The sequence below is a fragment of the Microcoleus sp. Pol12A5 genome, from assembly GCF_036701435.1.
Lineage (GTDB): Bacteria > Cyanobacteriota > Cyanobacteriia > Cyanobacteriales > Microcoleaceae > Microcoleus.
On record NZ_JAUBQU010000053.1, the window covers coordinates 1 to 42,253 of the forward strand.

The following is a 42,253-nucleotide window of genomic DNA, read 5'->3' on the forward strand; positions in this document are numbered from 1 at the left end:
AAAAGTTGCAGAGCGACTCCCAAAAACAAATCAGAATATTTAATCAATGGAGCTCGACAAAGGTTATAAATAAAAGCTATAAGGTATATCTACCTTTGGGTAGTTTTATAAATTTCCCAATAGCTGTATTTTTCGCTGTTTAATTAGCTTCATGCCCCAACTTGTCTTGATTCACCCGCAAATCCCCCCAAATACTGGCAATATCGCCCGCACTTGCGCTGCCACAGGCACGGAACTGCATTTAGTCGGCCCGCTGGGGTTTGAAATTAGCGATCGCTACCTGAAACGGGCCGGCTTAGATTACTGGCCCTACGTCAACCTCCACTGCCACGAAGACTTAGCGGCTTTTCTGGCCTATCGGCAGCAGCGCGGGGGACGATCGATCGGATTCAGCACTGGCGGGCGATGCAATTACGCGCAATTCCAATTTCAGCCCAGCGACTGGCTGATGTTTGGCTCGGAAACTGTAGGCATTCCCCAATTCGTGTTGGATGCCTGCGACGCCACAGTTTTTATTCCTATGAGCCAGCCTGGAGTCAGGAGTTTGAACCTCTCGGTCAGCGCCGCTGTGGGTTTATTTGAGGCTAAACGACAGTTGGGCGAACTGGGATAAATCATTATCAACACATAAACATATAGATATTTAATAGCTGCTGCAGGCTGCCAAATCTGGTTTTAAATATAAGAAATTTGTATCTAAGGGGTGAAAATCTAGATAGCAGACATTAATATATTTTATTCATTCAAAAACAGATTGTTATCAGCAACACCAAATTACTCCCAAGATGATTCAGCAACAAAAACCGAGAATTTTAGCGATTTAGGGCGTGAGCGAGTACCAGCTTGGGTCTGAACACTATATCTAGTAAATATACGGTTGTAGGTTGTCCGGAAATTAGCCTAAAGTCTGATAATAGGTGAGAGTTCAGAGCCTTACCGGAACGAAGATTTTATGTATTCGTTCCAGCTATTGCGGTGTAAGGCTTGTGGGGTTAATTGCAGCAGGTTTGACCGAGAATTTTAAAATTTCTGACGGTTTGAGCTTGTCTAAATTAAAAAAGCAAGGTAATCTGGCCTAAGCATGATAGCTGTCAACAATCAGAATATTTTTGGTTGTTGATTTAAACTCAGCGTCATGCGATCCCCTTGAGTGTTTCCAAGGACAGTTAGCGCTTCTCAGTAGGAGGTCGTTTTTTTGAAACGAACATATCCCCAAATTAAGCCTGTTCAGGCTAGTGAAATCGACAGAGACGGTTCTGCGGAACCATCCAAACAGACAACGCTCAGCACAGGCAGAGTTCGCTCTCTCGCCACGATCGGGCTGGCAATATCGGTAGGTGCTTCTGGCATTCTGCTACCGAGAAATGGAGACAGCGCTCGCGCGTCTGAACTCGCACCGACATCAGAATCCACCGCTGAAGTACAGCCAGTCTCGGCCAACGGGCCCGCTACCTCCGCACAAGTTGACGGTTCCAGGGCCGAACAGCCCGGATCACCTTCTGACCGGGTGGCGGTTAAGGTGCAGCAGGGGCAAAGCCTTTGGGAGCTTTCTCGGGATTATGAAGTTGAACCGTCGGCACTAGCAACTGCCAACGACATCAAACCCGATACCATACTCCAAGTTGGCCAACAGCTCAGAATTCCGACTGCGACGGAAGCCACACCACAACAGAACGCAGGCTATAGCACATCGGCTGGGCTAGAGCACGCAGCGACGGTCAATCCAGAACAAGAGTTAAATCTGACTGGCTCCGAGCCATTGGATAGTGCAGCCATGACAGCGCTGCCATCAACCGCAGCGACCCCGCTGGTCACGGCGGTACCGGAACAAAGTTCGATCGACATCCCGAATGCAGACGGGGCGATCGACAGTTTGAAAAAACAGGAAAACCGCACCACAGAATCGGGTCGAACCCTGTTAGGGTCTGAGGCGGGAGCAAATTTATCTACACCTGAGGCATTTTTACCCGAGTCAGCACCGACGCAGACCTTTCCCGGATATGCAACTGGGACAACTATTCCTGACCTCGATGCCACACCTGTAATTCCCAATTCCGGGGGAGGTCAAGCAGCATCACCCGATCGAGCATTCGAGTCAATTGAACCGTCTTTGGCAACACCCAGTGTGCCCTCGGCTGTGCTAGTCCCCCCTGCGGGAAGTACCGCCGCGCCGGCTGAAGTCCTATACAGCGTGCGTCCGGGAGATACGGTAGATGCGATCGCCAAAGGTCACGGCGTATCGCCCAAAGATCTGATCTCCGTCAACAAGCTGGGCAACCCCAACTTGCTGAATGTCAATCAACGGCTCAAAATTCCCCAAGTTGGGTTTAAAAATCCAGGGGTGGAGGCTGCAGCATCTTATTCTGCCTCCAACTCTACATCTGTCTGGGCGGCGAGTTCGGTTCCCGCATCTTTGAACCCCAGCTCGTCTACCTCGGAAATAGCCGGTGCTGGCGTTGCAGCACCCGCACCCACAGTGCCTGTTGTCTCTCCCCTGGAGAACCTGGAAGGTCTGAACAATATTTCAGCGCCCATGGTTCCCCAAATTAACAGCATTCCGCTGACTCAAGTTTCCCAAACCATTAGCGATCCACGGAAGCTGGATCTCCAAGGCGAACCAACATTTACAGGTGCAGTTGACACCAGTGCCCTGCCTGGACCAGCCCGTGAAAATGCTACCGCTATCGCTACGGGAGCATACCCGCAGCCGATCGGCTTCGTGGCAAATACTAGCGCCCAGGCTTCAAATGCCGATCCAACTAGCGCTTTACCAGACTCGAATTCGGAGGCTCTCCCCACCGCAGACGCTCTCAACCCTTATTCCGAACGCTTGAGGGCAGAAGTGGTCAGGCTGCGAGAAGAATATCGTGCCTCGCGCAATTCGATCGGCTCCAATGCGGTGTCCCTAGCTCCAACTGACGGGCCATCGGTCAACCCGTCTGAGGATATGCCAAGTGTCAATCCATATCTCTACACCCCCGACTATACTGAGGCGGTGCAGAATGAAATCAGCAGACCGCCATCGAGAGCCTGGTCTGAGCATGTTCAGAAGCAGCAGCAAGAGCGTTTAGACCCCTCTCGCGCCGCGGAACTGCAACCGATAAACCTGACGCCGACCTCTGCTGGGCAGCGGCCTGTGGTAGCAACTGCTCCTTTGGGAGCCGACGGTTACGATCCCCTAAGCAACCCGTCTTTGGGACGGATGGTTTCTCCAGAACTGCCTCCGCTTTCGAGCCCTGATACTTATCTGCCTAACGGCAAACAACAGTCGGCTAACGGGTTTATTTGGCCGTCGAAGGGTGTTCTTACTTCTGGCTACGGCTGGCGGTGGGGACGGATGCACAAAGGAATTGATATTGCAGGGCCGATCGGCACGCCAATTGTGGCAGCATCAGACGGGGTGGTTACCTATGCTCAGTGGAACGACGGCGGCTACGGGTATCTGGTGGAAATTACCCATCCTGACGGCACTGAGACTGTCTATGCGCACAACAGCCGGATTTTGGTGCAAAAGGGTCAGAAAGTTGCTCAAGGAGAACAGATTTCCGAAATGGGCAGCACGGGCTTCAGTACCGGGCCTCACTTGCACTTTGAAATTCATCCCGCCGGACAGGGTGCTATCAACCCAATGGCTTTTCTGCCAGACGATGCGTCCAGCGCTTCTCGGTAACGACTGGTCGGAAGTTATGGGTTTTGAATGATTATCAAAACTCATAACTTTTACTGGAAGTTATGAGAAATAATGTTGTGTGAAAAGAAGACATAGCTAGCCCTACCGTGCTACGATAGTAAATCGTGAAGTAAATTTGGCTCAGTGGCGCAGTGGTTAGCGCAGGGGACTCATAAGCCCAAGGTCGCAGGTTCAAATCCCGCCTGAGCCATTATTAAATCAAAAAAAATACGCTCTCAAAATTGAGAGCGTATTTTTTTTGATTTATCCAGAAGATACTTGTAGTCGTTATGAGTATGATATATTTGTAACAGTTCGTAAAAAAGGAAACAAAATCTATGACCAGTGAATGCCTCCGGGTTGGTCAAGCTGCACCCGATTTCGCAGCAACAGCCGTAGTGGATCAGGAATTCAAGACTGTTAAACTGTCAGACTATAAAGGCAAAAAGTATGTAGTCCTGTTCTTCTACCCCTTGGACTTCACCTTTGTGTGCCCGACTGAGATTACAGCATTTAGCGATCGCTTCGAGGACTTCAAGAAAATCGATACCGAAATCCTCGGCGTATCCGTTGACAGCGAATTCTCTCACCTCGCTTGGATACAAACAGACCGCAAATCAGGCGGTGTCGGCGACCTCAACTATCCCTTAGTTGCTGACCTCAAAAAAACAATTAGTTCAGACTACAACGTCCTCGACCCTGAAGCAGGCGTTGCCCTCAGAGGTCTGTTCATCATCGACAAAGAAGGCATCATCCAACACTCTACTATTAACAATCTTGCCTTTGGCCGCAACGTGGATGAAACTCTCCGTACTCTGCAAGCTATCCAACACGTCCAGTCTCACCCCGATGAAGTTTGTCCCGCCGGGTGGCAGCCCGGTGACAAGACTATGACTCCCGATCCGGTCAAGTCTAAGGTATTCTTTGCTGCAGTTTAAGCACATTATAGGTGTAGGGACACGGCACGGTCGTGTCCCTACCCGCAGGGAAATTCATTTAACTGGATTTTTAATTAGCAATTAGCAATTACCAAATTAGGAAATATGCTGACTTCTACTAATTTTAGCGGCTTGTTAAATCAGCGATTTTTCCAAAATTTATTGCCTGTTCCGGCGACTAATGTTCTGAACCTGGGGCAGATGACGCCAGATTTTGAATTGCCGGATATTAATAATGGAAAATTGGTACGGCTGTCGAATTATCGCGGCGATAAGCCGGTAATTTTGGCTTTTACGCGGATTTTTACTGAAAAGCAATATTGCCCTTTCTGTTTTCCTCACATTAAAGCTTTGAATGAAAACTGGGAAAAATTTGCCGATCGCAATATAGAATTATTGATGGTGGCCAGTACCGACGATCGCCAAAGCCAAATTGTGGTTAGAGATTTAGGCTTGAAAATGCCTCTGCTTTCTGATCCAGGCTGTAAAGTGTTTCGGGCTTATCAAGTCGGTCAGGCTTTAGGTGCTCCTTTGCCTGCTCAGTTTGTTTTGGATGCAGATGGAAAACTCCTCTTCAAACATTTGTTTTCTTTCATAGACCACAATGCTAGTGTGGACACTTTATTGAAATATGTCGATCGGTAAGGACACCGCTACTGTGTCCTAATTAAGAGTTTTTCACCGCTGATGTACGCTGGTTTAGGCCCATCAGCGGGATTTTTTCATAGGTTGACACTGGCTGCAAGCGACCTTTAGTTATAAATACTTATTGTGCCAATTTCGATGGCGGAATGTTGCCATGTTCGCTCGACATTAATCTAGGCTATAGCTTGAAGGTACTTAGTACAAGTTTAAGCCAATGTCGTCTCCCAAAGATCGAACGAGCAAAATTGAATTGAGCGTCTTAGCGTCGCATCCTGAGTTGTTGACAGGTTTAGAAGCGTGGCTGCGTCTAGGTTTGCTTTCGCCCGCTGAGGTTGAGGAATGGTGCCGCCAGTATTTAGTCTGCCCACTCACAGAGCCCGCTGTAGACCTTTCTGAAATTGAGGAGTCGCGAGATCCTTTTGCCGAGCCAAAAATACCTGCCTTATCAATGCAAAAAGCAGTACCTAGCAGCAGAGAAAGCATTGCTAGGCCCACAGAAACTACTCAAACCCCTAATTTTATCGCTCAAATTTTGCACTCGCTAATGGCAGAAATTAGCGTGGTGTGGCTGTTGTTTTTAGGAGTGTTCATGGTAGTTGTCTCCTCTGGAGTCTTAGCTGCCAGTCAGTGGGAAAGATTTCCGGCCGCCGGACAATATGGAGTTTTATTAGCTTATACTTTAACCTTTTGGGCGATTAGCAGTTGGGCCAACAGACAGGTTAATTTGCACTTGACTGCTCAAACTTTGCAAGAAGTGACACTGTTGCTAGTGCCGATCAATTTTTGGGCAATGGATACTTTTGGATTGTGGGGGTATCCTTGGGATTGGGTGGTAGCAATCGCAGCGGCACTTATTTTGACTTGGATAACTGCCCGGATTATCAAAGATCAATATCAAAGCTGTTCTGGAAAAAACATCACTCGTTCGATCGCCCTAAATCACTTGGGATTGAGTTATTTGCACTGGGGGTGGGCATTTGTCGGCTTTTCCCTTACTGCGGTTTATGTGGGTACAGTGGGAACTGCTGCTATTACAGTTTATCAAGTTCAGCAACAACGATTGCAATCTATCCAACGTGGGGTAACTACTGAAACATTCCCCGCTGCTTTCAGTTTGAGCAGAGATTTTCTGACTTACAAAAAAGCGGCTTTAATAGCTTATTCGTTAGGAATTTTACTGGGTCGAGCGATATTTGTCAAAGATGTAAATATCGCTGAAATGGGTTTAGCTTTGGCGATTTGTGGCGTGCTTTTAGCATGGCTGGATTGGCAGCACCCCCTCGCATCTGAAACTATTGAAAATAATATATCCGACCAGCCAAATCCCAGCAACTTTTTTAACTGGCAATTAGCGGGAATGGGTTTGTTGGGTTTGGGGTACCTGGTTTGTTTTCGCGACATTCCGCTACAGGCGATCGCAGTTAGCGGATTGGCTGTTTGGTTTTTTTATAACCGTTTAGTGAGATTTTGGCAAGAGTTTGATTTGCTAATGCTGGAGGCGGTGGGGCTTCAGAGTATTTGGCTGTTTTGGCGAGTGCTTCCTTTAGGGATTAGAACACAAGTTGTGGCATTTTTAGCTCAGCTTACAAACTCTCAGGAAACTCCTTGGGCTTTTTGGGGTGTTCTGCTTTTGCCTTATTTAATTTTAATGGTAAGTGCAGCGCAGTGGCTCTACCGCAAACGAAGGTTTCAACTTGCCAGTTTTGGCGAAAACCTTGCTCTCGGTTTGGGGAGTGGTTTAACTATTATTAGTTTTGTCAATCCGTTTTGGCGATCGCTCAATTTATTCGTCTCTACTTTAATTCTAGGTTGGATTACTTGGAAATACGTAATTCCAGATAATTCTCGGCGAGTTTCGAGGTCGGCTTCTGCGGCTGAACAACCGGGAAATCCGGCAATTTTAATTACCATAACTCACATTATTGGTTTATGCGCGATAGCTTCTGCAATTGACTTATTTTTGCCCAACCAGCCACCCAATATTTGGTCGGCAATATTATTGATTTTTATGGCTGCTGAGTGGGTATTTTTTGTCTGGATGAAAGCGGCGACTTTCCGAGAAAATTCTGGCTTTTTCCGCTGGCATCCTGCTTGGTCCCAAAGTTCCTGGTATTTGGGCTTAGTATTAGCAGGATTCAGCTTTATCTTGTTGCAAAATTATGTGATTGCGGGTACTGCCACTCATCGCCCTCAGTGGAGTTTGCTCTGGCTGGCAACTCCTTTGGCATTGACTGGTGTTGCTAAATATACTGAGAGTCCTCACAAAAAAGTTGCCAGTACATTTAGTACAATCGCCCTAATATTTGCACAATTTATAATTTTTATTTTTCCGGGGTTTCGGTTAATTGGTTTGGGCTTGGCAGCCGGATTAATGTTGGTTAATACTTACTATTTAGTCGAATTGCCAGCGGCTGTAATTGAAGTGGGATTTGGCTTGAGTTTCGTAGCTGCAGCGATCGATCAATTAGGTTTTGTGTCTGGTTGGCTTTGGGGAATTGCCGGGGCGATCGCTCTTTTGTGTCTGTGGTTGCTTCGCAGCATAATAGTTCGTTTTTCCAACCGTTTGCCTGAGCCTTCTCAATTAGGTGAAATTTACGAGCGAGCTTTAGATGGATGGGCAATCTTACTGGCAAGCTTGCTGTTAACAACTATTACTTTTTATTCCTATGAACTCTACGCAGGCAGTAGCTTAAGTTTCCAGCCCTCTACTGAAGTTTTGGCTGCTATTTTGGTGATAATGGCTGCGATTATTTTCCGAAATTTACGCCAACTTTCCCCTCTGGCAATTTATGCCTTGGCTTGGAGTTTGGAGTTGTTGACAGCAGTGGGTTTGAGTTTTGTCGATCGCACTACGATTAATTTGGCAGTTGCTAATATCGCTCTCGGATTGTTTACTCAATTATTGGGTGATGTATGGCGGCGCCGCCACCCCGATCCAACAATTTTACCTGGCATTCATTTTATACCTTTGGTTTACGGGGTATTGGGTTTAACTTTCCGATCGCACACTTTGACGAATTGGACTGGTTTAACTGTGTTGGGGGCGTCTTTAATTGCGATCGGAATTGGTAGGCGGGAGCCAGAATTCAAACCTTTGGTTTATTTGGGATTAATTGGCTTCTCCGTTGCGGCTTACGAATCGCTACTATATCAACTTTTTCAAACACCGGGAGGAGCTTTTGGCGATGGCTTAATTGTCCTGGCAACTCTCGGCACAACTTTAACATATATCTATCGCATTTTATCTCCTTGGCTCAGCAATTATTTACATTTAACTAATGCAGAGTTAAAAATATTTGCTCACCTGCATTGGGTTTTGAGCAGTTTGCTGCTGATTTGGGCTTCTGCCGATGATATTAAGTCCGGCTTAAGTTTAGGATTAGTCACTGGTGCTTTATTAGTTCAATATGCTTTCTTGCAAGGGCGAAATAATCTCGATCGCCAATGGGCAGAAATTTGGATTTACTTGGGCTGGCTCGAAGCCTTTGGCATCCGGCTTTACTGGATCAATACACCTTTAGTTAAGTATATTTCCGGGCCGTTGGGGCCTTGGAAAGTTGCCCTCGCTTCTCTATTAGCTTATTTCATTTACATTTTGCCTTGGGACAACTGGGGTTGGTCAAAAAAACCTTGGCAGGTAATTGCTTCGCTGATTCCAATAGTTACTATTTTGGAAAGTCCGGCTAAGTTTTATCCGATTAGCTTGCTGATAGCTGCCGCGTTCTATGTTTTCCTGGCTTGGGAAAGGCAGGAAGTCCGTTTTACCTATGTGAGTGTGGCGATAATTGACTGGATATTGCTGCGATGGTTTGGGGAAATAGGATTGACTAAGCCAGAGTTTTATGTTACTCCTTTAGGACTTTCTTTACTTTACATTACTCAGTTCGATCGCACTCTGAAATTATCCGTACAAAAACCGCTGCGCCACACTCTGCGAATTCTCGCAACTGCGCTGATTTGCGGGATGCCTCTTTTGACTCAGCAAAACCACGGTTTAGTTGCGGGGGCTTTTAGTTTGGCGGCTATTGCAGCGGGTTTGGCGCTGCGAGTTCGGGCGTTTTTGTTTGTGGGAACGGGAATTTTTTTAATCAATGTTTTCTATCAGTTGGTGGTTCTGATATTCGATTATCCGCTGATTAAATGGGCGATTGGTTTGGCTTTTGGGATTGTGTTTATCTGGATTGCTGCTACTTTTGAAACGCGGCGCGATCGCATTTCTGCTTTCGTGCACCATTGGGTTGTGCAATTACAATCCTGGGATTAGATTCAGCGATTGTAAGGCGGGCAATGCCTGCCCTAGTGAAGCACTACTGTTCGATGTAGTATAATCACATTATTAGACCTGTGAACGCAGACAAAAACTCTTATATTCCCGGCATAACCAATGATCACAACTCAGTTAATCAAGCGGTTATTTACAGTAAAAGAATATCATCAGATGATTGAAGCTGGCATCTTGACCAAAGATGATAAAGTTGAATTAATTCGAGGAAAAATTGTTCAAATGGCCGCCGTCGGTAGAAGGCATACATCTCATGTCAAGCGTCTGACAGAGTTATTCTATATCCGCTTATTATCGAGAGTAACCATTGGAGTTCAAGATCCGGTAGAATTGGACGATCACTCGGAACCTGAACCGGATATTTCTTTACTGCGGCGGCGCGATGATTTTTACGAATCGGGACATCCTCAGTCTGAGGATATTTTACTAATTGTGGAAGTAGCGGATGCAACCGCTGAAACTGACAGAAATATCAAAATTCCTCTTTATGCCGAAGACAATATTGTAGAAGTTTGGCTGGTAGATATTAACGAGCAATGTGTAGTAGTTTATCGCGAACCTTCTCCATCGGGATACCAAAATATTCAAAGATTCCAGCGAGGTCAGACTTTATCTATTCTAGCTTTTCCAGATGTAGAAATTGCTGTAGATAATGTGTTGGGATAAAAGAGGCAGAACTCATACCATTTTAGCTTTTAGATATTAGATTTGAGAATTGGGAATGACTTATTATATAAGGATTTGGATATTGCCTAAAGTTGATTTTCTTAAACTGGTTTCATTTAATTAAAAACCCGGTTTCTCCGAGAAACTGGGTTTTTAATCAACAGTATTTATCCGTTGGTAGAGTGCATTAATGGCTTAATGCGAATTCTGGCAATTTCGGCTCAGATGGACCATCAGGCACTACCTTAACCTGACCGTTTTCATCCACATCTACGATCGCCTTTTGGCCGTCTTTCAGCTTCCCAGACAGCATTTCCTCAGCCAGTACATCTTCCAACAACCGCATGATTGCGCGGCGCAAAGGTCGAGCACCGTAGCTGGGATTGTAGCCTTCTGTAACTAACAAGTCCTTGAACCGGTCTGTCACCGACAAAGTAATACCCTGTTCGGTTAAGCGGCTGAAGACTTGCTGCAACATAATGTCCGCAATCTGCTTCACTTCTTCCCTGTTCAACTGGCGGAAGACGATAATCTCATCCAAGCGGTTGATAAATTCGGGACGGAAAAACTGTTTCAGTTCTTCGTTTACCAAGCTGCGAACGCGGTTGTACTGCCCGTCTGCGGCACTTTCAGCAAACTCGAAACCGAGACCGCCGCCGCCTTTTTCAATCACTCGCGAACCAATGTTTGAGGTCATGATCAGCAGTGTATTCTTAAAGTCTACTGTCCGACCTTTAGCATCCGTCAAGCGGCCGTCTTCCAAGATTTGCAGCATCATGTTGAAGACATCCGGGTGAGCTTTTTCGATTTCGTCGAACAAGATGACTGTGTAAGGACGGCGCCGGACTGCTTCTGTTAGTTGGCCGCCTTCGTCGTAGCCGACGTAACCCGGAGGCGAACCGATGAGTTTGGAAACCGTGTGGCGTTCCATGAATTCGGACATATCTAACCGAATCATGGCTTCTTCGGAACCGAAGAAATAAGTTGCCAAGGCTTTTGTAAGTTCCGTTTTGCCGACGCCTGTGGGGCCGGAAAAGATGAAACTGGCGATCGGGCGATTCGGATTTTTCAAGCCTACCCGCGCGCGGCGGATGGCCCGAGAAACTGCGGTGACAGCTTCTTCTTGACCGATCAAGCGCTGGTGCAGCGTGTCTTCCATGTGCAGCAGCAATTCCGATTCGGATTCTGTCAGCTTGCTGACTGGTACTCCCGTCCAATTAGCCACGATGTGGGCGATGTCTTCTTCGGTGACGATGGGAGAAGTTTTGAGTTGGCTTTTGTTGATCGTCGCTTCGGCGATTTCGGCTTCAATTTCTAATTCGCGATCGCGCAATTTTCCAGCTTTGTCGAAGTCTTGCTCGCGCACTGCTGCATCTTTTTCTTTTGTTACTGCAGGCAGTTGTTTTTTGAGTTCTTTAACTTCGGGCGGGGTTTGCGAATTCATCACGCGGACGCGGGAACCTGCTTCGTCAATTAAGTCGATCGCCTTGTCTGGCAAAAACCGATCGTTAATGTATCTGTCTGAGAGTGTAGCCGCTGCTTCTAAAGCTGCGTCGGAAATTGTCAGTCTGTGATGCTGTTCATAAGCCGATCGCAACCCGTACAATATTTCTATTGTTTCAGCCACGCTCGGTTCACCGACTTTGATCGGTTGGAAGCGGCGTTCTAAGGCAGCGTCGCGCTCGATGTGCTTGCGGTATTCGTCTAAGGTAGTTGCGCCGACACACTGCAATTCGCCTCTAGCAAGGGCGGGTTTGAGCATATTGGAGGCGTCCATGCTGCCTTGAATTGCGCCTGCACCTACTAAGGTGTGAATTTCATCGATTACCAGAATGATGTTGCCCGCAGCACGAATTTCGGCCATGATTTTCGTCAGCCGTTCTTCAAATTCGCCTCGGAACTTTGTACCAGCAATCAGCGAACCCATATCGAGGCTGATTACTTGTTTGTCTTCTAAAATTTCCGGGACGTTTCTATTAACAATCCGCTGGGCTAAGCCTTCGGCGAGGGCTGTTTTGCCGACTCCCGGTTCGCCTACTAACACTGGATTGTTCTTCGTGCGGCGGCCGAGCACTTGGATCACGCGCTCGATTTCATTTTCGCGGCCCACAACGGGATCGAGTTTGCCTGCTGCGGCTAACTTGGTCAGGTTTGTGCCGAATTCTTCTAAAGTCGGGATTTTGCGATCGCCGCTATCTCCCTTACCTCCGGGTACCGCCGCGACTTCTCCCACGGCACGAATTACCTGGGTGCGGACTCTCTGGCGATCGATCCCCAAGTTTTGCAGCACCTTCGCCGCCACCCCTTCATCGTCCTGAATCAGCCCTAGCAGGATGTGCTCGGTGCCGATGTAATTGTGGCCTAACTGCCGCGCTTCGTTCAGCGCCGTCTCAAAAATGCGTTTGACGCGGGGCGTAAAAGGAATTTCCGGCGGGAGGAACCCGGAACCTCTACCGATGATATTTTCGATTTCATTGCGCGCCTCTTTCAAGTTGAGGCCCATATCCAGTAATACTTTTGCAGCGATGCCAGTGCCTTCGCCGACGAGTCCCAGAAGAATTTGCTCGGTGCCTACAAAATTGTGGCCGAGGCGCCGCGCTTCCTCTTGGGCTAGCATGATTGCTTTAATGGCTTGTTCTGTAAAGCGTTCAAACATATTTTTTCTATCCTACTGTCTTGGCGAGGGCTGTATCGCTGCTGGTGAGGAGCGATTTGGAACACTACACAAATTATAGATGTAAATTTTTGTGTATTTCCTTCTTTAACAATGTATCTTGCTAAAGGGGTAGGGACAGTGGGGAGAGCCGAATAGTAGGGGTGTGGTTGCCGTCCGCCACCAACGACTATTAATTGAGAATAATAGTAGCAAAATGGCTTGATTCCATGAATACTATCATTTTATCTCTAAATAGATTCTTGTCCGAGTAAATAAAGCTTGATTTTTGTTGGCCTAAGTACATGGTTGAATTAAGCATATAACAGTTGCCATGTCAAGACTTTTGACTGTTGAGGGTGGTCGTGCCGTCAGCCAACAGCCAACAGTCAACAGCGAATAGCGACTAGAATCAGATATATTTTCAACTCTGAGCAGAACTCGATGCAATTTCTCTCGCAATACCAAATCCACTCTACTCTCCACGAAGGTATCGAAACAATTATTTATCGAGGAAAAATCCCCACCCAGCAGGAGACAACTGTACTCAAAATCCTGAAAGCTGAATATCCCACCCTCGATGCAATTACCCGGATCAAGCACGAGTATCGCATTCGCCAACATTTAGACCATCCGGGCCTAGTTAAAGTAATTAGCCTAGAAACCTTTGACAACCGTCTCGGCTTGCTTTTAGAAGACTTTAATGGCGAATCTCTCGATCGCCTGATGTCCCGACAAAAGCTCGAAGTCATCACCTGTTTGAGGTTTGGTATTCAACTCATAAAAACCTTAGAATATCTGCACCTTCAAAAAATTATTCATAAAGACATTAAGCCTAGCAATATCATCATCAACAGCCAAACAGGAATTATTAAACTGACCGATTTCGGGATTGCTTCGCGATTGTCTAAAGAAAACCCCCAAATTAATAATACTAACTCGCTAGTCGGTACTTTTGCTTATATGTCTCCCGAACAAACCGGGAGAATGAACCGCACCCTCGACTACCGCACAGACTTTTATTCTCTCGGAATCACTTTATATGAAATGCTGACAGGTCAGTTGCCATTTATGAGCAACGACCCGTTAGAGATAGTTTACAGTCACATAGCTTCTCAAGCAATTTTACCGCATCAAATTAATTCAGACATTCCACCACCCCTTTCACAAATTTTGATGAAATTGATGGCAAAAAATGCCGAAAGTAGATATCAAACAGCAGGCGGATTGTTAGCCGATTTAGAAATTTGTTTACATCAGTTAGAAACTACAGGCAAGATAGTCGATTTTACGCCGGGAAACTTAGATATATTGAGTCAGTTGTTGATTCCTCAAAAATTGTACGGACGGGAAACACAAGTCAGCGAACTATTGGCAGCATTTGAACGTGTAGCTAATCCTTGTGAGGAAATTTCTTCCCCTTCCCAAATTGAACTGATCCTAGTTTCTGGTTATTCAGGTATAGGCAAATCGGCCGTAGTCAGCGAAATTCAAAAACCCATCACCAGACAGCGGGGCTATTTTATTTCAGGTAAATTTGACCAATTCAAGCGGAATATACCTTACGCATCTTTAATTCAAGCTTTTCAATCTTTGATCCAGCAGTTACTTGCGGAAAATAACGAAAAATTACAAGATTGGCAACATCAACTTTTAGCCGCACTAGGCGATGCCGGACAAGTAATTATTGACGTGATTCCCGAACTAGAATTGGTAATTGGCAAACAGCCTGCCGTTGCGGAACTTGCCCCCACAGAAGCACAAAACCGCTTTAACAGGCTATTCAAAGAATTTATCCACGTATTCGCGCAAAAAGAGCATCCATTAGTCATATTTATCGATGACTTGCAGTGGTCAGATTCAGCGACCTTGAAATTAATGGAATTGCTAGCGACTGACCCCGATAGCAAATATTTACTATTAATTGGAGCCTATCGAGACCATGAAGTTAGCTCTACACATCCTTTAATGCAAACAGTAGAGTGCCTTCAAGCCACGGGGAGTATTCTCAACAATTTAGTGCTGGAACCTCTTTCTTTAGCCCAGGTGACTGAGTTAATTTCTGAGACATTGAATGACTCAGAAAGAATTCAACCTTTAGCGGAGTTAATTTGGAATAAGACTGGTGGGAATCCTTTTTTCTTGACGCAATTGCTCAACACTCTTTATCAAGAAAAACTTTTGAGATTTGATTTTACCCGGCTGCTGTCTCCCGGAAGAAGAGGGGAGTGGCAGTGGAACATTGAGGAGATTCACGCTATTGGCATCACAGATAAGAGTGTAGTTGAACTGGTAGCCAGTCGGATTCAACAATTGCCAGAGACTACACAACAAGTTTTGAAATTAGCCGCTTGTGTTGGGGACAAATTCACTTTAGATGTTCTCTCTACTGTCAACGCAAAATCTCCGTCAGTCACTGCGACTGAACTCTGGGATGCTTTGCAAGCGGGGTTAATACTTCCATTGAATGAGAGTTACCTCATTCCTTTATTTTTAGATGGAGAAGCAGGAGCTAATTTAACTTTCGATTCTTCGCGAATCAGCTATAATTTCTTGCACGATCGCGTCCAGCAAGCTGCATATTCGCTGATTCCTGAGGATGAAAAGAAAGCTACTCATCTTAGCATAGGTAAATTGCTACTTGAAAATACGCCATCTGATAAAGTAGAAGAGAAAATTTTTGATATTATCAACCAGTTGAATGTAGGAATGGATTGTCTGAGCCTGCAATCAGAAAAAGATGAATTAGCCGGATTAAATTTAATTGCTGGACATAAGGCAAAAGCAGCTAATGCTTACGAACCCGCTGTTAAGTATTTGAATGCGGGAATGTCGTTATTAGCACCTGATAGCTGGGAGCGCAACTATAGCATGACGCTGCGCTTGTATGTAGAGACGCTGGAAGCGGAATATTTAAACACCAACTTTGAGCAAGCAGAAGTTTTGGCAGAAGTGGTTTTGCGATCGGCGAAACACCAGCTTGACATAGTGAAAGTGTATCAGCTAAAAATCCTATTTTATCAGGCTCAAAGCCAGATGCTAAAAGCTGTTGAAACAGGTCTAGAAGTGCTGGAAATGCTGGGAGTAAACCTATTAGATAACAAAACCATTGCCGTGCCAAAATTGCCGCGAATTGAGGAATTAGAAAACCTGCCAGTTATGACAGATCCTTATCAACTGGCAGCTATGGAAATCCTGACAGCCCTCTATCCTCCTGCTTATATTGCCAAACCAGAAATTGTGTCCTCCCTCGTCTTGACTATGGTCAATCTTTGTATCGATCGCGGTCATTCAGCATTAGCTACTTTTCCCTATACTCTTTATGGAATGATTCTGTGCGGCACCGAAGGCGACATCGAAGCTGGCTACTACGCTGGACTAATTGCTTTAAAGCTGCTAGAACAATTTAATGCTAGCCAACAGAAAGCTAAGGTTTATGTAATGTTTAATGGTCATATAAGAATCTGGAAAGAGTCTACTAAAAATACACTTGCTTCCTTTCTCGAAGGAAGGAATTTTGGTTTGGAAAGTGGTGACTTAGAATGGGCAATTTATAATTCTAAGCACTATATTACCAATTTGTTTTGGGTGGGAGAACCCCTAGAATATGTCAAAGAGAAACAAAGCATTTATATGGAATTTTTGGTAAAAAATAAACACGAATTTGCCATAGGTTATGCTAAAATTTGGCAAATAATTGCTTCAAGCTTAATAAGCGAAACAGCAGAGCAAGTACGATTAGTTAGCGCCAGGTTGGATGAACCTGCTGTGATATCGCGTTGGCAGAAAGAAAATAATCGAATGTCGCTGTTTGCAGCTTATGTTGCTAAATTGATGCTGCTTTATTTATTGAAAGATTATGCTGCGGCTGTTGCCCGCGGTAAATTAGCGGCAGAATATGCAGATGGGGCGATCGGCTTAATCACTGTTGGGGTACACAATTTCTACTATTCGCTCGCTCTCCTCGCTCACTATCCTGACAGTGAAAATCAAGAAGCATACCTAGCTATTGTTAACTCTAATCAACAAATTATGAAAAAGTGGGCTTACCATGCACCCATGAATTATCAGCACAAGTACGAGTTAGTTGAAGCTGAGAAAGCTCGACTTTTCAGCGATAAACTTGCAGCCATGGATTATTATGACTTAGCTATTAAAGGAGCGGCGGCTAACGGTTACATCCAAGAAGAAGCATTAGCTTATGAGTTAGCTGGAGAGTTTTATCAATCTTTGGATAAAGACATAATTGCTCGATCTTATTTGACAAAAGCTTATTATGCCTACATCCGCTGGGGAGCTATAGCAAAAGTTAAATACTTAGAATCCCGTTATCCTTATTTAGTCGATCGCAATCAGGGAGCAATATCTAAAAATGTTGATCTTATGACTGCTACCACTACTGTTGACAATAGCTTGATGCTGGATTTACCAACTGTTGTCAAAGCATCTCAAGCTGTTTCGAGCGAAATTATCCTCAGCCGTTTGCTAGAGAAACTTGTACAGCTTGTAAAGGAAAATGCAGGCGCTCAAAAAGTATTATTTCTTGCCAAAACAGGTAATCAATTATTCATAGAAGCTGGACTTACAGGTCAGTTTAATGATGTAACCCTGTTACAATCTCTCCCGATTGCCGAATCCGAGATGCTCCCAATTTCATTGATTAACTATGTAGAAAGAACCCAAAAATACTTAGTTTTAGATGATGCTACCCGATCCGAGCAATTCCAATTTGACCCTTATATTGCCGCCACTCAACCCCTATCTATCCTGGTATTGCCAATTATCCATCAAGGCAACCTTACGGGAATTTTTTATTTAGAAAATAATTTAACAAAAGGTGCTTTTACTAGCGACAGGGTAGAAATTTTGGGAATCCTGTGTGCACAAGCAGCTATTTCTCTAGAAAATGCTCGTTTTTATACTATTCTGGAAACGCGAGTAGCCCAAAGAACTGAGAATTTGCATACTGCACTGGAAGAACTTCGCCACACTCAAGTGCAGCTAATTCAAAGTGAAAAAATGTCCAGTTTAGGTCAAGTGGTCGGTGGAATTGCTCACGAAATTAATAACCCGATTAACTTTATTTATGGAAATTTATATTACACCAATGAATACGCTGAAAACTTACTAAATCTCCTACGTTTATACCAAAATAATTACCCAAATCCCGTACCAGAAATAGTAAATGAAATACAGCAAATAGATTTAGATTTTTTAATGAATGATTTCACTAAAATGATAGATTCAATGAGGGTGGGTGCTGCGAGGGTTCGCGATATTGTGCTGTCGCTGCGAAACTTTTCTCGGTTAGATGAATCTGATAGAAAATGGGTTAATCTTCACGAAGGTATCGACAGCACGTTGATGATTTTGGATCACAAATTAATTGATATTCAAGTGATAAAAGAGTACGGCAATTTGCCTTTAGTGAACTGCTATCCGGGAGAAGTTAATCAGGTATTTATGAATGTCCTGACCAATGCGATTGATGCTTTTTGTCACGAAAGAGGGAGTGAAGTTGACTGGAAACAGACTCCGACAATTCAGATTTGCACTGAAGTCGCGGAAGGCAATCAAGTAGCGATTCGCATTGCTGATAATGGTGTGGGGATGAATTCGGAGGTGCTCGGTAAAATATTCGATCCGTTTTTTACTACTAAACCGATAGGTAAGGGGACTGGTTTGGGATTGTCTATCAGTTATCAAATCGTGGTAGAACAGCATGGAGGAAAGTTAATTTGCAAGTCGGAACATGGAGAGGGCAGCGAGTTTACAATACTGCTGCCGTATTGATGAATTAAAGCCATCGTGAAAGCAACTGTTTAATTACTTCCACAAAGCCGATCGCAATTTGGATCAACGGCCAACCCACAAAACAAATTAACACCGCCCAGCGAGTTTGAATATCCAAACCTTGGCGAACCGCCACAATTACAGCTAGCAAACTCCAGACAGCTAATATCCGCTCTATTCCTTCTCCCAGCAAGGGAATTAAGGTTAAAAAATTCAGCACTTGGGGCGCGTAAGCAAAGCCGATCGGAACCAACAACTCCCTATAAGCTACGTGACCCGGTTTCAGCCACTCCCCGATTTTAAAGATAGTAAAAGTCCAAAAATAATAACCCCCCGCAACTGCCAAACCATCTATCCAAAGTGTTAAAAATAACACTGATAGCTCAGTTCGGTTGATTAACAAGATGACGGCACTGCCCAGCACGCGGGACAGCGCTGCTAAAATTACAATTGTTAAAGCTATGCGCTTAGTTCTGCCAGTGTAGGGAGTTTTTTCGTAAAAATTGCCGTTCAAAGAAAGTGCGTTCCAAAGCGTTGCGCCCAAACCTGCAATTGAATCTTCTCCCTTCACGTTGAACTCCTGCTCCTCAAGATAGTTGACAACTTTTACAAAATAAGCTCTAATACAGCAGAATCACCGAACTATTTCTAGGTAATTAAGTAATTAATTGGCATTCTACCAGATTTTATTAAATGCTAAGATTGATTTTACGGATACTTGCATGGTTGCGCGGGGGAAGTTTAAATTTGTTGCTCATCGCAGGTGTAATCCTGATAATTTGGGGCATTCTTTCCCCGGTGGGGACTGTTATATGGTGGCTGAATCAAAGTGCAGAAACTTTGGGGATCAAGAAAAATCCGCCGGAGATATTGCCCTCAAACAAGGGCAATCTAGAAGCGCGCAAGTCTTCGCAGCTCAATTGTTATATCATCTTTTTACCGGGAGTTGGCGATTTTTCGGGGGACGAATTAACCCCTGGTGAAGAGTTTTTTCTCAAGGGTTTAGTTAAAAGTCACCCGCAGTGCGTAGCAGTGGGCGATGTTTTTCCTTATTCAGCTTCTAACAAAAGTTTAGGAGGAGAGCGCTGGCTAGCTCCTTTTTGGCGGTTTGCAGAACAGGCACAAAAAGGGCCAATTGCGGGGGATATATTCATCAAAATTCGCAATCTTTGGAGGTTTGCAATTTCTCTAGATTATCGCTACGGCTTTGCATACAATCAGGGAATTGCTAATGCAATTATCGATCGCATGAATGCTCAATCTCCCATTTCAGTTAATCGTCAAAAACCTTTGAAAGTTATTTTAATTGGCACTAGCGGCGGCGCACAAGTTGCTTTGGGTGCTACTCGCTATCTTAAAGAATGGCTGAAGGCAGAAATTACAGTTGTTTCGGTTGGGGGCGTGTTTTCGGGAGAAAATGGTTTTGCAGAAGCCGATCGCATTTTTCACTTTCGCGGCACTCGCGATTCAATTGAGGATATTGGCGGCATAGTTTTTCCGAGTCGCTGGTACTGGTACGCGACTTCTCCTTTCAATCAAGCTCGTTTGCAAGGCCGCTATGCAGAAGCTTTGAGTGGCCCTCACAAGCACGACGGGGATGAGGGATATTTTGGGGAAAATCTGGCGGCGGACGGTAAAAAGTATGTAGATATAACGCTGGACAAGATTAATCAATTGCCTGTTTGGTCTAAGGGCGCGTCCGATTGATGAGTTCTTGCATATTTGATCCCTGTACAATTATAATTAAGTTATGACGAAAAATTTGAGTTTTAATTTATTCATAAATAGAGGAGTGCCGTTCATCATTAAAAACTAATTTTATTATAGTCAATAAGAAAAAAAATCTGGGAAGTTGCTCAGAGGAACGCCAGGAATATACAATTTAAATACACAACTGCTTAGTCATTAGTCATTAGTTATTAATGGTGTCATTGTTGGTGGAGCGTCGCTTGAAGCTTGGCATTGTTGCCTTCCAATCTCTACCGCAATTCCCGATCCCCGATGCCCAATTCCCAATTCCCAATTCCCAATTCCCCATTCCCCATTATCAATGTCTCGACCAACATTATATATTGCCATCACCAATCACGGATTCGGCCACGCTGTCCGAGTTGCGTCCGTAGCTGCAAAAATTCAAGAATTAAATCCAGATATCTTACTAATTATCACAACAACAGCACCTCGCTGGCTGCTAGAATGTTATATTGGTGGCGACTTTATTCACCGTCCCCGCGCTTTTGATGTGGGTGTCGTGCAAGCTGACAGTTTGAATATGGATAAAGACGCAACGCTGGAAAAATTACGGGAAATTCGGAAAAAGCAAAATTCCCTAATTGCAAGCGAAGTTAATTTTATCAATCAAAATCGGGTGGGTTTGGTGCTGGCAGACATTCCTCCTTTGGCAACGCGAATGGCGGCCTCGGCTGGGGTTCCTTGCTGGATGATGAGCAATTTTGGGTGGGATTTTATCTATCGCGATTGGGGCGGGGAATTTGTAGAAATGGCAGATTGGATTGGTGAATGTTTCGGAATGTGCGATCGGCTTTTTCGTCTTCCTTTGCACGAACCGATGGCAGCTTTCCCCAATATTCAAGATGTGGGCTTGACTGGCGGCAATCCTCGCTACAGTAACGAAAAAATTCGGGAAGTATTTGGCATCGAAACACCGCTGGAAAAAACTGTATTGTTGACTTTCGGCGGACTGGGTTTAGAAGAAATTCCTTATCAAAATTTACAGCAATTTAGCGAGTGGCAATTTATTACGTTTGATGCGGGAGCTCCCGATTTGCCGAATTTGATTTATGTCAAAAATCAGGAGCTTGCACAATTTTTCCCGATTTTACCGCGTCCGGTTGATATTATGCCTGTTTGCGGGCGCTTAGTTTCTAAACCGGGATACAGCACTTTTGCGGAAGCTTTGCGCTTGGAAATACCTGTTGTTTCTATAATGAGAGAAGGTTTTGCAGAAGCTGCGGTGTTGCTGGAAGGGATTCAAAATTATGCGGAACATCAAATTTTGACGGCGACGGAGTTTTTTGAGGGGGATTGGGAGTTTTTGCGACAACCGCTGCATCCGCCCTGTTTGTCGGATAAATTGGATAAAAATGGTACGGAGGCGATCGCCCAAGCTGTTGTAGACTATTTTTCATAAGTGCGATTAGAAATCGATCTTACACAAACAAAGTCTACCTCCGCCGACAGAAGACTTTTACATCAGTCTCATCCAAAATCTAAAAGCTAAAATCGAATGAATCACTATCAACAGATACTCAAGATTCAAACTACAGGGAAATCTCTGTGCAAAATCACTCCTAAGATAGAAGATGTGGTGGCGAATTCAGGTATTAAAACGGGACTTTGTAGTTTATTTTTGCGCCATACTTCTGCTAGTTTGGTGATTCAAGAAAATGCTGACCCGGATGTACTTAAGGATTTGGCTAACTTTTTGGCTAAACTGGTACCGGAGGGCGATCGCTACATTCACGATGCGGAAGGCCCAGACGATATGCCGGCACACATTCGCACTGCGCTGACTCACACTTCCGAACAAATCCCGATCGATCGCGGCAGGTTGCTGTTAGGAACTTGGCAGGGAATTTACCTGTGGGAACACCGCCAGCGGGGCCACATTCGCGAGTTAGTTGTTCACGTCAGCGGCACTTGATCGGAATTTGTACCTCGCTGATTTTAGTTGCTTCCGGCGTCATCGGGGAATTATAAAAAAAGCGGCGCGGCGGCCCGACTATTTCGTATTCAGGATGTTCTTGAAGCCAATCTTTGAGTTTCTGGAGGTTATTTTCGTAGCTTTCCCAAGTGTAGGCCCCGCGCACGCCGATGCTGACAACTGTCATCGGAGAAGTATCTGTGACTTCTACAGCGGAGTTAACGCTGCTGGGGGCGATATTTGGTTCGGGATAGAGGAACGAAACTTCTGCTTGGGGAACTGCATCGATTTGCCCGGAATTTTCCGTGTAGCGCGCTTCTACTGGCGTTGTCATCGCAATTTGGTTGTTGCTGATGTGTTGAAATAAGGGATTGAAGGCGATGCCAGTTGCTTGTCGCAAATCGCCCGCATGGGTGTAGGTGACAGCGCGGTAGTGAGGATATTGCTTAACTTCTATGACCCCAATCTGTGCGGGTTCAGGGAATCCAGTAGGTAATACCATTTGAGATTTAAAAGTTGAGATTTTACATTGAAGAATGGGGAAGACTGACTCCGCAAGGGTTTGGAACTTGCTTGCAGTTGCATGGTTTTTGGCAACTGGTATAAATAGGCTGAGATTGTTTGCAGACAATCGTTCAGGTGGCACAATTAGTTTAGCAGTTATTTAAGGCGCTGCTAACTATCGATCGCCTAGAATTAATTGAGAGATTATTAATTAACCTCGTAATAATACGGACGGCACTGACTAAACAGAGAAACATTAATCTAGTTGTGCTTGAAAAATTAGTGTTTTCAGGCGTTTGCTATTTGTATCGGAAAATATTCGGCTGTTGGGCCGATCGAGCTGTACGTTCTCAGTTATTGCCACGCTTATCGCGTTCAGTAACGCCTATCAATTATGTCGCTTTCAGGGAATGACGTATGAAAAAGATTCTAGTGATTGAGGACGAGCAAGTAATTCGGGAGAATATTCTCAAACTCCTCAAAGCTGAAGGTTTCGACGTGACGGGTGCAGAAAATGGAGCAAAAGGTTTATATGCGGCGGTATCAAATCTTCCCGATGTGATTATTTGCGACGTGATGATGCCAGAACTTGACGGCTATGGGGTGCTGGTGGCCTTGCGATCGAATCCTGTTACTGCTACAGTACCTTTTGTTTTTCTGACCGGTAAAGCCGATCGCTCTGAAATGCGTCAAGGTATGGAATTGGGAGCAGATGATTACCTGACTAAACCTTTTAGTAAAGCGGAACTTGTGGGCGCGATATCGAGTCGCTTGAAAAAACAAGAAGCTGTCGCCGAACAGTACAATATTTTGCGAGGGCAAGGCAGCGAATTTATCGAAAATACTGCCGACAAATTAGAACACATAAAAACCAGTTTGTGCAACGCACTGGAACGAGAAGAATTCCAAGTTTACTATCAGCCGCAAGTCAATGTCCAGACAGGTAAGATTATGAGCGCAGAAGCTTTAGTGCGCTGGGTACATCCAGAAAAAGGGCTGATTTCGCCCGCAGAATTTATTCCCCATGCCGAAGAAACTGGCTTCATTGTACAGTTAGGCGAGTGGGTGTTGCAGACAGCTTGCAGGCAAATGCAAGTTTGGCAAAATGCGGGTTTTCCGCTCCGAATAGCGGTAAATCTGTCGCCGCGCCAATTTCACCAACCGGATCTCAGCAGCAGAGTTGCCCAAATTTTAGCAGAAACTGGTTTGGAAGCGAGCAGTTTGGAATTAGAGCTGACAGAAAGTTTGATGGTAGAAGATGCCGAAAGCGCGATCGCAACTTTGCAACATTTGAAAAATTTGGGAGTTTGTATATCTCTTGACGATTTCGGAACTGGGTATTCTTCTTTAAGCTATCTGACGCAATACCCTTTCGATACTTTAAAAATAGACCGCTGTTTTATCAGCAATATCACTGATGGTTGCACCAATGCAGCGATTGTGAAAGCTATTATTGAAATGGCGCACAGTCTATGTCTTGAGGTAATTGCTGAAGGAGTTGAAACAGAAGCAGAAAAAGATTTTTTATGGCGCCATAAGTGCGATATAATGCAAGGATATTTGTTCAGTCCTCCTTTGGCAGCAGCGGATTTTGAACAGTTGTTGGTGGCAGGAAAATAAAATATCTATTAAGTCAAGGTGGATCCTATAATTAAGTGCGATTGTCGGGGTGGGATATGATAGAAGAATCCAGAAGTAACGTTGACTCACTCAAATCAAGCAATAAAAAAAATAAGGAATTTTACCTAGCTGTTCAACTAGCTCTACTGATAGTTTTCCTAGCTATTTTGTCCAAATTTTTTGTCATTGTCAACGCTGGAGAACGGGGCGTACTGATGCAGTTTGGGAAAGTTCAAGAACAGGTACTCGGAGAAGGAATCCACGCAATATTCCCCACAGTTTATACTGTAAAAAAGTTGACAGTCAGGGTACAAAAACAGGAAAGTTCCGCTGAAGCTTCCTCAAAAGATTTACAAGATGTTTTCACAGATGTAGCACTCAATTGGCATATTATCCCAGAAGAAGCAAATGCTATTTTTCAACAAATAGGTGACGAAAAAGAAGTCGTCGATCGCATTATAGAGCCGGCTGTTGAAGAAGTATTAAAAGCAGTTATGGCTAAATACACGGCTGAAGAGATTATTACTAAACGGGGAGAAGTTAAAGCCGCCGTTGATGATTCTTTGACCTTGAGGCTGGTTACGTATCACATTGCAGTTGATGATATTTCTTTAGTACACGTTCACTTTTCTGAGCGGTTTAGCGAGGCAGTGGAGGCGAAACAAATTGCCGAACAGGAGGCAAAAACAGGGGAGTTTTTAGCGTTAAAGGCAGTAAAACAGGCCGAGGCGAAGGTGAATTTAGCCAAGGGAGAAGCCGAGGTGCAAAGGTTGCTGCGGGACAATTTGACTCCAGAACTTTTGGAAAGGCAGGCTATAGAAAAATGGGATGGGAAATTGCCGCTGATTACTGGTGATGGGGGTAAAAATTTATTGGACTTAAGGAAATTGGTTGAAAGATAATTATAATCCTGGATGCAGGGGTCGCCAGAAACCGGGTTTCTTTACACAAATACAGGGAGTTTAGCTTCTTATGTGGGTAAAAAACCTGCTTTAGTGAGTATTCGTGCGGCAGTCCTGAATTACCAATTACCAGCACCTTAAGTTAATATCTGTTCAAAAGCTTTAGTAATTCTAGTTTGAAAACGCTGTCGGTGCTTCAGTTTTAAAACAGGTTTAATTATTTCAAAAGATACATTAGAGCTTGGTTGGCTATCTATAATTTTAATCGCTCGCAGTGTAGATAGCTGCACTTCTTTTTTTACCATCAATTCAGGAATAGCCGCTGCACCTGTGCCACTTTCCACTACTGCTTTTACCATTTCGCTGCTATTCAAAACTAAAGTTACATTTAATTCATGGGGATTAATGCCCCAACTTTGCAAAGCTTGTTCCAACATTTGCTGCACTCCAGAACCAGCTTCTCGCATCACCCAATCCGTTTTCGCAATTTCCGTTAAACTCACCTCTGCCCGTTCAAACCAAGGGTGAGATTGGCCAACTACAATCAGCAAGCGTTCGCTGCCTACAACTTCTTCCTCCAGAGTGTTCTTAAGCGAAGCTTTGATGTCTCCCGTCACTAAACCTAAATCAAATGTTCCCGTCGCCGTCCCCGCACAAATTTCTTCGGCATTTGCCAGAGTACAATTCACGGAAATACCAGGATATTGCTGTTTAAACTTGCTAAGTTTGTCAGGCAACCAATAATTGCCAATGGTCAGACTGCAACCCAAGTTTAATTCGCCTCGCTGCAAGTCGTTCAACTCCCGCAAACCTCTCTCAGTCAAAGCAACTTGGTCGAGAATTTTCTGAGTTTCAACTTGCAGCAACTTCCCAGCATCTGTGATTTCGATGCGGCGGCCGATGCGGTGAAATAGTTTTACTCCGTATTGCGCCTCTAAGCTTTGGATTGTCGCGCTGACAGCAGGTTGGGTGATGTAAAGTTCCTCCGCTGCGCGGCTGAAGTGTAGGTGTTCCGCGACAGCTAGAAAAACTCGCAGTTGGTCAAGTGTCATTCCGGCCATGCTGAGTAACCTTTTACTAAATACAGTTATTTTTTGAGACTAAAATCTATTGCGGCTAAGCTTTGACCTGAACTTGTCCACTATCTTGTACAGGTTGGAATTGCCAATAAAGCACGGTTGGCAGCCGCTATTTCAATTTTCCTTTTAAGGTCAAGGGTTGGAGCTGGTGGCGACAGATACGTCTGGTCTTCCCACAGGTCTTTGGCCGCGGCACTGCATCACTTGTATTTATTAATTTGATAAAAAACAACATTTGATTCTACCCCTGAAGAGCCTTAAGGTGATACTTAAGCTTCTAACGCAGGGTCCGATACTGAAGCAGCACCGACAAGTTTAAGCCGATCGCCAAAAGTCGATCGACAAAAAGAGAGAAGATAAATGACTAAGAAAACGCCAAAAAATCACAGTCCCCACGGCTTAAAGCCGGACTGTCTCTCCTTCGGGGAGGTTTTAGCTCAATCCTTTGCCGTCATTGCACCTACAACGATACCAGCCTCTAATATAGGGTTAATTGTCGCTCTTTCAGGTAACGGGGCTTGGCTGAGTTTTGCGATCGGCTTGATCGGTCTAGTATTTGTCAGCATTAATATCAACCAATTTGCGAGTCGATCGGCTTCTGCAGGTTCTCTTTATTCTTATATTGTTAAAGGACTAGGCCCGACTGCAGGCGTAATTTGCGGCTGGAGTTTGGTACTGGCTTATCTATTTACTGCGATGGCCGTTTTGTGCGGTTTTGCCAACTTTACGGGTATTTTCATCGGTCATTTAGGCATCCATCCCTCACCGATTACGCTGTTATCGATCGGGGCTGGCGTTGCTTGGTATGCAGGTTACAAAGATATCCAGCTTTCAGCTATGGCGATGCTGTGGCTGGAAGGAGCATCGGTGGCGGCGATCGCACTTTTAGGAATTATCATCTGGGCGCACAAAGGTTTTGCCTTAGATATGTCGCAACTGACTTTGGAAGGCGTAACTCCGGGGAACATAGCGACGGGGCTTGTCTTAGTAATGTTTGGTTTCTCTGGTTTTGAAAGTGCTACATCTCTGGGCGACGAAGCGAAAAAACCCTTAAAAAATATCCCCAGGGCTGTCATGGGCAGCGCTGTGATGGCAGGCTTATTCTTCATTTTGATGACCTATATTGAGGTTTTGGGTTTTAGCGGTACTGGAGTTTCTATTACTAATACTGAAGAACCTCTGAGTTTTCTGGCACAACAAGTGGGCATGGGTTGGCTGGGAGAGTTAGTGGCTTTCGGCGCTTTATTTAGCTTTTTTGCTTGCGTGCTCGGCAGCATCAATCCAGCGGCGAGAGTATTTTTTATGATGGCGCGCCACGGTTTGTTTCACTCTTCATTAGGTGTAGCGCATTCCTCTAATAAAACTCCCCACGTTGCAGTAACGATGTGTACATTTCTGACATTTATTGTGCCGGCGGTGATGTCTATGTTTGACATCAAACTGTTCGATTGTATGGGTTATTTGGGGGCAATTTGCAGCTACGGATTTTTAACCGTGTACGTCTTAATTTCGATCGCAGCCCCGGTTTACCTGCACAAAATTGGTAAGTTGCGCCTGCGAGATGTAGCGTTCTCGGCTGTGGCGATCGCATTTATGATGATTCCGGTTGCGGGCAGCGTGGGCATTCCAGGCAGCACTATGTTCCCACCTCCAGAAGCTCCTTACGATGCGTTTCCTTACTTGTTCTTGATGTACTTGGTGGTTACTTGCGGATGGTTTTTCTGGCAGCGGCTGCGTTCTCCTGAACTGACGGGCTCGATGCAGCAGGGTATTGACGCAATTCACGCCAAATTCGAGGAAGAAAATGCAATTTATGGTGGTGTTCGATTCAAAGCCGTTCCCTTTGACAGCGATCGTTTTTGATTAGCAGTTATCAGTTCGCATTCAGGACGAAAAGTTTTTAGCAACGGGGTTTTTACTGAGTTCTTACAGCATTGTCGAGCAGCATTTCAAAGGTTGGCTAGGAACAACAGCCCACAAGAAAGTTTAATTTTTGGGAATCCGGAGAGCGATTTGCTAATATACTATTCCGGCGACTACAACGAAATAAAAAATATCAGGAGACACAGAAATGAATGAATTATTAACAGCAACTTCTACCGCCATGACAGCTTTTACGGCTACGAATCTAGACGATATTCTGATTCTGCTGCTGTTTTTCTCACAGGTGAATGCAGTATTTCGGCGCAGGCATATTATCTTCGGTCAGTTTCTGGGCTTTACTGCACTGGTTTTGGTTAGCCTTCCGGGGTTTTTTGGCCGCTTAATCTTTCCGCCAGATTGGATTGGAATGCTGGGTTTGCTGCCAATTGCGATCGGGCTTAGCCGCTTGCTGAATTCCGAAACTGACAATTCGGAAGCTGAGGCAGAATTAGAGCAATCTGAGAAATCTTTTTTTAGCAGTTTTCTGTCTCCTCAAACTTACAGCGTAGCAGCGGTGACGGTGGCAAATGGGGGCGACAATATCGGCATATATGTGCCGCTTTTTGCTAGCAATACTTTAGAAAGTTTGGCGGTGGTTCTCACTGTATTCTTCGGGATGGTGGGCGTTTGGTGCTACGCTGCTTATCGGTTAATTCAGATGCGGGCGATTGCGGATAATTTGACTCGCTACGGCAATCAGATTGTGCCTTTTGTCTTGATCGGATTGGGAATGGCGATTCTGGTGAAAAGCGGCACTCTGGCAAGCCCAACTTTAAGTATAATATCTTTAGTTGGTTGCTGTTTCTGTTTGATAACTATGAGTAGAAGTAACGCCAGCGAAACAGAAGTTTAGAAAAATTGCAGGGACAGCACATGAATTGGATTGCAGCAGCGATTATTGCCGGGATTACATCTTTTGCCGCAACCAATATCGACGATATGGTGATTTCGATGCTGTTCTTCGCCCAGGTAAATGATACTTTCCGTCCCCGGCATATCTTTTTCGGTAAGTACCTCGGATTTGCAGCACTCATCGCTGCTAGTTTGCCCGGTTTTTTTGGCGGTTTAATTGTGCCGAAAGCTTGGATTGGCTTGCTGGGTTTGGTTCCGATCGCGATCGGCATCAGTCACTTAGTCAAGAGAGAAAATCAGGAAAATGACGTACAAGCCGTCTCTGGCGAATTTAACCGTCAATCTAACTCATCTTTACTGTCAAAACTCGTCAATCTTTTCAATCCCCAAACTTTGAATGTGGCTGCGGTAACAGTGGCCAACGGGGGAGACAACATCGGCATTTATTTGCCGCTGTTTGCTAGCAGCGATTTGCCGAGCTTGGTGGTGATTTTGGCGGTTTTCTCGGTGATGGTAGGTGTTTGGTCTTATGTCGCTTACCGATTAACTCGCCAAAGGGCGATCGCTCATATTTTGACTCGCTATACCAAGGCTGTTGTCCCTTTTGTATTGATTGGTTTGGGAATATTCATTCTGATTGAAAGTGGTAGTTATCGGCTGCTTCCGGCGTTTCACTCTAACTAGGAATTAGCCCCGGTTCCGCAACTTCCATCCCTCTATAGGTAGATAATTTTTATGGAGTTCATAAGTTCTAACTCATCATTTTTACCTTGCCAATTTTTTCCTTAAAATAGTGTCTAAATTACTTGCCATATATCACCTATTATGCTAAGTTAATAATGAACTAATTAACCGAGCTAAAAGCAGCTTCAAACTAATTTAGCCTCGAATTTTTACGAAAGTTCAAGCCATCTTGTGAGCTAGCAAATTGCCAGACTTAGGCAAGAATATACCTTTCATTTCAATAATAGTGTAGTGGTGAATCAAACTCAGCTAAAAACTTGAGGAGTAATCCTTAAAATATCGCCCGAACACTTCGCCACTACCCCACGCCGCTCAACTTTGACAATAGGTCTAATCCTAAACCACCAGATTTTTAGATCCTGCAAAATTTGGTTTCTCAGCCAAACCAGTTAAAGAGATATCGTTTTTGCCTAAGTCCTAAGATAGCAAGCAAACAGAAAGTTGGAAAAAACCTGACAACCGAGAAAAGGAGAAAAATTGTGAAAATCTTCAAATTTGTTTTAGTGCTGTTGGTAATGGCCGCCAATTTAGTATTCGTTCCCCCATCCTGGGCTGACGCTCCAAAAACGCCGAGATATGCGAGCAATCCCGACTACATAGAGGTGACTGAAGCTCTGAACACTCTCAAGGCAGCGAAAGACGCACCCGATAGCGCCCAGAATTATACCCCTGAGGAACTCCGGAAAAAAATCGCTCAATTGGAGTTTCAAAAATACACTTTAGAAACGGGAAAACCTTGGGGTCAGTGCCGCAACGAGACCGGAAAAACCCTGGCTGTCTACGGCCCGAAAGGCAAAAAAGCCGCTTCTTCTACTTACGACAATGCCCTTTATTTTCTAGCTGACGGCCAAACAACTGAACATAAATGGGATTGCGATGGAATTTTTCTCCCCAGTGATATCAAAGCAACCGATTTAAGGGCGACCGATCAACCTTCCGAAGAATTGACTGGGGGTCTAGCTGTTAAGATAGTTGACGGAACTCAAGTTGTAGCCAGAGCTAATCCCGATACGGGGGCTGTAGAATTCAACGTTCCTACTGCTAAGGTTTTCCAGCCTGGGGACGCGAATTGGTTTGTTCCTGACGTGACTCAGGCTTACATAGATACGCAAGTTCCCAACGCACCTACTGAGGAAAATGATTAGTTTTGGTGAAGTTGTAATGCGATCGGCTGTTTAAAGCCCGTTGCAATGCAAAATCCCGCCGGGGAGCAATCCCCGGCGGATAATCATCCAAGCGAAAATATATCGGTTTACCTTCTTATTTCCCATTAAAATTAAAAGGTTAATCTATGCTATTAAATTGGAAATCCACCAAAGTAAATACAGAAAAGACTAAGCGACCCAATCCGTCGCGGGTTCGGGATCACTTGGCAAACGAGCGCACTTATTTAGCATGGATGCGGACAGCAATATCCCTGATGGGTTTTGGCGTAGTTATTGTGCGCCTTCGCACCTTTCATCCCCCTCTACTCCCAACTCCCGGCAATGGCTGGAAGTTGGGTTTGCTTTTTTCAGCAGTGGGTTTGCTGACGGTGTTATTCTCAACTAAGCACTACTTTGGCGTCCGTCACGATATCGATTACGATACTTATGAACCTACCGATCGCTGGGTAATTCTTTTCAGCCTCGCGATCGCAATCCTAGGGGCTGGGGTAATTTATTATATGTTCACCGTTCCTTCTAGCTCATTTGGTTTGATGGCACCTGAATAACGGTGGCGGTTTAATATGAATATTAAAGAGTTCGATCGCGTGCAATTATCGTTCAAACCGATGCAAGTAGATGATGAGAAACTACAGCAGGCAAATCTGTCGCGGGCGATCGATCGATCGGCAAATGAGCGCACCTTCTTAGCCTGGATGCGGGCAGCGATCGCCCTCATGGCTTTTGGCGTCGTCATCATCCGACTTCGCGTCGTGCAAATGCCCGTAAATTACCGTCAGGCGATGGGGTGGAAGTTGGGTTTAATCTTCTCTCTAATAGGTTGGGTGACAGTCTTAATCTCAACTAAGCATTACTTCACCGTTCGCCACCAAATTGACCGCGATACCTACAATCCCCCAGACGCCATGGTTTTATTTTTCAGTTTTGCTGTGGGCTTATTGGGAATTGGAGTAATTTATTCGATTTTGGCAGCCGCCCTGGGCCCAAGTAGTTCTGTCATACCCGATTGATTGTCAACAGGAGTTAATTATGAACAACGATACAGTTGCCACGATCGCTTCCATTCTCATCTTAGGTGCTGCTGTCTGGGCAGCATTCGTAGTGCTGGAGACTGTCGCGAAAATAGTCCCTAAATTGCTCGGCGTGACAGTCGCGATCGGGCTTTTGCTCGTTTACCTGCAATATTACTGGGGCATCGATACTGCATATCTTTGGCAAACTGTCAAGCATTTGCCTGAAGCTTTCAATTTCTCGATCTCAGTCTAAACAGACACCAGCCAGCATTCTCAACAACCTCTCCCTCATCGATATTTTTGTACCCGAAAGAAAGTAGATTGAGCCGATCAACAACAAAATACGGTAACTCGATTGATTTACTAGACATAAGTCAGCTTTGCTGCTAAACTACGGTAAGTCGATCAAGTTATGAGCTATTATCGTGGAAAACGCTAAAAAAGTCAGTCAAGAGTACCAGCTTGCAGGACAACTGACCCAACAGTTGCCACAAGCTAAGGGTTTTAAGGAAATCTGGTTTAAAAAAATCAGAGGCGGGTTACTTCTGGGAATTGGATATTTGCTATCACCGCTGTGTTGGTGGAACGACATATTTTTCAATCTGCCAATTGCCTACGCCTTTGGGTATATCTGTAGTGGGCTTTCCCCAGATTTACTGTTTCCTGGCACAATTGTCGGCTACTGGCTTTCCAATATTGCTGGAATTCTGTTGATGCAATTTGGGGCTGTAGATCTTTTTACAGACAAACCCAAGGAAAAAAACCTCAAAAAAGAGTTATTGACGGGTTTAGTTTCCTCAACCGCCTTCACCATTGTCGTTGTGGCATTGATTCATTTTAATGTTCTCGATACTCCAGATTACTTTGCCGGCAAAGAGTCGGTTAACCTCAGCTCTGTTTTACCTATGACCATAGTCACTTCAAGGTAGAAGGCTGAACATAAACCATCAATTTATCGAGGGTTTTTAATCAGTTACACAGGTAAATATAATAAAATCAGGGAGCTTTTACACTACATTTTCTTGTAGCTTTGTTTAATTGCATTTACTGAGTTCAACCTAGAATATTGTAGCTAAACACGAAAAAAATTAAGCGTTGAATAGCAAAAGTTCGGGTAACAAATATTGAAATGCGAGTAAGATTTTGCCTGTGTTGCTGTGTGGCAGGAGCCGCCCAAGTTATCTATTTGTTGGTTGGCAGCGCTTAAATACACAGTTTTTGGGCATAACAGTGAACTACTTATTACTATCCTTTCTCAGCTTTTTTGTTGGCATTATCGTTGGTTTGACCGGAGTTGGCGGAGCGTCGCTCATCACCCCAATGTTAATTTTTGTTTTCCAGGTTCCGGCATCAATTGCTATTAGTTCGGATGTCGTAGCTGCTACACTGATGAAAGTTGTTGGCGGCTTTAAACACTGGCAGCAAAAAACCCTAGACTTGCAAGTAGTTAAGTGGCTGGCTTTGGGCAGCGTGCCCGGTTCGCTGACTGGGGTGTGGATTTTACAGTGCATCAAATCCAGCGGAATTCAGGACTTAGACAGCATATTGCTGCGCGTTCTCGGAGTAGCGATCGCCCTAATTGTCGCTTTATCGCTGCTCCAATTAGCGGTCAAAACTTTTTTCCCTAATTTTAAATTGCCTTCGCCCCCTGAATGGGACTTAAATACTAATTATGGTCGTATTTGTACTGTGAGTGCGGCAGCAATTTTAGGCTGCATAGTTGGAATCACTAGCGTGTCTTCCGGTTCGATGTTTGCACTGTTGCTGATTGCTTTTTTCCGCCTGGATACTTCTAAATTGGTGGGGACAGATATTTCTCAGGCGGCAATTTTATTGATGTTTACATCTCTGGGACACCTCAGCCTCGGAACAGTAAACTGGGGTTTAGTTGTGCCAATTTGGTTGGGTTCGGTGCCTGGAGTTTTGGTAGGGGCTAAATTCTGCCAAATTATGCCTCAACGCCCGCTAAAGTTTGTGATTTACGGAATGTTGGCAATGGCGAGTTGGAAGTTGTATCAAGTTTGAAAACTAGGGTAAGGTCAGGAGTATTGCTGTAAACAAATATACGCTTTCGGTACACTCCGGCAGGGAATTAATTCCCTGCCGGTCTTTCGGGTTAAACTAATAGCAATGTCGCAGTAATAACGATCGCCCCTACTACGTATTAATAATTGCTGACTAATGCTTCGAGTTCGCTGACTGTCGGCAATTCTAAGTCTTTGAACAGCACTGTACTGAGGTAGCGTTCGCCATAAGAAGGCTGCACAAAAACTATCAATTTTCCTGCATTTTCGGGACGCTTGCCGACTTGAATAGCTGCAAACAAAGCCGCGCCTGCTGAGATTCCTGACAACAATCCTTCTTCTCTGGCTAGTCGGCGACTGTAGGCGATCGCATCTGCGTCGCTAACTGCAATCACCTCATCAATTAACTCGGGTTTCAACACTTCCGGAATAAATCCTGCACCAATCCCTTGAATTTTGTGAGCACCAGATTTACCTCCAGAAAGCACGGCGCTGGTGGCTGGTTCAACTGCGATCGCCTTAAAACTCGGTTTGCGCTGTTTAATTACCTCAGCAACTCCAGTAATTGTGCCGCCGGTGCCAACTCCAGCCACTAAAAAATCTACTTTACCTTCTGTATCTTCCCAAATTTCCTCGGCCGTGGTTGCCCGGTGAATTTTCGGATTAGCGGGGTTGCGAAACTGTTGCAGCATGAAAGCATCGGGGGTTTCTTCTACAATTTCTTCCGCACGGGCGATCGCGCTTAACATCCCTTCATGTCCCGGAGTTAATTCCAACCGAGCTCCGTAAGCCTTTAACATCGATCGGCGCTCTAAACTCATCGTATCCGGCATTGTTAAAATCAGACTGTAGCCTTTCGCCGCCGCGATCATTGCCAAAGCAATTCCAGTATTGCCTGAAGTCGGTTCAACTAAAATAGTTTTCCCCGGTTGAATTAGCCCCGCATCTTCTGCCGCCTGAATCATGCTCGCCGCAATCCGATCTTTCACCGAAGCAGCCGGATTCATCCCTTCCAATTTTGCTACTATATGAGCAACTACTCCTTCGGCTTGGGGAATTTTATTGAGCTGAACTAAAGGAGTTCTGCCAATTATTCCTGTAACATCCTTAGCAATTCTCATGGCTTAATTTCTCTCCCTTTAAATGTAGTACATGGGATGTGCTTGTTTGCGAACATCCCGCTGTTCGCACAAATCTTGTAATGTGTATTTGCCCAAAACAGCCCAAGATGCCTGTTGAGCTTCCTGCCAGATTTCTAGCACCGCAGTTTTTTCTATTGTTACAGATTCCGAAACTTTTTGAGTCGGGGCACTGCCGTCGCCTTCGAGTGTCGAAAACACCTCTAGCAAAGTAATCTGCCAAGGCTCTTTTGCCAGCAAATAACCGCCTTTAGCGCCCCGCAGACTTTGGACGATACTCGCACGCCGCAGCACGGCAAGAATTTGGTCTAGATAGCGTTCCGGTATCTCTTGAGAAGCAGTAAGTTCGTTTACTGTTAGGGGCGAATCCTTCGGGTAGTGGCTCGCCAGTTCCAAGAGCGCTAACAGGGCATATTCTACTCTAGAAGATAGTTCCACATTCCCCACTGGCGATCGAGTTTAAATTGTACATTATACAATAGTACACAATTCCGGTAGGTGTACAGGTGTTAGTATATTTTTATTACAAAAACGGTTGGAGAAATCCCGTGAGCAACGTCAATGTAAGTTTAAGCTGTCGGCACTGTCGGTATTACGAGCAACACGGACACAGGGGCGGAAACTGCCTGATGCTCGGCGTGGGGGTACAGGGTGGGTGGAAAGCTTGCCCCTTCTTGGTTCCGCCCTTTGCACCGTCTTGGGAATACCCAAAAGCGGGTAGATCCCGAAAGTCTCAAATGTTGCAGGGAGCGAGTATTTTACAGGCAATACCACCCCCTTCAAGTAACTGCTAAGAGGTAGGTGGATATATGCTGTCTCACCGTTAAGTTTATTCATACTCACCTACTTAACGGCAGTCAACAGGTGCGAGATATCGCATCTGTTGGCAGTGAGAAGAAAGAAATAAACACAAAGAAAAAAGCAAGTGCGACGATCGCACTTGCTTTTGAACTTATTGACGAGTCGATGAGAAAATTTAATTAACGCACATTTGATACAAATTATCTGTTGCCCAGACTATTCTGAATTTGATCGAAGATTGCACCGTCACCAAAGAACTTGCTTTGTGCCCCCTTCCAGCCACCCATATCACTGACTGTAAACAGTTTACCAATTCTGGGAAACTGACTGCTAAATTGTCCGGCTACCGTGGAGTTAACAGGTCGAAAACCCACTTTAGCAAATTCTCGCTGAGCTTCAGGCGTGTAAAGATATTTCACAAAAGCTTCCGCCACCTTAGTAGTTCCGTGCTTGGCTGCGTATTTATCAACTACAGCCACGGGGTTGTCAATGGAAATATTCACTTGGGGGATGATGAAAGGTTCAGCTTCGCCCTTTTGTTTCGCCAACAAAACTTCATTTTCATAGTTGATCAGCACATCCCCTTGGTTTTGTTTGTAGAAAGTATCAGATGCTTCGCGGGCATCTTTGGGAAGCACGGGCACGTTTTTATAAACCTGGCTGACAAAGGTGCGGGCTGCTTGTTCGTTTCCTCCGTTTCGAGTTATCGAACCCCACAAAGCTAAGAAATTCCACCGCGCGACACCAGAGGTTTTAGGATTAGCAGTAATTACTTTGATACCGGGTTTGGCTAAATCGGCCCAGCCTTGTATTTTTTTGGGATTTCCGGCCCGCGCTACTAATGCCACGACTGATTTGCTCACAATCCCGCTATTTGGCACTTCTCGCTCCCAACCCGATTTAATTAGACCGGCTTCTTGGATGCGATCGGTATCAAAAGCTAAGGCTAAGTGTACGACATCGGCTTCCAAACCGCTAATCACAGCACGGGTTTGAGAACCTGAACCCCCGTAGCTTTGGCTGATAGTGACATTCTGGTTGTTTTCTCGTTTCCACTTGGCTACAAAGCCGGGAATAATCTTTTCGTAGGCGGATTTGGTAACAGAAAAGGAAACTAAGGTAAGTTCGACATCTTTTGGTTTTGCCTGGCTGATTGCAGGCTGAGGGATTAACCAGCTCAAGCCTAAACCTATTGCAAAAAATAAAGTAAAAACTTTGAACAGGGACGGTTCCAGCAACTTTGCTGGCTTCAGAGAAAAACCTGCCGCAGGATTGTTTTTTTGCGAAGGAAACAAAATTTTATCTTTTCGACGATGGTACCACATTAACGAGAGTTCCTTTTGTTGTTTGAGTTTCTGGTGAATTGAGCGCAAAACTTAACGTAATGCGCTGGCAAGAAGTGCAAATGCAATCCGATTATATTTGCCAGGAATATCTATAAGATTTCGCTATGGCACTAATTTTTGCCAATGGTAACAATCACACTATTTAGAGAGTTTTTTGCCCGTATTTGGGCATCGCACTTAAGTAGCGAGCCCAAACTCTCTTTACTTAATTTAACAGACTACACGATTAAATACTTAATGTCTATAGGCAAACAGTAGTTTTGTTCTTTAAATTCTGGAGTCCGAGGAGCGATCGCAAATATAATTCGGGCAACACTACCCACTTCATCAGCAGCAATCGACAGCCAACCTTGCCCGCTGATGGAAGCAATGCCACTAAAAAAAGCGCCGACATTGCAGCCAAAAGCTAGTAGGGATCCATAGCAAATCAAAAATATCTCACAAACTCCCTAGAAGTTTTTGTGAAAAAAGAGGATACAATATCTGGGGTTAAAAAGGTTAACAGTTAACTGTTAATATCGTTATTTTATATTTCGTAGTGCCACACCTCAGAAGGTTGCAGAATAATCCGGTGGAGTGGGAGACGATCTATCAAGCCTTGCTGCTCAAAATGACCTAGGGTTCGAGTGACAGTTACGCGACTTGTACCGATAATTTCTGCAATATCCTGATGCGTTAAAATCATATCGATCAGATGTCCTCGCTCTACCTCAGAACCAAACCTCTTAGCCAGCCAATTTAATAGTTGATAGAGCATAAAATCAACTCTTTTGTAACCTCGCATTACCATAAAATCTTCAGCCTGCTGAATGTGAGTGAGCAAAATATCTTTATTTAGCCAGCGTTCGCCACATAGTAAAATTGCCTCGACTTTAGTTAGGCATTCAATTTGAAAAGGCTCGCATTTTGATATCGCTTTGCCGATCGTATCACCAGGCCCCCACAATCCCAAGGTGATAATTGTACCATCTTCAAGCCACGTTACAGTTCGCACTACTCCACTTTCAATTCGCCACAGAGCATTGCTTCTGTTGGGCAAGTGCGAGCGACGAGAAAATATATGTCTGCTCGTTTCATCAAAAGTTTTAGTGGAAAGAGAAGCAATAGTCATAGCCAGTTACTGAAAGAATAAAAGTTAGTTTGTCCAATGACAGCAGGATAGTGTGGTTGGCAAAAATCTATATAAATTAAAGCTTTACTAGATTCCGGCACCGTCTAAAAACTGTGTAATGAATAAATCCGAAGACAGGAATAATTCATGTTTTTCGACCTCTGCTTGCTCTGATTGAGTTGTTTTGAGCGGAGATAATTGAGATTTTAAAAAATCCACCTGCTCTTCTAAATCCTTAATTCTATCGAACAAAGCTCGAATCGCTTGAGCTTCCAAATCCGGTAAGCCTTGAGAATTTAGAGGATCTTCCACCTGCTTTTTTCGAGAGATAATGCGGCCGGGAATTCCCACAACAGTGCAATCGCTAGGGACATCCCGCAGCACTACCGAACCCGCACCAATCCGAACATTATTGCCAATTTGAATATTGCCTAAAACCTTAGCACCGGCTCCCACAACTACATTTTCTCCCAGCGTCGGATGCCGTTTTCCTATTTCTTTACCCGTGCCGCCAATTGTGGCTCCTTGATAAATGACAGCATAATCTCCAACGATCGCAGTTTCGCCAATTACCACCCCCATGCCGTGGTCGATAAACACGCCCCTACCAATTTTTGCTCCTGGGTGGATCTCAATACCTGTTAAAAAGCGGCTTAGTTGGGAAATCAAGCGCGGTACAAACGGCAGGCCAGCAAAATAAAGCCAGTGTGCTATCCGGTGCAAAAAAAGTGCTGGCAGTCCGGGATAGCAAAATAATACTTCCAGCCAGTTGCGCGCCGCAGGGTCGCGTTCGTAAATAATTTGCAAGTCACTGAACATATTTACTCTCGCCGTGTTTGGGTTATAGAGTATCGGCAGTGCCAACGGTTTAAGCTGCATAAAGCAGTATTGATTGTGGCATTATTACATATAATACTATAATCCGACCGAATTACAGTAGTTAATGAGAAAAAAATTTTCCTTCCCCAGCCCTTTCTAAGCTGCCTCGGATATTTTCCGCGAAACAAACGGTACAGCTTGTCTGACTTCTTGCCGCAGCGGAATCTCGATCGAGAATTCCGTCCCCAATCCCGGTGTCGAATCGCAGCGCAGCGCACCCTTGTGCTTTTCTACGACAATTTTATAGCTGATGGACAGTCCCAATCCTGTCCCTTTTCCTACTGGTTTAGTCGTAAAGAAGGGGTCGAACAGCCGTTTTTTGACATTTTCTGCCATACCGGGGCCGTTATCAGATATCCGCACAATTATTTTGTCAGGGAGTGAATATTCTGTGGTTATGGCGATCGCGATCGGATTGGCTTTCGCTGCTTTGGGCCCGCGCTCGAAGTTGTAACTCTCAAGGGCGTCGATCGCATTAGCCAGAATATTCATAAACACCTGATTTAATTGTCCGGCATAGCACTCTACCAAAGGTAAATTGCCGTAGTTTTTAACAATCTCGATCGGCGGGCGATCGCCTGTAGCTTTCAGGCGACTTTGCAGAATTAGCAGAGTGCTGTCAATACCTTCATGAATGTTGACAGGTTTCATTTCGCTTTCATCTAAGCGAGAGAAATTCCGCAAAGATTGGACGATTTGAACAATGCGATCTGCTCCGATTTTCATCGAAGACAGCAGTTGCGGCAAATCTTTGCTGAGAAAGTCAAAGTCAACCTTTTCTAAATACTCGGAAATTTCCGATGGAGGGTGTAAATATTGTTTTTGGTATAGTTTTACCAACTCTAACAAATCGCTAGTATATGCGCTGGCGTGGTGGATATTGCCGTAAATAAAACTAATAGGATTGTTCACTTCGTGGGCGACACCAGCGACTAATAAGCCCAAACTAGACATTTTTTCCTGCTGAATCAGTTGACTTTGAGTTTGCTGCAACTCTTGCAAAGTTTGTTCTAGCCTTTGAGATTTAGCCGTGCGTTCTGCTGCTATTTTTTCAATTAAAGCGGTATAATTCCACAAGCTCATTAGATAAAGTGTCGCCGCCAAAGTTAAAATTGTCCCAAAAATTAAAACCGTCAAAGAACGCCAAAATCTTAGAGGATTAATGTACTCTGGCGTTAACCGCAGTTGCAGCAACCACCTGCGATTTTCAATATTGAGAATGCGGGTGCAACTGCTGCCATCCGGGCAGTAAGCTCTTTCCCCAATTTGGAGTTGATTTTTAATGTTTTCGTCGGTGACGATCCTTTTAGTCTTTGCTTCGTAAAAAGCGAGAAATCTTTCCGCTTCAGGAGCCATAGCATCTTGAAGATACACATTAACAAAGTTGAGTTGAGTTTCCTGCAAAGCCGACTTCACAATAGCATCAACGAGCAAAATACCGAAAGCAAAACCTTTCAAATTTTCTGGGTTTCTAGAAAGTAAATTTGGCGACAATTCTGGGGTATTGTCAGAAGAAATTTGACTAAAAATTGGTAGAAATACGAATACGCTTGGTTGATTTTGTGAAGACCATTTTTGACGGTCAGTCGCGATAATTTCTTGTCTTTTGGCGGCTTTTTCTAATGCTGGCCGATTGGCAGTCAAATCTAAACCTAAATCTATTTCATCAGTCAGGAATTGCGGAGAGTCAGAAACACGGGGCAGCCAAGCGATCGCCTTAAGGCTCGGATGGCGGTACAGGGCAGGACCAACAAATGTATTAATTTCGGGTTTTTTAACGCCGTCAAATACGCTGTAAAATGCTCCCACCGCCCGAATTATTTCTAAATTGCCGCTAACATCTCTCTGAATGTCTGTAGCTATTTTGTCCAGCCGGTCTTGCAGTTCGGCTTGCATGGATTTATATTCCCAATTGTACGCAACTGAAGAGGCGATCGCAGACAGTCCCAATCCTGCACAAAGTGTTAATCCTGCCTGGATGTAACGGCGATAACTAAGTAAAGTGCTAGTTGCTAAATTCAAGAATTTGTTAGCAGTCATATTCTTCACCTATCTTGTTTCTAGTTCTCGTTCCCAGGCAGACCCTGGGATTTCTCGTTTTTCTCGTTCTCAGGCTCTGCCTGGGAATGAATTTCAGGAGGCTCTGCCTCCGATTTAGAGCCACGAGACAGCATTACCAGGCACGAGCCTGGTAACGATGTGGGAGCAGTGTTTTGTAGAAGATCCCGGATAGTATTTTGAGTAAGATGCAGTCGCTGATTTAAATTGAATAGGCAGGAAAAGTCATGGCGTGTTTGGGCTTGACGTAAACCTGCTGATCTCGCGTTAACTGTAAAGAATCGAAGCGCTCGCGACTCACGTAAGCTGTTACTACCTGCTCCGATTCTAACAGTAACTCGGTTTGTATTTCCCGCCCTAAATGAATGATGCGACTGACTGTTGCTAATGCAAAACCAGACTGCGGCTTAGTTTGAATTTCCACATCGTGGGGACGCAAAAACACTAAATCAGAATGGGCTGCTCCGTTATTGTGAGCCGTTGTGCCGTTGCTGGCGAACAAACCCGCAGCATTCGGCAGCACATTGACAGGCCCAATAAAACTCATCACAAAAGCTGATGCAGGTTTGTCGTAAATTTCAGCAGGAGTGCCAACTTGTTCGACTCTACCTTTGTTCATCACCACAATTTCATCGGCTACTTCCATAGCTTCTTCTTGGTCGTGAGTCACAAAAACTGTGGTGATGTTAACTTCTTTGTGAAGGTTGTGCAGCCACGATCGCAATTCTTTGCGGACTTTAGCATCTAATGCTCCAAAAGGTTCGTCTAGCAGCAGCACTTT

33 protein-coding genes and 1 tRNA gene are annotated in these 42,253 nt (G+C 44.7%); 22 read left to right on the forward strand and 12 right to left on the reverse strand.

Annotated features, from left to right (window positions below):
* The first annotated feature begins 151 nt into the window (after nucleotides 1-151).
* The 7 genes from QUA45_RS15605 (at nucleotide 152) to QUA45_RS15635 (ending at nucleotide 10,201) form a co-directional block, all read left to right on the forward strand.
* A complete protein-coding gene (locus tag QUA45_RS15605; RefSeq protein ID WP_333068971.1) occupies nucleotides 152-613 on the forward strand; it encodes a tRNA (cytidine(34)-2'-O)-methyltransferase in 462 nt (153 codons plus the stop codon).
* A 582-nt stretch (nucleotides 614-1,195) separates the two neighbouring features.
* Nucleotides 1,196-3,670, forward strand: a complete 2,475-nt coding sequence (locus QUA45_RS15610; RefSeq protein ID WP_333221454.1) for a peptidoglycan DD-metalloendopeptidase family protein — start codon at nucleotides 1,196-1,198, stop codon at nucleotides 3,668-3,670.
* Nucleotides 3,671-3,808: 138 nt separating this feature from the next.
* A tRNA-Met gene (locus QUA45_RS15615) sits at nucleotides 3,809-3,881 on the forward strand.
* 127 nt (nucleotides 3,882-4,008) lie between these two features.
* Entirely contained in the window at nucleotides 4,009-4,608 is a 600-nt protein-coding gene (locus QUA45_RS15620; RefSeq protein ID WP_190663488.1) for a peroxiredoxin, read from the forward strand.
* 105 nt (nucleotides 4,609-4,713) lie between these two features.
* A complete protein-coding gene (locus tag QUA45_RS15625; RefSeq protein ID WP_333097542.1) occupies nucleotides 4,714-5,253 on the forward strand; it encodes a redoxin domain-containing protein in 540 nt (179 codons plus the stop codon).
* A 214-nt stretch (nucleotides 5,254-5,467) separates the two neighbouring features.
* On the forward strand, nucleotides 5,468-9,517 hold the full coding sequence (locus QUA45_RS15630; RefSeq protein ID WP_333221456.1) for a hypothetical protein: 4,050 nt from the start codon (nucleotides 5,468-5,470) through the stop codon (nucleotides 9,515-9,517).
* Between the two features lie 120 nt (nucleotides 9,518-9,637).
* The gene (locus QUA45_RS15635) at nucleotides 9,638-10,201 is read left to right on the forward strand and encodes a Uma2 family endonuclease (RefSeq protein ID WP_333221457.1); all 564 of its coding nucleotides are present in this window, start codon (nucleotides 9,638-9,640) and stop codon (nucleotides 10,199-10,201) included.
* 187 nt (nucleotides 10,202-10,388) lie between these two features.
* Here the strand turns inward: QUA45_RS15635 and QUA45_RS15640 are convergent, their stop codons facing one another.
* Nucleotides 10,389-12,857 (reverse strand): ATP-dependent Clp protease ATP-binding subunit, encoded by a 2,469-nt coding sequence (locus tag QUA45_RS15640; protein ID WP_333221458.1) that lies wholly within the window; start codon nucleotides 12,855-12,857, stop codon nucleotides 10,389-10,391.
* A 441-nt stretch (nucleotides 12,858-13,298) separates the two neighbouring features.
* On the opposite strand from QUA45_RS15640, the gene QUA45_RS15645 reads away from it, so the two are divergent.
* Nucleotides 13,299-18,647: an AAA family ATPase gene (locus tag QUA45_RS15645; RefSeq protein WP_333221460.1), complete on the forward strand. Its 5,349-nt coding sequence runs from the start codon at nucleotides 13,299-13,301 to the stop codon at nucleotides 18,645-18,647.
* Between the two features lie 4 nt (nucleotides 18,648-18,651).
* Here the strand turns inward: QUA45_RS15645 and QUA45_RS15650 are convergent, their stop codons facing one another.
* Nucleotides 18,652-19,218, reverse strand: coding sequence for a hypothetical protein (locus tag QUA45_RS15650; RefSeq protein WP_333097534.1), 567 nt, complete (start codon nucleotides 19,216-19,218; stop codon nucleotides 18,652-18,654).
* Between the two features lie 122 nt (nucleotides 19,219-19,340).
* Here QUA45_RS15650 and QUA45_RS15655 point away from each other — a divergent pair, with 122 nt between their 5' ends.
* From QUA45_RS15655 to QUA45_RS15665, 3 genes are all read left to right on the forward strand, one after another.
* Complete coding sequence (locus tag QUA45_RS15655; RefSeq protein ID WP_333097532.1) at nucleotides 19,341-20,354, forward strand: hypothetical protein; 1,014 nt, start codon at nucleotides 19,341-19,343, stop codon at nucleotides 20,352-20,354.
* Between the two features lie 343 nt (nucleotides 20,355-20,697).
* Nucleotides 20,698-21,798, forward strand: a complete 1,101-nt coding sequence (locus QUA45_RS15660; protein WP_333097530.1) for a glycosyl transferase — start codon at nucleotides 20,698-20,700, stop codon at nucleotides 21,796-21,798.
* 96 nt (nucleotides 21,799-21,894) lie between these two features.
* The gene (locus QUA45_RS15665) at nucleotides 21,895-22,311 is read left to right on the forward strand and encodes a secondary thiamine-phosphate synthase enzyme YjbQ (RefSeq protein ID WP_333062634.1); all 417 of its coding nucleotides are present in this window, start codon (nucleotides 21,895-21,897) and stop codon (nucleotides 22,309-22,311) included.
* Here the strand turns inward: QUA45_RS15665 and QUA45_RS15670 are convergent.
* Nucleotides 22,298-22,813 (reverse strand): heme-binding protein, encoded by a 516-nt coding sequence (locus QUA45_RS15670; protein ID WP_333097529.1) that lies wholly within the window; start codon nucleotides 22,811-22,813, stop codon nucleotides 22,298-22,300. The genes QUA45_RS15665 and QUA45_RS15670 overlap by 14 nt on opposite strands.
* Nucleotides 22,814-23,232: 419 nt before the next feature.
* Between QUA45_RS15670 and QUA45_RS15675 the strand changes: the two genes are divergently transcribed.
* Together QUA45_RS15675 and QUA45_RS15680 are read left to right on the forward strand one after the other, a co-directional pair.
* Complete coding sequence (locus QUA45_RS15675) at nucleotides 23,233-24,435, forward strand: EAL domain-containing response regulator (RefSeq protein WP_333097527.1); 1,203 nt, start codon at nucleotides 23,233-23,235, stop codon at nucleotides 24,433-24,435.
* Nucleotides 24,436-24,491: 56 nt separating this feature from the next.
* On the forward strand, nucleotides 24,492-25,337 hold the full coding sequence (locus tag QUA45_RS15680; RefSeq protein WP_333097525.1) for a prohibitin family protein: 846 nt from the start codon (nucleotides 24,492-24,494) through the stop codon (nucleotides 25,335-25,337).
* A gap of 137 nt (nucleotides 25,338-25,474) precedes the next feature.
* Here the strand turns inward: QUA45_RS15680 and QUA45_RS15685 are convergent, their stop codons facing one another.
* Nucleotides 25,475-26,389, reverse strand: coding sequence for a LysR substrate-binding domain-containing protein (locus QUA45_RS15685; RefSeq protein WP_333097523.1), 915 nt, complete (start codon nucleotides 26,387-26,389; stop codon nucleotides 25,475-25,477).
* Between the two features lie 387 nt (nucleotides 26,390-26,776).
* On the opposite strand from QUA45_RS15685, the gene QUA45_RS15690 reads away from it, so the two are divergent.
* The 9 genes from QUA45_RS15690 to QUA45_RS15730 all read left to right on the forward strand — a co-directional run bounded on the left by QUA45_RS15690 (nucleotide 26,777) and on the right by QUA45_RS15730 (nucleotide 34,139).
* Nucleotides 26,777-28,279 carry an APC family permease gene (locus tag QUA45_RS15690; RefSeq protein WP_333097522.1) on the forward strand — a complete coding sequence of 501 codons (1,503 nt, stop codon included), beginning with the start codon at nucleotides 26,777-26,779 and terminating at the stop codon, nucleotides 28,277-28,279.
* Nucleotides 28,280-28,487: 208 nt separating this feature from the next.
* A complete protein-coding gene (locus QUA45_RS15695) occupies nucleotides 28,488-29,192 on the forward strand; it encodes a cadmium resistance transporter (RefSeq protein ID WP_333147948.1) in 705 nt (234 codons plus the stop codon).
* A gap of 20 nt (nucleotides 29,193-29,212) precedes the next feature.
* Nucleotides 29,213-29,875, forward strand: coding sequence for a cadmium resistance transporter (locus tag QUA45_RS15700; protein WP_333097518.1), 663 nt, complete (start codon nucleotides 29,213-29,215; stop codon nucleotides 29,873-29,875).
* A gap of 539 nt (nucleotides 29,876-30,414) precedes the next feature.
* Nucleotides 30,415-31,080: a hypothetical protein gene (locus QUA45_RS15705; RefSeq protein WP_333147944.1), complete on the forward strand. Its 666-nt coding sequence runs from the start codon at nucleotides 30,415-30,417 to the stop codon at nucleotides 31,078-31,080.
* Nucleotides 31,081-31,226: 146 nt separating this feature from the next.
* Entirely contained in the window at nucleotides 31,227-31,649 is a 423-nt protein-coding gene (locus QUA45_RS15710; RefSeq protein WP_333097514.1) for a DUF202 domain-containing protein, read from the forward strand.
* Between the two features lie 15 nt (nucleotides 31,650-31,664).
* A complete protein-coding gene (locus tag QUA45_RS15715) occupies nucleotides 31,665-32,111 on the forward strand; it encodes a DUF202 domain-containing protein (protein ID WP_333097513.1) in 447 nt (148 codons plus the stop codon).
* Between the two features lie 19 nt (nucleotides 32,112-32,130).
* The gene (locus QUA45_RS15720) at nucleotides 32,131-32,367 is read left to right on the forward strand and encodes a hypothetical protein (protein WP_333097512.1); all 237 of its coding nucleotides are present in this window, start codon (nucleotides 32,131-32,133) and stop codon (nucleotides 32,365-32,367) included.
* Nucleotides 32,368-32,539: 172 nt separating this feature from the next.
* Nucleotides 32,540-33,043: a hypothetical protein gene (locus tag QUA45_RS15725; protein WP_333221462.1), complete on the forward strand. Its 504-nt coding sequence runs from the start codon at nucleotides 32,540-32,542 to the stop codon at nucleotides 33,041-33,043.
* A 301-nt stretch (nucleotides 33,044-33,344) separates the two neighbouring features.
* Entirely contained in the window at nucleotides 33,345-34,139 is a 795-nt protein-coding gene (locus QUA45_RS15730) for a sulfite exporter TauE/SafE family protein (RefSeq protein WP_333221464.1), read from the forward strand.
* Nucleotides 34,140-34,278: 139 nt separating this feature from the next.
* Here QUA45_RS15730 and cysK read toward each other — a convergent pair whose 3' ends face one another.
* The 8 genes from cysK to QUA45_RS15770 all read right to left on the reverse strand — a co-directional run.
* Complete coding sequence (cysK, locus tag QUA45_RS15735; protein WP_333097508.1) at nucleotides 34,279-35,259, reverse strand: cysteine synthase A; 981 nt, start codon at nucleotides 35,257-35,259, stop codon at nucleotides 34,279-34,281.
* Nucleotides 35,260-35,277: 18 nt separating this feature from the next.
* Nucleotides 35,278-35,715 carry an Rrf2 family transcriptional regulator gene (locus QUA45_RS15740; protein ID WP_333097507.1) on the reverse strand — a complete coding sequence of 146 codons (438 nt, stop codon included), beginning with the start codon at nucleotides 35,713-35,715 and terminating at the stop codon, nucleotides 35,278-35,280.
* A gap of 563 nt (nucleotides 35,716-36,278) precedes the next feature.
* Complete coding sequence (locus tag QUA45_RS15745; protein WP_333221466.1) at nucleotides 36,279-37,403, reverse strand: sulfate ABC transporter substrate-binding protein; 1,125 nt, start codon at nucleotides 37,401-37,403, stop codon at nucleotides 36,279-36,281.
* A 239-nt stretch (nucleotides 37,404-37,642) separates the two neighbouring features.
* Complete coding sequence (locus QUA45_RS15750; RefSeq protein WP_333221468.1) at nucleotides 37,643-37,855, reverse strand: YeeE/YedE thiosulfate transporter family protein; 213 nt, start codon at nucleotides 37,853-37,855, stop codon at nucleotides 37,643-37,645.
* 95 nt (nucleotides 37,856-37,950) lie between these two features.
* Nucleotides 37,951-38,535, reverse strand: coding sequence for a Crp/Fnr family transcriptional regulator (locus QUA45_RS15755; protein ID WP_333097501.1), 585 nt, complete (start codon nucleotides 38,533-38,535; stop codon nucleotides 37,951-37,953).
* An 87-nt stretch (nucleotides 38,536-38,622) separates the two neighbouring features.
* Nucleotides 38,623-39,354, reverse strand: a complete 732-nt coding sequence (cysE, locus tag QUA45_RS15760; protein ID WP_445305323.1) for a serine O-acetyltransferase — start codon at nucleotides 39,352-39,354, stop codon at nucleotides 38,623-38,625.
* A gap of 156 nt (nucleotides 39,355-39,510) precedes the next feature.
* Nucleotides 39,511-41,454, reverse strand: a complete 1,944-nt coding sequence (locus tag QUA45_RS15765) for an ATP-binding protein (RefSeq protein ID WP_333221472.1) — start codon at nucleotides 41,452-41,454, stop codon at nucleotides 39,511-39,513.
* A 220-nt stretch (nucleotides 41,455-41,674) separates the two neighbouring features.
* Nucleotides 41,675-42,253, reverse strand: a 579-nt coding sequence (locus tag QUA45_RS15770; protein WP_333221473.1) for a TOBE-like domain-containing protein, incomplete at its 5' end; no start/stop codon positions are given.

Excerpts from the sequence above, each read along its gene's own strand:
- QUA45_RS15605 (WP_333068971.1), top strand. The coding sequence starts at position 152 with ATGCCCCAACTTGTCTTGATTCACCCGCAAATCCCCCCAAATACTGGC.
- QUA45_RS15620 (WP_190663488.1), top strand. The coding sequence starts at position 4,009 with ATGACCAGTGAATGCCTCCGGGTTGGTCAAGCTGCACCCGATTTCGCA.
- QUA45_RS15625 (WP_333097542.1), top strand. The coding sequence starts at position 4,714 with ATGCTGACTTCTACTAATTTTAGCGGCTTGTTAAATCAGCGATTTTTC.
- QUA45_RS15630 (WP_333221456.1), top strand. The coding sequence starts at position 5,468 with ATGTCGTCTCCCAAAGATCGAACGAGCAAAATTGAATTGAGCGTCTTA.
- QUA45_RS15635 (WP_333221457.1), top strand. The coding sequence starts at position 9,638 with ATGATCACAACTCAGTTAATCAAGCGGTTATTTACAGTAAAAGAATAT.
- QUA45_RS15640 (WP_333221458.1), bottom strand. The coding sequence starts at position 12,857 with ATGTTTGAACGCTTTACAGAACAAGCCATTAAAGCAATCATGCTAGCC.
- QUA45_RS15645 (WP_333221460.1), top strand. The coding sequence starts at position 13,299 with ATGCAATTTCTCTCGCAATACCAAATCCACTCTACTCTCCACGAAGGT.
- QUA45_RS15655 (WP_333097532.1), top strand. The coding sequence starts at position 19,341 with ATGCTAAGATTGATTTTACGGATACTTGCATGGTTGCGCGGGGGAAGT.
- QUA45_RS15660 (WP_333097530.1), top strand. The coding sequence starts at position 20,698 with ATGTCTCGACCAACATTATATATTGCCATCACCAATCACGGATTCGGC.
- QUA45_RS15665 (WP_333062634.1), top strand. The coding sequence starts at position 21,895 with ATGAATCACTATCAACAGATACTCAAGATTCAAACTACAGGGAAATCT.
- QUA45_RS15670 (WP_333097529.1), bottom strand. The coding sequence starts at position 22,813 with ATGGTATTACCTACTGGATTCCCTGAACCCGCACAGATTGGGGTCATA.
- QUA45_RS15675 (WP_333097527.1), top strand. The coding sequence starts at position 23,233 with ATGAAAAAGATTCTAGTGATTGAGGACGAGCAAGTAATTCGGGAGAAT.
- QUA45_RS15680 (WP_333097525.1), top strand. The coding sequence starts at position 24,492 with ATGATAGAAGAATCCAGAAGTAACGTTGACTCACTCAAATCAAGCAAT.
- QUA45_RS15685 (WP_333097523.1), bottom strand. The coding sequence starts at position 26,389 with ATGACACTTGACCAACTGCGAGTTTTTCTAGCTGTCGCGGAACACCTA.
- QUA45_RS15690 (WP_333097522.1), top strand. The coding sequence starts at position 26,777 with ATGACTAAGAAAACGCCAAAAAATCACAGTCCCCACGGCTTAAAGCCG.
- QUA45_RS15695 (WP_333147948.1), top strand. The coding sequence starts at position 28,488 with ATGAATGAATTATTAACAGCAACTTCTACCGCCATGACAGCTTTTACG.
- QUA45_RS15700 (WP_333097518.1), top strand. The coding sequence starts at position 29,213 with ATGAATTGGATTGCAGCAGCGATTATTGCCGGGATTACATCTTTTGCC.
- QUA45_RS15710 (WP_333097514.1), top strand. The coding sequence starts at position 31,227 with ATGCTATTAAATTGGAAATCCACCAAAGTAAATACAGAAAAGACTAAG.
- QUA45_RS15715 (WP_333097513.1), top strand. The coding sequence starts at position 31,665 with ATGAATATTAAAGAGTTCGATCGCGTGCAATTATCGTTCAAACCGATG.
- QUA45_RS15720 (WP_333097512.1), top strand. The coding sequence starts at position 32,131 with ATGAACAACGATACAGTTGCCACGATCGCTTCCATTCTCATCTTAGGT.
- cysK (WP_333097508.1), bottom strand. The coding sequence starts at position 35,259 with ATGAGAATTGCTAAGGATGTTACAGGAATAATTGGCAGAACTCCTTTA.
- QUA45_RS15745 (WP_333221466.1), bottom strand. The coding sequence starts at position 37,403 with ATGTGGTACCATCGTCGAAAAGATAAAATTTTGTTTCCTTCGCAAAAA.
- QUA45_RS15755 (WP_333097501.1), bottom strand. The coding sequence starts at position 38,535 with ATGACTATTGCTTCTCTTTCCACTAAAACTTTTGATGAAACGAGCAGA.
- cysE (WP_445305323.1), bottom strand. The coding sequence starts at position 39,354 with ATGTTCAGTGACTTGCAAATTATTTACGAACGCGACCCTGCGGCGCGC.
- QUA45_RS15765 (WP_333221472.1), bottom strand. The coding sequence starts at position 41,454 with ATGACTGCTAACAAATTCTTGAATTTAGCAACTAGCACTTTACTTAGT.